This is a genomic window from Citrobacter portucalensis (genome assembly GCF_023374935.1).
GTDB lineage: Bacteria > Pseudomonadota > Gammaproteobacteria > Enterobacterales > Enterobacteriaceae > Citrobacter > Citrobacter portucalensis.
This window is the reverse complement of sequence record NZ_CP092466.1, coordinates 4,426,473-4,484,143: the sequence shown is the minus strand read 5'-3', so window position 1 is coordinate 4,484,143 and position 57,671 is coordinate 4,426,473. Positions and strand designations below refer to the sequence as shown.

Genomic DNA, 57,671 nt, shown 5'->3' with positions numbered 1-57,671 from the left:
CGGGCGCGCCGGAAACTGACTGGCTGGCGGATAAAGATATCGCTTTCCTGCCGGAAGGAGTACAGGAAAAAACGGTGGTGCTGAACGAAGGTGATTTCGTTGTGTTCTATCCGGGCGAAGTGCATAAACCGCTGTGCGCGGTCGGTGCACCAGCGCTGGTACGCAAAGCCGTGGTGAAAATGCGGGTGGCATAAGCGTATGTGCCGGGGGCGGCTTCGCGTTGCCCGGCCTACAGGAGCGCTATTGTAGGCCGGATAAGATGCTTAGCATCGCCATCCGGCATTCTTTTCATCCATGCCCTCACTTCGCCAGCGTCGCCACCATCACCGCTTTGATGGTGTGCATCCGGTTTTCCGCCTGATCAAATACGATACTGGCGGGGGATTCAAAGACCTCATCGGTCACTTCCATTCCACCGTGCAGACCATATTCCTGTGCCATCTGTTTGCCAAGCGTGGTTTGATCGTCATGAAACGCGGGCAGGCAGTGCAGGAATTTCACCTGCGGATTGCCGGTCAAAGCCATCATCGCGCTATTAACCTGGTACTTACGCAGCAGCGCAATACGTTCGGCCCACTTCTCTTTTGCTTCGCCCATTGATACCCAGACGTCGGTATAGATGAAGTCCGCGTCTTTCACGCCCGTGGCGACATCTTCGGTCAGCGTAATATTGCCGCCGTTTTTCTGTGCCAGCGCTTTGCACTCCGCAACCAGACTTTCCTCCGGCCAGCAGGCCTGCGGTGCGACCAGACGCAGATCCAGCCCGGTTAACGCGGCGGCTTCCAGCATGGAATTGCCCATATTGTTGCGGGCATCGCCGGTGTAGACCAGCGTCATCTCATTAAACGCTTTACCCGGCAGGTGTTCCTGCATAGTTAACAGATCCGCCAGCAGCTGGGTGGGATGAAACTCGTTGGTTAATCCGTTCCACACCGGAACTCCGGCATATTCCGCCAGCGTCTCGACAATCTCCTGGCCGTGGCCCCGATACTGAATACCGTCGTACATGCGGCCGAGCACGCGGGCCGTGTCTTTGATCGACTCTTTATGGCCAATCTGGCTGCCGCTTGGCCCGAGGTATGTCACGCGCGCGCCCTGATCGTATGCGGCAACTTCGAAAGAGCAACGGGTACGGGTTGAGTCTTTTTCGAAGATGAGCGCGATGTTTTTACCGGTGAGCTTTGCGACTTCAGTGCCGTTTTTCTTATCTGCCTTCAGCTGTGCGGCGAGCTGAAGCAGTGACGTGAGTTCAGCAGAGGTGAAATCAAGCAGTTTCAAAAAATGTTTCTGATAAAACGCAGACATGGTTCCCTCACATGGCTTAGGCCATTTATTGAATTAAAATTCAATTTATATGTATGTTTATTCATTTGCAACCTTGTTTAACAAATCTTTCCTGGAAAGGTGGAGGCAATGACAGCGGTATGTGACAATAAGAGTATCGGCAGGACATTATGAGGAACGAGCCATGGCAAACCCGGAACTACTGGAAGAACAGCGTGAAGAAACGCGCTTGATTATTGAAGAGTTACTCGAAGATGGCAGCGATCCAGACGCGCTGTACACCATTGAGCATCACCTTTCCGCGGATGACTTCGAAACCCTGGAAAAAGCGGCAGTAGAAGCCTTCAAGCTGGGTTATGAAGTGACCGAGCCGGAAGAGCTGGAAGTGGAAGAAGGCGACACGGTTATTTGCTGTGACATTCTGAGCGAATGTGCACTGAATGCGGAGTTGATCGATGCTCAGGTTGAGCAACTGATGAACCTGGCCGAAAAATATGATGTGGAATACGACGGTTGGGGCACCTATTTTGAAGACCCGAACGGCGAAGAAAGTGAAGACGGCGACGATGAAGACCTCGTCGACGAAGATGATGACGGCGTGCGTCACTAAGTCATCAACTGACCTGCGGTAGCCCAGGCTGCCGCAGGCCAAGGACAACGTATGGATTACCTGCAAATACTCTCCCCGATCCACAACTTCCTGCACTGTAAAACGCCCCAGGCCTGGCTTGATAAAGCGCGAGACCCGGCGAATCTCCCACTGTTATTGACCGATCACCTCGTCTGTGAGCTGAAAGCTGCGCAAACGGCGATGCTGCTGGTGCGTAAGTATGTCGCGGATAAACAGGGATCGCAGGCGCTGCTGGACTGGCTGAAACCCTATGAAGCGTTTGCTTTCAGAGAAGGGGATGAGCCGGATTTTATCGCGCTGAATAAACAGATAAGCAAAAGCGTGATGCCGCAAACCGACGACCCGTGGGGACGCAAGCTTATCGACAGCATGGTTTTGCTGATCAAAGAAGAGCTGCATCACTTCTGGCAGGTGCGTGAGGCGATGATGAGCCGCAACATTCCCTATATTAAGATTACCGCCAGCCGTTACGCTAAAGGCATGCTCAAAGAGGTACGCACCCACGAGCCGCTGACGTTAATCGATAAACTGATTTGCGGGGCTTATATTGAGGCGCGTTCCTGTGAACGGTTCGCCGCGTTGGCACCGTATCTGGATGACGATTTGCAGGCGTTTTATCTGTCGCTACTGCGATCCGAGGCGCGGCACTATCAGGATTACCTGGCGCTGGCGCAGCAGGTTTCAACCGATGATATCAGTAGTCGGGTGCAGTTTTTTGGCGAAGTAGAAGCCGCGTTGATCACCTCTCCTGACGATGAATTCCGCTTCCACAGCGGTGTGCCAGCTTAATTCCTTTCTTTGACGCGCGGTGTCCATCGCCGCGCGGATTAATCCTTCCTGTTTCTGTTAGCAAAATCTGGTGGCTGGAAATCGCTCGCTGCTGCCGTAATAATCAAAACACACGAAGGGAAATATATCCCCGTAACAGAGATGATTTGGCATAAGGATGGTTAATGAACTGGGCACACGTTTTGTTGGCAGGTTATATCGGGGCGGTGATTGCTATCGTCGTCGGCATGTTTCGCAAAAAAGGCTGGCTGGGCAAGATCTCCGGCGCGGTGGTTTTTGTGGTGGCGATCATCGCGTGGAATCTGTTTGATGTGCACTACCTGATCCCACGCGAAAGCCCGGATTATGGTCTGACCGAAGAGCAGCAATTTGAAAAGGCGATGCTCTCCAATCCGGCGTTTCAGGTGATTAAGGAGCAGGAACCTGAGCTGACACAAAAAATTATCAGCCAGGCAGCGCAGATGAAGAAAGCAGGGAGTAGCGAACAGCAGGTTATCGACGCGATACAGCCGCAAATTCTTCAGTTGCAAATGGCAAGATTGCAGCAGGCGCCAGATGCCAATGTCATTGAATATATGAAAATTAACCTTGAGCAGATCGCTTCTGTGGCCAAAATAGGTGATGACGAATGCTTCCGCTTTCTATTTCCGGCGGTAAAAGGTGGAATTAATCCGGCACGTCTGGTTCCGCGTGAGATCATGGATCGTCGTATGGCGAGTGACATGAGCATGATGTATGCCTCTCACGGCCCGAAAAAACATACGGTCACGGCAGAAGAGAAACAGCTGGCGTTGCAGGATCTGCAAGCAATAAGCCCTGGGCTAGTACAGCGTTATGGGCCGGATATTCAGATCATGGCCGATCCGACTAAAGCGATCGGCAAAGAGAAGATTGCCTGTGAGATAGTGCAGGATCTCTGGTCACAGGTACTGAAACTGCCAACCGCTCGCGCGGCTGGTGTTATTAGACTGATGCTCTCAGCCGAGATGCAGTAACGCGGCTAAAGCCTCTCGGCGTAAGGTCAGAGGGGCTTTAACATCCGCACTTCACAATCTACGTGCCCGGTACAGCCCAGCGCTTCGCTGATATGCTCAAAGCCTAAATGCTCATACAGGCGGATTGCCTCGGTCAGAAAAGCCGTGGTCTCCAGATAGCACTGCTTAAAACCCTGCTCGCGGGCATGTTCGAGCGCCATCAACGCCAGTTTTTTCGCCAGCCCCTGACCGCGCGCACTCGACAGGAAGTACATCTTTTGCAGCTCGCAAATGTCCGGTTCACTACATCCTAACGGTGCAACACCACCGCCGCCCACGACTTCACCGTTTTGCTCAACCACCCAGTAGGCCGCGCCTGGCTGGCTGTAAACCTGGAACAGTTCGTCCAGATTAGGATCGGCAACGGTATAGCCTTTATCGGCGGTAAGCCCGTATTCAGCGGAAACTTTGCGGATAACCGTAGCGATGGCTGCATTGTCTGTTTCGGTGATTCGACGCAGGGTTAGCGTGGATGGAAGCACAACATTCATAATATGACTCAATTCTAAAAATACAGTTATATATTTATTTAATACCACTCTCTTCTGTTGGGTGCAAGACGTTCCTGAATCAGAAAAAAATAAAATACATTAGGTAATTAAAGATAGTATTGTAACCGAACCAGTAATTGAATACTGGTTTTTATTTTTTATATTAATGGAATGTATATTAGGGATGTTGTTCATGAATGATTTTGTTCGTGGTCAGGAAAATCAATGCCACACATTTATTTTTACCGGTAAAGGGTGGCGGTATTTTATTATTTGCATCGTCAATTTTTTGTTGTGTTGTATAACTCTCGGGATTTATACGCCGTGGGCGGTAGTGAAATGTCGGCGTTATATTTACGAAAATATGACTCTCAACGGTCAGCCCTTTACCTATAAGGCGACAGGTGGCGCGATATTTGTAAGCTTTTTGTTGATCATGGTAATTTACGGCATCAGCGTGAGTTTTATCGCCAACGACAACCCTCTCATCGGTTTTACTTTGATTGGCTTACTGGTAGCAGTTCTTCCATTAATGACCATAAAAAGCTTGCAGTACCAGGCAATGATGACATCGCTTAACGGCGTGCGTTTTGGTTTTGGCTGCTCAAAATTACAGGCGTGGCTTTTTATGCTGGTAGTGCCGGTAGTGCTGTCTCTGGTGGTCTGGGGTGTGGTTTATCTTCTTGGACTTGCTACTGGATGGCTAAATGGTAGCGTGGGCTCGCTCTTTAGAATAGTCCTTATTGCACTGGTTGGTATTGTGGGGATTGGTATCACCAACGGTATTACCTATGCAAAATGGATGCAGTTAGTGGGTAATGGCGGGAATTTTGGTATTCACCGCTTTTCTATTAACGTCAATATGAATGCGTGTGTGCTGGGGTGTATTAAAGCCGTGCTGGTGCTGCTACCGTTTGTTGTTGTGATTGCCTGGCTGATTGCCCCCATCTTTCTGCAAATGGTGATGCTGGCGGTGTTAGGCGTGGCCGACGACGAATTTATCCTGGAGCATCACAGCAGAATAATGGCGTGCTACTTTCTCTATTTCGCCGGGGTTATTGTAGTCGGAAGCTATTTGTACACCACGCTACGTAATCTGTTCATGAATAACCTGGCGCTGGCTGAGGGAAAAATTCGCTTTCATTCTTCGGTTACTGCGCATGGCCTGGTCTGGCGTTTTGTACTGGTGATGTTTATTTCGGGCATCACGTTTGGGCTGGCTTATCCGTGGATGAAAATGTGGCTTGTCAGCTGGCTGGCCAGTAATTCCCATGTACAGGGTGATTTGGATTCGCTGGAACTGACCAACGACGATAATACGTTGGAATCGGGTCCGGCAATGTGGCTTTCACGTGGAGTGATGACCTACTTTCCGTTCATCTGATACAAAAAAAGCCGGAGCACGCTCCGGCTTTTATCGTCTGCGGTGTCGGATGCGCTACGCTTATCCGACCTACGTTGACGGTGCCCGTAGGCCGGATAAGCGCAGCGCCATCCGGCAAACGTACAGGCACGATGATATTACAGCGCGGCGATGACCGCCTGCTGTTCAATCAGCTTCGCTTTAGCTTCTGCGTAACCGTCCAGCTTCTCACGCTCTTTGGCGATGACTGCTTCCGGTGCGCGGGCAACGAAACCTTCGTTGGAAAGTTTGCCTTCGATACGGGCAATCTCGCCTTCGATTTTCGCCACTTCTTTCGCCAGACGTGCCAGCTCATCTTCTTTGTTGATGAGGCCAGCCATCGGGATCAGCAGTTCGGCGCCGTCGATGATTTTGGTCACGGAGACCGGGCCTTTGTCATCGGCTGGCAGCACGGTAATGCTTTCCAGACGTGCCAGGTTCAGCAGGAAGCTGCGGTTGTCGTTCACACGACGCATCGCATCAGCGCTGCAACCACGCAGCAGCAGCTCCAGCGGTTTGCCCGGGGCGATGTTCATTTCCGCACGGATGTTACGTACGGCGACGATCGCCTGCTTCAGCCATTCGGTATCGGCCAGCGCCGCTTCATCAACCTGCGCTGCGTTATATTCCGGGAACGGCTGCAGCATGATGGTATCTGCAGTGTTGCCACAAATCACTTTCACGCGCTGCCAGATGGTCTCGGTGATGAACGGAATGATTGGGTGCGCCAGGCGCAGCAGACCTTCCAGCACGGTAACCAGCGTATTGCGGGTGCCGCGCAGTTCAGATTCGGAACCACCGTTCATGACCGGCTTGGTCAGCTCCAGATACCAGTCGCAGAACTGGTTCCAGGTGAACTCGTACAGAATGCCCGCGGCGATATCGAAGCGGAAGTTATCCAGCGCTTCGCGGTACGCTTTGATGGTCTGGTTGAATTCAGCGAGGATCCAGCGGTCCGCCAGAGACAGGGTCATTTCGCCGCCGTTGAAGCCGCAATCCTGATCTTCGGTGTTCATCAGCACGAAGCGGCTGGCGTTCCACAGCTTGTTACAGAAGTTACGGTAACCTTCCAGACGCTTCATGTCCCAGTTGATATCGCGACCGGTAGAGGCCAGCGCTGCCAGGGTGAAACGCAGGGCGTCGGTGCCGTGCGGCTCGATGCCGTCCGGGAACTGCTTCTCGGTACGCTTGGCAATTTTCTCAGCCAGCTGCGGCTGCATCATGTTGCCGGTACGTTTCTCCAGCAGTTCTGCCAGAGAGATACCGTCGACCATATCCAGCGGGTCAATCACGTTGCCCTTGGATTTGGACATCTTCTGGCCTTCGTCGTCACGGATAAGACCGGTCATGTAGACGGTCTTGAACGGAACCTGCGGCTTGCCGTTTTCATCTTTGATGAAGTGCATGGTCATCATGATCATGCGGGCAATCCAGAAGAAGATAATGTCGAAGCCGGAAACCATCACGCTGGTTGGGTGGAACTGACGCAGCGCATCGGTGTTTTCCGGCCAGCCCAGCGTAGAGAAGGTCCACAGTGCAGAAGAGAACCAGGTATCGAGAACGTCTTCGTCCTGGCGCAGTGCAACGTCGGCGCCGAGGTTGTTTTCCTGACGCACTTCGTCTTCGGTGCGGCCAACGTAGACATTGCCGTCGTTGTCATACCATGCCGGGATACGGTGACCCCACCACAGCTGACGGGAAATACACCAGTCCTGAATATCGCGCATCCAGGAGAAGTACATGTTTTCGTACTGCTTCGGTACGAACTGGATGTCGCCATTCTCAACCGCTTCAACCGCCGGTTTTGCCAGCACGTCGGCACGGACGTACCACTGGTCGGTCAGCATCGGTTCGATAACCACGCCGCCACGGTCGCCGTAAGGTACGGTCAGGTCGTGCGGTTTAATTTCTTCCAGCAGGCCCAGCGCATCAACGGCGGCAACCACCGCTTTACGCGCAGCAAAACGTTCCAGCTTCTGGAACTCAGCCGGGATTTCATTGGAGTAAACGTCGGACTCTTCGCCTTTGGTGTCGTACACTTCCGCGGTTTCGCGGATGTCGCCGTCAAAGGTCAGAATGTTGATCATTGGCAGGCCATGACGTTTCCCGACTTCGTAGTCGTTAAAGTCGTGCGCCGGGGTGATCTTCACGCAGCCGGTGCCTTTTTCCATGTCGGCGTGTTCATCGCCGACGATCGGAATGCGACGGTTAACCAGCGGCAGGACAACGAATTTGCCGATCAGATCTTTGTAGCGCGGATCTTCCGGGTTAACGGCTACGCCGGTATCACCCAGTACGGTTTCCGGACGGGTGGTGGCGACGACCAGGTAATCTTTACCGTCTGCGGTTTTCGCGCCGTCAGCCAGCGGATAGCGGATGTGCCACATGGAGCCTTTAGACTCGCGGTTTTCCACTTCCAGATCAGAAATAGCGGTGCGCAGTTTCGGGTCCCAGTTGACCAGACGCTTGCCACGGTAGATCAGATCTTCTTTGTACAGGCGAACAAAGACTTCTTTCACGGCATTGGAAAGACCTTCGTCCATAGTGAAGCGCTCGCGCTCCCAGTCAACGGAGTTGCCGAGACGGCGCATCTGACGGGTAATGGTGCCGCCGGATTCCGCTTTCCACTGCCAAATTTTGTCGATAAACGCTTCGCGACCGTAGTCGTGACGGGTTTTACCTTCTTCAGCGGCAATCTTACGCTCAACCACCATCTGGGTAGCGATACCCGCGTGGTCGGTACCGGCCTGCCACAGGGTGTTTTTACCCTGCATGCGCTGGTAGCGAATCATGGTATCCATGATGGTTTGCTGGAAAGCATGACCCATATGCAAACTGCCGGTGACGTTCGGCGGCGGGATCATGATGCAGAAGGACTCTTTGCTTTCATCGCCGTTAGGTTTGAAATAGCCCTGCTTTTCCCAGTGCTCGTAAAGCGGCTGTTCGATATCTTGTGGGTTGTATGTCTTTTCCATTATTTCCAGGTTGCCGTATTCAGGTTAAAACCAGCCACGCGGTAAGCTTTGTAGCGATCGCGTGCCGATTGTTTCAAAGAATCTTCGTAAGGAACGAAGTCTATCACTTCTGTGAAAGCGGTGGCAAAATCTGCAAAGCCAACGCGCAAACTGATGAGCAGGTCGCGCGGGCTGCTATTGCGTTTCTCCGGCCAGGCAATCTCTACCGGCGCGCCGCCTCTGGGGCCTTCTCCCGCCAGATTATGCGGAACAAAACTTTCTGCCGGTCTCGCCCACAGAGCTTCATCCAGTCGAAGAGCCTGCTTTTCGTTTTCACAGGCGATCAGCACGCGCTTGCCAGCACGCCAACGTTCTGCGGCAATTTCACACACCAGTTGTTCAACGGCGCTTAAGCCATCGACGGTGTTGTCATTGTCCAGAATATAGAACGTTGCGTTTCTCATGATATGGGGCTTCTTGTTGTGGATTTAAATGCAAAGCCGGGTGGCGCTACGCTTACCCGGCCTACGGTTGAGTGACGTTGTAGGCCGGGTAAGGCGAAGCCGCCACCCGGCGTTTTACATCACTCTTCGCCGTTAAAACCGGCACGATTGAGCAGGAACTGCGACAGCAGCGCGACCGGACGACCGGTTGCGCCTTTGGCTTTCCCTGAACGCCATGCTGTACCAGCGATATCCAGGTGCGCCCAGTTGTACTTACGGGTAAAACGTGACAGGAAGCAGCCCGCGGTAATGGCACCGCCAGGGCGTCCGCCGATGTTCGCCATATCCGCAAAGTTGGACTCTAACTGCTCCTGGTATTCATCACCCAGCGGCAAACGCCACGCGCGGTCACCAGCCTGCTCGGACGCACCGATCAGCTCATGCGCCAGCGGGTTGTGGTTCGACATCAGGCCGGTGATGTGATGGCCCAGCGCAATCACGCACGCGCCGGTCAGGGTCGCGACGTCAATCACCGCTTCTGGCTCAAAGCGCTCGACGTAGGTTAACACGTCGCACAGCACCAGACGGCCTTCGGCATCCGTATTGAGCACTTCAACGGTCTGTCCAGACATCGTGGTCAGCACGTCGCCTGGGCGATACGCGCGGCCACCCGGCATGTTTTCACAGCCCGCCAGCACGCCGACAACGTTGATGGGGAGCTGAAGCTCGGCCACCATGCGCATCACGCCGTATACCGCTGCCGCGCCGCACATGTCGTATTTCATCTCATCCATGCCTTCGGCTGGTTTGATGGAGATACCGCCGGAGTCAAAGGTTAACCCTTTACCGACCAGCACAATCGGACGCGCGTCTTCGGACGGATTGCCTTTGTACTCGATGACCGACATCAGCGACTCGTTCTGCGAACCGTGACCGACGGCCAGATAAGAGTGCATGCCCAGCTCTTTCATTTGCTGCTCGCCGATCACTCGGGTCACAACATTTTTGCTGTAGCTGTCTGCCAACTGGCGCGCCTGAGAGGCCAGGTAGGCGGCGTTACAGATGTTCGGCGGCATGTTGCCAAGATCTTTTGCCGCTTTAATGCCGGCGGCGATCGCCAGACCGTGTTGGATCGCACGCTCACCGCTGGTCAGCTCGCGGCGGGTGGGCACATTGAAGACCATTTTACGCAGCGGGCGACGTGGCTCGCTTTTGTTGGTCTTCAGTTGATCAAAGCTGTACAGCGTTTCCTGTGCCGTCTCAACGGCCTGACGTACTTTCCAGTAGTTATTGCGCCCTTTGACGTGCAGCTCAGTCAGAAAGCAGACGGCTTCCATTGAGCCTGTATCATTCAGGGTATTGATGGTTTTCTGAATGACCTGCTTGTACTGGCGCTCATCAAGTTCGCGCTCTTTGCCACACCCAATAAGGAGAATTCGCTCAGACAGAACGTTAGGAACATGGTGCAGCAACAGGGTTTGACCCGGTTTGCCTTCCAGTTCGCCGCGACGCAGCAGTGCGCTGATGTACCCGTCGCTGATCTTGTCGAGCTGCTCTGCAATCGGAGAGAGGCGGCGTGGTTCAAAGACACCCACGACGATGCACGCACTCCGCTGTTTCTCCGGGCTACCGCTTTTTACACTGAACTCCATGCACTACGCTCCTGAATCTTAAAGACAACGGCGGTGGCTACGGATAGAATTGCAAGCTTTCGTAACTCATACCCGCTGTTGCGGTGACTTCGTGTTAATCTTAACGTTATTACGGCATTGGCACGTCAGAACAATTTCTGAGAGGTGGATCCGTTGAGTATAATGATCTTAGCGACGATTTCGACGACTCAAGAGAATAAATGACGTTTAAGCCATGAAACAAGCTAAATTCCGGCAAAAGACGGGTTTTTACGGGCGTATTTAAAGTGATAATCATAAGATATCTGGTTCGGGAAACGCTCAAAAGCCAACTTGCGATCCTATTCATCCTGCTTTTGATCTTCTTTTGTCAAAAGTTGGTCAGGATCCTTGGTGCGGCTGTTGACGGTGATATCCCGGCAAATCTGGTGCTCTCGCTGCTGGGGCTGGGCGTGCCAGAAATGGCGCAACTTATCTTGCCCTTAAGCCTGTTCCTCGGGCTGTTGATGACGCTGGGCAAACTGTATACCGAAAGCGAAATTACGGTCATGCACGCCTGCGGGCTGAGCAAGGCAGTGCTCGTGAAAGCGGCGATGGTGCTGGCGCTGTTTACCAGTATTATTGCGGCGGTCAACGTGATGTGGGCCGGGCCGTGGTCCTCCAGACATCAGGACGAAGTCCTGGCGGAGGCAAAAGCGAACCCCGGTATGGCGGCGCTTGCTCAGGGGCAATTCCAGCAGGCGACCAACGGCAGTTCGGTGCTGTTTATCGAAAGCGTTGACGGCAGCAATTTCAAAGACGTGTTCCTCGCGCAAATCCGCCCGAAAGGCAACGCTCGTCCTTCGGTCGTCGTAGCCGATTCCGGACATCTTACCCAGATGCGTGATGGCTCTCAGGTCGTGACGCTGAACCAGGGGACGCGCTTCGAAGGTACTGCGCTGCTGCGCGATTTCCGCATTACCGACTTCCAGGATTATCAGGCGATTATCGGTCATCAGGCCGTGGCGCTGGATCCAAACGATACCGATCAGATGAACATGCGTACGCTGTGGACGACCGACACCGATCGTGCCCGCGCGGAGCTAACCTGGCGTATCACGTTAGTATTCACCGTATTTATGATGGCGCTGATGGTCGTACCGCTGAGCGTGGTGAACCCGCGTCAGGGGCGCGTGCTGTCGATGCTGCCAGCAATGCTGCTCTATTTGCTGTTCTTCCTGGTTCAGACGTCGCTGAAGTCGAACGGCGGTAAAGGTAAGCTGGATCCAGTGTTCTGGATGTGGACGGTTAACCTGGCGTATCTGGCGCTCGCGATTGTGCTTAACCTCTGGGATACGGTGCCGATGCGCCGCTTGCGTGCCCGTTTTATGCGTAAAGGAGCGGTATAATGCAGCCTTTTGGTGTACTTGACCGCTATATCGGTAAAACCATTTTCACCACCATCATGATGACGCTGTTCATGCTGGTGTCGCTCTCCGGGATCATCAAGTTCGTTGACCAGCTGAAAAAAGCCGGGCAGGGGAGCTACGATGCGATGGGCGCCGGGCTGTATACCCTGCTCAGTGCGCCGAAAGATATCCAGATCTTCTTCCCGATGGCGGCACTGCTGGGGGCATTGCTGGGGTTGGGCATGCTGGCCCAGCGCAGTGAACTGGTGGTGATGCAGGCTTCTGGCTTTACCCGTATGCAGGTGGCGTTGTCGGTGATGAAAACCGCGATTCCGCTGGTGCTGCTGACGATGGCTATCGGCGAATGGGTCGCGCCACAAGGCGAACAGATGGCGCGTAACTACCGTGCGCAGCAGATGTACGGCGGCTCGTTGCTCTCTACCCAGCAGGGGTTGTGGGCGAAAGACGGTGACAGCTTTGTCTACATCGAGCGGGTGAAAGGCGACGCAGAGTTAGGCGGGATTAGCATCTACTCGTTTAACGACAAGCGCCGTCTGCAGTCTGTACGCTACGCTGCGAGCGCGACGTTTGACCCGGAGCAGAAGGTCTGGCGTTTGTCGCAGGTAGATGAATCCAACCTGACCGATCCGAAGCAAATCACCGGCTCGCAAACGGTGAGCGGCACCTGGAAAACCAACCTGACACCCGACAAGCTCGGCGTTGTGGCGTTGGATCCTGACGCGCTGTCGATTAGCGGTCTGCATAACTACGTGAAGTACCTGAAGTCGAGCGGCCAGGATGCCGGACGCTATCAGCTCAATATGTGGAGCAAAGTCTTCCAGCCGCTGTCTGTAGCGGTTATGATGCTGATGGCGCTGTCGTTTATCTTTGGTCCGCTGCGTAGCGTCCCGATGGGCGTGCGCGTGGTGACAGGGATTAGCTTTGGCTTTGTGTTCTATGTGCTGGACCAAATCTTTGGCCCGCTGACGCTGGTGTACGGCATTCCGCCGATTATCGGTGCGCTGCTGCCAAGCGCCAGCTTCTTCCTGATAAGCCTGTGGCTGATGCTACGTAAGTCGTAATCACAGTAATCGTAGGCCTGATGGCATTGTGCTTTTCAGGCCTACTCCGGAGCCATAGGCCGGATAAGGCGTTTACGCCGCCATCCGGCAACGTAACACGGGGCTAGCGTTTTCTCCCGCCCATCAAACTCCCCAACATGCCGCGAATTATCTGATTGGTAACCTGTCGCGCCGCGCTTTTCGCCACGCTCTGCACTACGCCATCGCGCTTACCGCCGCGCGGTCCGGTGCTGCCAAACAGAATATCCTTCAACCCACCGAGAATACCGCCATCCACATCGACAGCTTTACCGTTGGCGGGAGGTGTATTTTGCTGCTCGGTACTGGCCTGCACGCCTTGCTGTAAACGTTCATAGGCGGACTCGCGGTCGATCTCTTCTTCATATTTACCGTACAACGAAGAGTGATTAATCAGCCCGTTGCGCTCGTCGTCCGTCACCGGTCCCATCCGTGAGCATGGCGCAATCACCATCGCCCGTTCAACCACCGACGGGCTGCCTTTGGCGTCCAGAAACGACACCAGCGCCTCACCGGTACCCAGCTCCTGAATGGCTTTTTCGGTATCAAATGCCGGGTTGGCGCGCATGGTTTGCGCCGCGCTTTTCACCGCTTTCTGATCTTTCGGCGTGAACGCGCGCAGGGCGTGCTGCACGCGGTTCCCCAACTGACCAAGCACGTTGTCCGGAATATCCGACGGGTTTTGCGAGACGAACCACACTCCGACCCCTTTCGAGCGGATCAGGCGGATCACCTGTTCGATTTTATCCAGCAGCACCTGCGGAGCATCGTTGAACAGCAGGTGCGCTTCATCGAAGAAGAACACCAGTTTTGGCTTCTCCAGATCGCCCGCTTCCGGCAGCTGTTCGTACAGCTCGGAGAGCATCCACAGCAGGCTGGCGGCGTACAGTTTGGGCATTTGGTAGAGCTTCTCGGCGCTGAGGATATTAATCATCCCTTTGCCGCTGGCGTCGGTACGCATCCAGTCTTTGATGTCCAGCATCGGTTCGCCAAAGAAGTGTGCCGCGCCCTGTTGCTCCAGCGATAGCAGCCCGCGCTGGATCGCTCCGACCGAGGCGCTACTGATATTGCCGTACTGATTCTGGAAGGATTTAGCGTTATCGCCAATGTACTGGGTGATGGCCCGCAGGTCTTTGAAATCGAGCAGCAACAGACCCTGGTCATCGGCAATACGGAAGATAATATCCAGCACGCCGGACTGCACGTCGTTGAGGTTCAGCAGACGGGCCAGCAGCAGCGGACCGAGGTCAGATACCGTGGCCCGCACGGGATGACCTTTTTCGCCGAAGATATCCCACACCGTGACCGGATTAGCATGCGGTTGCCAGTCGGTAATGCCGATATTTTTCAGGCGGGCGAGCAGCTTTTCAGAGGCTTGTCCTTCCTCGGCCACGCCGGTTAAGTCACCTTTCACATCGGCCATAAATACCGGTACGCCAATCTCGGACAGCGATTCGGCCAGCTTCTGTAGCGTGACGGTTTTACCGGTCCCGGTCGCGCCGGTAATCAGCCCGTGACGGTTGGCCATGCCTGGCAGTAAAAACAGTTCGGTGTCCGGCGTGCGGGCAATTAGCAAGGGTGCGCTCATTGAGATTTCCTCCATTTATCCTGCCTGGAGTATAGGCAACCGTGACGCACTCTTCACCGCTAAATTGCGGAGATTGTGAGGAGAATTTAACCTGTCTGGAATAGCGGGGAGAATAGCCGGGAAGCTTACGCCACCCGGCAAAGACGATCAGAAGTCTGCTTTAAGTACTACGCGGTAGCGGGCCTTACCGTCACGCACGTGCTGGATAGCTTCGTTAATTTGCGACATCGGGTACAGTTCGGTGGTGGGCGACACCTTGCTGCGCCCGGCAAACTTCATCAGCTTGCGCAGCTCGAACGGCGTACCTGTTGCCGAACCGGAGATGCTGCGATCGCCGGCTATTAAGGTGAACGCCGGAACCGGCAGCGGCTTCAGCACCGCGCCGACGGTATGGAAGTTACCGCCGTAGGCCAGCGCTTCAAAATAGGGCTGCCAGTCGAGATCGACGTTAACCGTATTAATGATGAGATCGAACTGGCCCGCCAGCGCTTGTAGCGCATCCGGATCGCGGCTATTGACCACCTTATCCGCTCCCATCACCAACACTTCCTGCTCTTTCGCCGGATTGGAGCTGAACGCGGTCACTTCGCAGCCCATCGCGTGTAACAGCTTAATGGCGATATGCCCCAGGCCGCCGATACCGATCACCCCGACGCGGCTGGTGGCGGTGATATGGTGCATCAGCAGCGGTTTGAACACCGTGATGCCGCCGCACAGTAAGGGACCAGCTGCCGCCAGATCGATACTGTCCGGCAGCGGGATCACCCACTGCCAGTCGGCCCGCAGCTTCTCGGCAAAGCCGCCGCGATTAAGAATTGTGGGAACAGACCCTTCCAGACAGTTAATCTGATTGCCGCTGATACAGGCATCGCAGTGCCCGCAGCTGCGCGCTGTCCAGCCAACGCCGACGCGCTGACCAACCTTCAGACCTTTATCCTGCGCCGCGCTGCCGAGCGCTGCCACACGGCCAATCACCTCATGCCCGGCAACCAGCGGATACTGAGAGAATCCCCATTCGTTGTCGATCATCGACAAATCAGAATGGCAGATACCGCAGTAATCGACCTGGACTTCGACATCTTCCGGCTTAAGCTCGCCCGCATCATATTCATAGAGTTCGAGTTCGCTGCCCGCCGCTTTTGCGGCGTAGCTTTTTATCATCGACATCGTGTTTCCCTCAGTATGGTGTTGAACTGGAAGTGTAGAGCATGGGGAAACGGGACGCTTCGCAGAAGGGGGGATTAAGGAGGGGGCAAACTGTGATGATGGTTACAGGTAAGAAAGGTAATGCTGAAATTTTCAACACTTAGCGAGCCAGACACACGCTGGCGCTTGCATGGTGGCGCATGACAGGTATAATCCACAACGTTTTCCGCATCCCTTCCGTGCCGGAGTGGCGAAATCGGTAGACGCAGTTGATTCAAAATCAACCGTAGAAATACGTGCCGGTTCGAGTCCGGCCTTCGGCACCATCGGAACATCAATAGACGTCAACGGACGTCTTTTTTTGTGCCTGAAATCCAGTATCCGCAAGGCTTCCCTCGCTTTTTCACTCAACCTAAGTCAACCTGATTCAATCTACATCAACTTACTGATGCGGGTACAACTGCGGGTATATCCCGGTTCGATAATGTTTGTACCCACACAGAACCCTTGAAAGGATACTCATCATGGCTCTGAGTGATGTGAAGGTTCGTTCGACTAAGCCTGAAGAAAAAGCCTATAAGCTTACTGACGGTGAAGGCATGGTGTTGCTGGTTCACCCTAACGGCTCTAAATACTGGCGGCTTCGTTATCGCTTTGGCGGCAAAGAGAAGATGCTGGCGCTGGGAAAGTACCCTGAAGTGTCGTTGGCGGATGCCCGGGCACGCCGGGATGAAGCCCGTAAACTGTTAGCTAATGGCGTCGATCCCAGTGAGGACAAGAAAGCCGTTAAGGTAGAGCAGGAGCAAGAGGCAATAACGTTTGAAGTGGTTGCCAGAGACTGGCACGCCAGCAATCAGAAGTGGTCTGCATCACATAGCGCTCGTGTATTGAAAAGCCTCGAAGATAATCTCTTTGCTGCTATCGGTAAGCGGAACATTGCGGAACTTAAGACTCGGGATCTTCTTGTACCCATTAAAGCTGTCGAGTCATCCGGGCGTTTTGAAGTCGCCGCCCGTTTACAGCAGCGAACTACCGCGATTATGCGTTTTGCTGTGCAGAGCGGTTTAATCGACTACAACCCTGCACAAGAAATTGCCGGTGCAGTTGCTACGGCAAAAAGACAGCACCGTGCTGCTCTGGAACTTAACCGTATTCCGGAATTACTTCATCGCATTGATCACTATTCTGGTAGACCGTTAACCCGACTGGCGGTTGAACTCACTTTGTTGGTTTTCATCCGTTCAAGCGAGCTGCGTTTTGCCCGCTGGTCAGAAGTCGATTTTGAAACGGCCATGTGGACGATTCCAGGTGAGCGCGAACTGCTGGAAGGAGTTAAACATTCTCAGCGTGGTTCAAAGATGAAGACGCCGCATCTTGTTCCCTTGTCGCGACAAGCTCTGGCTATTCTTGAAAAGATCAAAAGCATGAGCGGAAATCGTGAGCTGATTTTCGTTGGCGATCATGATCCCCGTAAACCCATGAGTGAAAATACGGTAAACAAGGCTCTGAGAGTGATGGGCTATGACACGAAAACGGAAGTCTGTGGGCATGGTTTCAGAACGATGGCGTGTAGTTCACTTATTGAATCAGGATTGTGGTCGAAGGATGCGGTTGAACGGCAGATGAGTCACCAGGAGCGTAGTTCTGTGCGTGCGGCTTATATCCATAAGGCGGAGCATCTGGGAGAGAGGAGACTGATGCTGCAGTGGTGGGCGGATTATCTGGATGCGAATCGGGAGAAAGGGATTAGTCCGTTTGATTTTGGAAAACTAGAGGCTACGCGGTAGTACCGGCTGTCTTGAGGATAAATTTCCGCTGAGGATTAAGTACTCTGATCAAAGCCTGCCGCCTTATGGCGGCAGGCATAGAGATAAAGTTTTTTATTTTTTTGATACAACCTAGGTAACGCATTGGAACTACTTGATAAAATTTTCTTCGGTTAGAATGAGTGCATCATCCTCTACGGGTACTGTATTTTTTAGGAATAACAATGGCTGTTAATCAGGCGAAAATTTTTGAACATCTCGAACAACTGGTTGAAAACCCAGAGAAAGACGAATTTATCTATGGCTTTTTAACTGCTTTTGAGTTCCCTAAATCTACCCTGAGTCAGATTCGGCAAGGTGGGGCGCGTAATGTTGCGAAAGAGCCAGGACACGTTGCATTAAAAAATAAACTTTACTACCAGCCAGTGGCGGATACTGATGATCTCGAATCTGCTTTTGAGCAACGTATTGCCGATTCTGCTGTAGCAAAAAATAAGATCCGCTTTGTTCTAGTAACAAATTTTGTTCGCTTTTTAGCCTGGGACACACTGACGAAGGAGCGTCTTGATATTGAGTTTGAAGAGTTGCCCCGCAACTATGGTTTTTTCTTACCGCTGGTCGGGCTGGAGAAGGCTATTCTCAATAGTGAAAATCCGGCTGATGTGAAAGCCGCTGAAAAAATGGGAAAGCTGTTTGATCTTATCAAGGAGCGTAATGATTTAAGCAAAGCAGAAGATATCCACGCGCTTAATGTTTTCCTCACTCGCTTGTTGTTTTGCTTTTTTGCCGAAGACACCGGAATCTTTGAAAAAGGGCAGTTCACTTCGGCTGTGAAAAGTTACACCGCCGAGGATGGCAGCGATTTAGATCAGTTTTTGACAGACCTGTTTACTGTGATGAACAGCAAACCGAATAGTAAATTGCGTCAATTGCTTCCCATTCATTTGTCCGCATTCCCTTATGTTAATGGTGGCTTATTCGCCAGTGATGAGCCTGTTCCAGAGTTGGGGTTGAAGGGCAGACGTATCTTACTTGAATGCAGTGCTATGGACTGGAGCGAGATTAACCCTGACATTTTCGGCAGTATGTTCCAGGCCGTGATTGATGTGGAGCAGCGTAGCCGTTTAGGACAGCATTACACTTCTTACAGCAATATCATGAAGGTTATACAACCATTATTTCTTGAGCCATTGCGTTCAGAGCTTGAAAAACAACGCACAAACACGAATGGTCTCAAACGGTTGCTTCTCCGTCTGGGGAAAATGAAAGTTTTTGATCCTGCGTGTGGTTCAGGGAACTTCTTGATTGTCGCCTATAAAGAACTACGTCTTTTAGAAATGGACGTGATTCAGGCTCTTTTGCAATGCGACCCACAATCCATTTTTATGAGCGGTATCCATCTCGACCAGTTTTACGGCATTGAGATCGATGATTTTGCCTGTGAAATAGCTCGGCTTTCTCTCTGGCTTGCGGAGCATCAACTAAATAAGCAGTGGGAAGAACATATTGGTTCAGCACCACCAGCGTTGCCGTTGCGATCATCAGGTAAAATTTGGAGCGGTAATAGCCTGAAAAAAGACTGGCAGGAAGTGTGTCCAAAAGGGACTGATGATGAAGTTTATGTGATTGGTAACCCGCCGTTTTTAGGGACGTTAGGCCGCTCTGATGAACAGCGTGCTGATATGCAGGCGGTATTTAGAGGTTTTAAGTCATTAGGTGGTTTGGATTTTGTTGCCTGCTGGTTCTGGAAGGGAGCGCAATATATCCAGAATAGCCGTGCTGAGCTGGCACTGGTAGCTACAAATTCGTTATGTCAGGGAGAGCAGGTAGCAACATTATGGCCTTCTATCTTCGAGCTGGGACTGAGTATTCATATTGCCTACCCTACCTTTACATGGGCAAACAATGCACGCGATAAAGCGGCAGTACATGTAGTCATTGTTGGGCTATCAGGACGAAGCAAAAACCGTCAGCTCTTCCAACAGGTAGACGGGCACTGGCACAGTAAGCAAGTGAGCAATATTAGCCCTTATTTGGTGGAAGGCAGCAACATTGCCGTGGTACCAACCATCAAACCAATGGTCGACGGTATCCCTCCGTTATTATTTGGTAATAAACCTACCGATGGCGGCAACTTGCTGTTGAATCGAGCTGAACGTGATGCATTACTCCTGCAGGAACCACAAGCCTCTCGCTGGATAAAAAAAATATTAGGATCTGACGAATTTCTCAATAGCCAAGATCGCTGGTGCCTGTGGTTAGTGGGGATTACTGATGAAGAACTTCAATCTATGCCTAATGTATACAGTCGCGTTCAAAAAGTGGCTGAAATGCGTAGAAAAAGCGCTAAGTTAAGCACACAAAAAAAAGCTAATACACCACATATCTTTGATGAAATTCGGCAGCCTACATCTGGGGATTACATTCTGATACCACGAGTCTCATCTGAACGCAGAACGTATATCCCCCTTGGTTTTTTTAACTCCGACATCATCAGTTCTGACAGAAACTTTATTCTTCCAAATGGTAGCTTGTATGAATTCGCCATCATGACTTCAGTAATACACAATGACTGGATGCGATTGGTTGCTATGCGCTTAAAGAGTGATTACAGCTATGGCAATAAAGTAGTTTACAACACCTTCCCGTGGCCTAAGACGAACGATGCGCAGCGCAAATCTATTATTGCGCTGGCAAAAACTGTGCTATTGACGCGTGAGAATTATCCAGAAAACACGCTGGCGGAGTTATATGATCCACTTAAGATGCCAACTGATCTTTTTGAGGCCCATCAGGCGTTAGATAAGGCCGTTGATCGTCTTTACCGTGACAAACCATTCAGGGACTCCACTGAGCGTTTGAGTTGCCTGTTAGAGCGTTACGAAGCGCTGACTAAAGCATAAGGGGTCGCTCTGCCAGCCAGGGCATACAGAGGATTGCATTGTGGAAAATATTTTACAGGTGACTTACGGGCAAACTGGGCAAAGTGCGAGTCTAAATGAGTTTGGTATGCGGGAAATGCAGGCTCGAGCCTTTGAGCAGCGTAATAGCTCTTATCTACTTATCAAAGCTCCGCCAGCGTCTGGTAAATCAAGAGCATTAATGTTTCTTGCCCTGGATAAACTTGTTAATCAGGGTTTACGCAAAGCTATTGTCGCGGTCCCTGAAATGTCTATCGGAGGTTCGTTTAAAGATACTGAACTTACGAAGCATGGTTTCTTTGCTAACTGGAAAGTAAAACCTGAAAATAATCTGTGCATTGGCGGTGGAGAGGCTGGGAAGGTTGAAGCCTTTAAACGATTTATGGCGAGTCCTGACGACATTCTGGTCTGTACTCATGCCACCCTGCGTTTTGCTTTCGATAAGCTGAATGTTGAATCGTTTAATGATTGCCTAGTTGCAATTGATGAGTTCCATCATGTCTCCGCGGATGAAAACAACCGTTTGGGCAATCTGATTGATGCTCTGATGAAAGGTTCTAATGCACATATTGTTGCAATGACTGGTTCTTACTTCCGAGGGGATACCGTACCCATTCTGCAACCCGAAGATGAAGCTCAGTTCACGAAAGTGACATATACCTACTACGAACAGCTCAATGGATACCATTATTTAAAATCTTTAGGCATTGGCTACCATTTTTATCAGGGTTCATACATCAAGGCACTACCTTCAGTGCTGGATGCTAGCAAAAAAACCATCATCCATATTCCCAATGTTAATTCCGGCGAATCAACAAAAGATAAACATGCTGAGGTTGATGCCATCTTGGATGCGCTGGGTGAGGTGAAGCTGCAAGAGCCAGATACCGGTATCTATCGAGTGAAACGCAAAAGCGATGGCAAGTTATTGCGTGTAGCGAATCTGGTTGATGATAACCCGGCAGAAAGACCGAAAGTACAGGCGTATCTTCGCAATATCCACTCTGCCGACGATATGGATATCATTATTGCGTTAGGTATGGCGAAAGAGGGGTTTGACTGGCCTTTCTGTGAGCATGTGCTGACCATTGGTTATCGCAGCTCGATGACCGAGATTGTGCAAATAATTGGGCGTGCGACACGCGATTGTGAAGGCAAAACTCACGCACAGTTTACTAACCTTATTGCTCAGCCTGATGCTCAAGATGATGACGTTAAAGTATCAGTAAACAACATGCTTAAAGCCATCACTACCTCGTTGTTGATGGAGCAGATCATGGCTCCAAATATTCAATTTAAACCACGATCTCAATGGACTGGCGAGCCGTTACCTGCCAATACGGTTCTGGTTGATGATCATGCGTTACCGGTATCAGACAAGGTTCTAACAATCCTTAACGGCGGTAAAAACGAGATCCTGGCGGCGCTAATGGCGAATGAGCAGGTGGTTAAAGAGGCTATTACCGAGTCAACACCGCCTGAGGTAATTACTCAGGTAGTGTTACCATCGGTAATACAAACCCTTCACCCTGACCTCACTGAATACGAACTAGAACAGGTTCGCAGTGGTATTTTGCAGAGTCTTTTTGTAGGTCAATGTGGTGGTCTTATTGATGAAGCCGACTTACCGACTGATGCTATTATCGATAGCGCCCCGGGTCAGCGTACCGGAAATTCGAATGACACATTAAACATCAATAATCAGTTCATAAAAATGGGTGATAAATTCATCAATATTGAAAACTTGAATATTGACTTAATTGATGCGGTAAATCCTTTCCACGGTGCTTACGAGATTCTATCAAAATCAGTCACCGCGACGATGCTAAAAACTATTCAGGAAGCAGTCAGAGCTAATCAGGCACAGGTATCTGAGGAGGAGGCGGTAATGCTCTGGCCAAGAATTAAAGCGTTTGCCAGTGAGCATAAAAGGGAGCCATCGTTGAATGCCAGTGACGCAATAGAGGTTCGTTATGCAGAAGCGTTAGCTTACATCCGAAAAATGAAACAACAGCGTACTGTGCGACAGGAACCGTAACTTATGCTCAGACTTTCACCTCTTCAAGTTCGTCAAAAAGTGACAATTGATGACATTTTTTCCGAACCAGACGATCTTGGTTTACTCGTAGTCGAACCACTAAAAATATATTCCCCTACGGGTAATCTGCCTGTAAGCAGATTAGAAGAGATTAATGCATTTTATGTGGTTCATGGGCGTCCACCTCTACCCGATTCGGCGGAATTTAAGGAAACGTTGCTAGCACAACGTTTGAGGGTTCTCAAGGATAATAAGCAATATCGCGAGATGTTGCAGCCATTTGATATTCATGGCTTACTCGCAGGTGAAAATAACGAGAATACCCTTGAATCATCTGTATCATTCTCAGTTCCTCCCGTCGAGGTTGATAGGTCGGAGTTGGTCACCTCTCTGGACGATATCTTTGCTGATGATGATGATGGATTGCTCTCATTTGCTGAGCCCGATATTTTCACGTTAAAACATGTTCCGATTGTAAAGAAAACACAGCCTGACGAAATTGCCAAACGACAGCCGTGTCCTGATTTTTATCGATTTTCCCCACTGTTTGAGACAGTCCAAAATGGTCTGAAAACTGGGGCGTTTTCATTTGTTCGCTTCCGCCACGAGTTAAAAATTCATGAAGGTGATTTTTTTATTCTCAATGGGGTTATGGGCTATGTAGATAAAGTTGGTGAGCGGTTGGAGGAATATGGACCTTGGAATGCACGTTTACATTTGGTGTTTGAAAACGGAACTGAGATGAATATGCTTTTCCTCTCGCTTACGCATGGTCTGGTACGAGATACAGAAGGTCGTAAAGTTGTTTTAAATGGACAGGCAATTCGTCCTGATGAAGCTCCGGTTCCGACAGGATATATCTATGTCCTTGCCACGCATAGCGACAAGCCAGCTCTTCAACGTTTTAAACCTGAGTTGTATAAAATTGGCTTTACTGAAGGAACTATCGAAGAGCGCATCAAACACGCTGAAAAAGATAAAACATTCCTCGAAGCACCCGTTCGTATAGTCATGACTACGCAATGCTTCAATATCAATACTCACAAATTTGAAACGCTTATTCACGGTTTTTTAGGTAAGCAACGGCTCAATATCACATTGCGGGGTTTAGATGGACAAACTTATCATCCCCGTGAATGGTTCCATGTGCCTTTAGCGACTGTGCTCTCTGTGATCAAGTACATTCTTGACGGTACAATTTCGCAATATCGGATGGACAATACGACAGGGAAGATTGTGGCGAAGAGAGATACTGGTCATTCGTGAAGCGAGAGGAAATCATTTGGCTATGATTCGAGCATTCTAATGCTGTATAATTTTTCTCCACATAACAAGAGTTGCTCTAGGAGATATAAGCTGACACTACCCTAGGAATTGTAGCGTCAGCCTTCATCGGCAATTTCAGCGCAGCATCGGCTATTTAAGATTTGCGAGTGAACAAATTGACAACATTTGATTTTTCATCTTCTCTTACTGCAGGTGTCAGACTATTCTTGAGTTTAATTTTTGAATTAATATCAAGTAATGGTTTATCTGCTAAATATCCGCGAGGAAGAGAAAGAATATCTTCAGCATCAACACGGGACATGCTTAAAGTTTCAAGTAAGGTTGATTTAGAGAATGTGTTTGTTTCAAACAACAAATTGACACATCGAGGCAGCAATCTCACTGACTCTGGTTTACGAAGATCATCAAGTGGTTCACCTTTTCTCCAGCCTCGAGCAGAAACGCTTTTATATAGGCGCTGGTATTCTAGCGGAGAAATGAGTTCCAATGATTTAGCTCTATGAATCATGGATTGAGCAGACATTCCCCAGCGAGTTTTCAATGAAATAAAATTCTCAAGCGTTGGAAACGGAGGTAATTCTACCGAAAATGCTTCCTCTGGTAACATCAAACATGCTGCAAATTTATGAGCTTGTTCCTCAATTGGTTTAAAATTGACAGAGTCAAGTCTTTCGACATATCTGTGCAACACTACGTGCCCAAGCTCATGTGCAGCGTCAAAACGACTTCTGTAATAATTATCTTTGTCACTGGCAAGAATAATGTAAGGACGACTCTCTGACTCATTCCATTGAGAATATCCATCCATCATTGCGCTTCCCTGTTCAAAACGAGAACATACAACTCCGGCATTTTCGATAATCAAAAGCAAATCGGTAATAGGAGCTATACCCAAACCCCACTGCTGACGGCATTTTGCAGCCATCACTTCGATCATTTCATCATCAATTGCGCGGTAATCAGTAACCTCTAAATGAGGAACATCTACTTCAGGATAATCAAGGTACTCCTGTAAAGTTGTGGAAACTTCCTGCAACCATCCCATATAACGCTCAGAAGCATTGCACAGATCTTTCGCTGTGTTTGCCATAGTTCTGAAGAAAACTGGATTGTTCTCTTTTTTCACCGTTGGTTTGATAAACCATGTGACAGGGCAGTTCAGAACCCGTCCCAAGATCGCAATGACTTCTGCATCAGGAGAGTGACTGCCATTCTCCCATTTCGTAATCGTAGAGGGGGAACGGTCAACCAAACGACCCAAATTAATTTTAGATAACCCTCGTGCTTCACGAAGCTGAGTTAACCTTTCCGGCTGAAATCCCGTTATTCCCACTCTCATATTTTCACCACGTTAGCCTTCCTGTTCTTTCAGGCGTTTCTTCAGCTGTGGAATAACCTTATCTGGTATGACCACAGCTTGTTCAGTATGGTAAAGCTCAAGTAGCTCGCTTACTGAACGGTTAAAGTGATACCCCTTCATATTTGTAAAGGGAACGACAATCCTTAGGTCCAACATGTTATCTTGCGAATGACCGTGAGGTGGGTTGATATTTAAGACCAGCATTCCTAGAGTGCCAACTCCACCTTCAGATTGATCACGTTCGCTAAATAAATCTGGCGTATATCCTTCAAAACTCTCGTTTAATTCTGCTAATAAAGAACGATGTTTTGCACCTCGAATGCACTTTTCATCATAGTTCAGTCCGATTCGACTAATCTTCACTCCTGCAGAATTTACTATGATGTAGCTCTCACCTTTAGGTGTCGTGTCCACGTCACAACAAACAATACCCGAGTTTTCTGCAGCTCTTCGAAAAGCCGCATTCAGTACATAATGTCGTGCTTGAGGGCGAAAGCGTGATTGTTCTGGCTCACCTAGTTTTGCGATGCTTCCCATTGTAAGCGCATTTGCAGCCACGTATGCGGTATGGAGTTCTTCTTGGATGTTAAGCCAGAATTCTCGCTGAAAAGCATTTACGATCAGTCCGCTAATGTCCTTTTGTACGTCATCTTTACTCATTTAGATACCCTGATTGCGTTAAGCAGATTTAATCATAGTTTTTTTTCGTTTTGACAGCAAGAAGAGATCATCTCTATGAGGTGCCTGAACTATTCGTAGTAAGAATGAGCCTTAGAAACTTGGGCACAGGGACGTTGCTTTCGCTCGCAATAGTGAATGTTTAGCTACGTGGTTTTGGGTATGTTGCGTTAGGCTTCATCTGTAGGGTAGCTGCTGCAATATGAACGAAACAGGCGTACGATTATGCTTAATATTCAAACCATTCGTTATGACGTCACGCCGACCAACTTGCCAGGATTTTCATGAGAAAGATTAAAAGACTCAACGCCGACATCCCAGACGATTTAAAACCGGCTCGTATTGTTCAAGAAGAAAGCGAGTTGAGAAAATATTTTCTCCAGTCACCTAAATTGCGTAGTCACAGTCGTCCTCCCATTAATAAAGAAATTTTTTATTCTGAAAGCGTTTGGTCTGCATTGCAGAAAACCTTCCATAGCCGCTGTGCTTGGTGTGAAACCCATGTTGCGTCACATGATGGAGAAATTGTCCATTTTCGCCCTCTCAGTAACGCAAAAGGGCTAAAGGAAGAGGAAAGTCTGGATTCTTACGGTTGGTTGGCATATGTGTGGGACAATCTTTTTTTGTCGTGCTCAGGGTGTAATCGTGTGCGTCGTAATTACTTCCCTGTTGGGTCCGCACGAGCTCCAGTTCTTTCGACGTGGAGAGGTGCAAACATTCTAGAAACTGTATTGTTGATTAACCCCTGTCTGGATGACCCCATTCGGCACCTGTCGCTCAGTCGTGATGGGACACTGGTGGCCTTAACAGATAAGGGGCAGCACACCCTCATGCTTTTTGATCTCAACCGAACTGACCTGATTTTTTCCCGAAAAAAACAAATCAATCATGTCCATTCCTTCTTCTCCGGAAGGGACGGTTCTGTCGATGAATTCCAAAAATTTTATTTAAGTGATGATTGCCCTCAGGGTATAGTAAATTTGATCATAGCTATGTTTATGAAGGAGCATGTTGGGGGGAGACCATGCCGTTCCACAAACAAAGTCGAATCTTTTATCAACGACAGCGTGAAACTTGGGTACTTTGCATTTGATAACAATGCGGATACCTTAGGAGAGATATTTGAGGAAATTGAGCAGCTGAGTTACAGGGATGTTGAATATGACAAATTTGCCAGCATCTTAGATTATGAAAGTCAGGCCTCTCGTCATCTGAAAAAAATCGATATTCATCATTTTAAAGGCCTTGGTCACTTCACCCTGAATCTGAAACACAGTGAGTCAAAATCTCTTGCCCCTTGTATGATGCTACTAGGAGAAAATGCGACAGGCAAAAGTTCAATTCTTCAATCTATTGCACTAGCAATGATGACCGCAGCTCAGCGTAAAAAACTGAACCTGCTCTATGACGACTTTATTGCCCGGGACAATGGTGAGTGGACTGTAGATCATATTCAACCTGCTGAGATTAGTCTTACATTTAATGATGGTACGAGTAGCATGTTTCGTATCGATGAAAATTTCAATGCCATCGGGGAAGGTGTTAGCAACATTGTTTTTCTGGCATATGGGGCAAGACGCTTTGTGAAACCACTTAAGCAAGGAGGCCTAAGAAATAGTATTATAAGCAATACGTTATTCAATCCAGTTGCTCTGTTGTCAAATCCAACCGGATGGTTACAAGAATGTGATGATGACGTGTTTCTGTCAGTTGCTAGGGCAATGAAGGAGATCCTTGCTCTAAAACAGGATGATATCATTTTCCGCAATGACCAAAGACATATCATGGTCCGTGCGCACAAGCGTAACACACCGCTTGAAAATATGAGTGATGGCTACAAGGCTTTGTTTTATGTGGCTATCGACATTATGCGTCATATGCTTAAGCGTTGGGACAGCCTGGAATATGCTTCCGGAATTGTCATAATTGATGAAATTGAAACACATCTGCATCCACGGTGGAAAATGCAGGTGGTGAGCGCTTTCCGGCGAGCAATGCCAGGAATCCAGTTCATATTTACGACCCACGACCCTCTATGTTTGCGAGGAATGTTTGATGGTGAAGTGCATGTGTTAAAACGTGATGAAATGCACTCAATCACCGAGGAAGACGATCTGCCTAGGTTTCAGGGATTGAGAACGGAACAACTTCTAACATCTGAGTATTTTGGTCTTCTTACACCTAATGATCCGGATCTTGAACGGAGGCTAGAAGATATTGCCGGACAAGAGGGAGACCATCAGGCGGAATATATTCGTCAGGTAGAACAGGAACTCAGTGAAATGACTGTGCTTGGCACGACTCTGAGCCAGCGTGTAGTCCATGAGGCATTAGCGCGATATTTGATTTCCGTAACGCGAAAGCAGCCTGAAGCCAAAGATATTAAAGAGGATGCCATCAGAGCTATCCTTAACGTCCTGGTTCAAAAAGGTTATTGATCATGATTAAAATTGATCGTTCAGCCGAGCCGGTACCGACCTCACTAACTATGGCGGGTAATGTTGTTGATAATGAACGTAGTGCCGCGCAAAGCTATTACACAGCTGTACCAGCTCCTAGTAAAACTTATAAATTTAAGCGTTATAAAGAAGATGATATCGTCGAAGCTTTAGAACGCCTTTTTCATGGGAAATGTGCCTATTGTGAGAGTAAATACATTGGCACCCAGAAAATGGATGTTGAGCATTATCGCCCCAAAGGAAAAGTAAATGAAAGTCAGACACACCCAGGCTACTGGTGGCTAGCTCTTGATTGGGATAATTTATTGCCCTCGTGCACAGACTGCAATCGACGTCGCGGACAGAAGATCGCTGTTTTAGAGGCAGATGGAACTATTGTTTTTACCGATACGATGGAAAATGCTGGTAAGGAATGTGCCTTTCCTGTTTCCGGCCCCTACCGGGCGTGGAATAGCCAAGATAACCTCGCCCTTGAAGTCCCTCTATTGATCAACCCCTGCCAACATGATCCTGATGACCATCTTAGTTGGCATATCAGTAATACGAAGGCGCCGATCCTATTGGCAAAATTATTGGGGGCACAGCCGGATCAGAAGGGTGTAAGTAGCATTGAAATCATGGGGTTAAATAGATTTGGACTGGTGAATGAGCGGGCAGCAGTGTTACAACAGATTGAAGTTCAAGTAAAAAATATTTACCAGCTGATAGATATTACAGCGATTATGCCAGCCTGTGAAGCGAGGGATAGCTGCCTAATAAAGATTGGGCAGGATATCGATGAGTTGCAAGCCTGCTATAAACCTAACCGGCAGTATGCCTCAATGGTGAAATCCTACATCGAACCGCATATGAAAACGCTAAAGCGATATCTTGTTGGGTTGTTGCCATGATTTAATCGATGTAGCCGTTGTCACTGTAATGATACGCTATCCACATAGCCTCGTTCCCTCAAAAAAAACAGCGTGGCAGTCTACATGCTAGTTGGCAGTATGCAGACTGCCAACTGACATTTTTCTGAAGACAGTTTGGCTGACTTTTCATGAGGGTAGTGATGCCATCCTTTAACTAGTTTACTGTCGCGAATGGTACTGTAAGCCAAAGACTGAATTGTGCCGAGGTGAATCAGCTTAGGTTCAAAGCCTTACCCATTGCCCTCTCTATCAGTCCAAGTAATTCTTTTTGTCTCTGCTCGTAGAATGCTTCAAAATTGTCAGTGCGTAATGAGTCTACTGGGATGTTATGACTTCTCAAGAGATCATTCATCGCGGCGTCAGCTAGTTGTACTTGGGGATGAGATTGCAACGACGCTAGATAAACCGATGGGGCTGAACCGCCAATCATTCTGTTTGCTTTAAATGAAATCGGTGTTTTGTTAATGATAGAATCATACTTACGTCTTGGTATTCCGTTCTTCTCGCACCAATCTTTCGGGAAAATATGATGGATATCGACTGGAACTTCGTCGGCCTCAAGGCTACGGATTTTCGATTTCCAGAAAAGATCCTGAGCACCATCGCGTAAGACTAGAACGTTTATACCCTTATAAGCAGCACTAAGTCTGGATGATAGTGACCCAAGACGATCAATCTGGAAATTGGCATCATTAATTGTTCTTGGAATTTCCCCATTTTTCTCAATCCAGCCGAGTAGTTCTTCAACGTCGTTGGCTATGCGTGTTTCTACCGCGCCACCGTAAAGCTCGCCCAATACACCGCACCAGAACCATCTGGCCAGTTTCTGATGAATTTGTGGTTCTCTCCAACGTTCTTCGTCCTCGCTGCAAAGTAGGGTCATCACAGCTGCTAGGGGGGCAATCTGGGTTCGGTAGGGTAACTCACGTTGAGAGCTAAAACATTCCTGGCGAAGAAACTTAGCTGCGCACTTGAATCCATTTTCTACATCGTCAGCCCAATTTTTGTAAGCTTCTAAGGGAAGTTCGAGAACAGAAGCTCGTTTTGCACTGACTGGGGATACTTGTTTACCCGTTTTTCCTGCAACTATATCGGCTTTACGTTTTTCCAACGTGTGCAGCATGGTGATAGCTTGTAGAAAATCTGTGCTTTCAATACCATTTAAGATCGGTTCTTCGGAAATACGCTGTTTACGCGAGGTAACACATCTGTCATCACTTCCAAACCAATCATCACGAAGATTGTATCCATCAGCTGCATAGCTTGCAGTAACAAGCTCAAATACGGATAGCGGTACGCCACCAGTATTTACTTTTTCGAATACGAGGCATACAGCTTCTTTGGTGGTATCTTTTTTCAGAATAATTAATGGAATTTGATAGTCGTTATAAGCATCCAACACTTGTGTTTTGAATTCAAAGAAATGTGGTACAGCTGCAGCATTATGGTTATAAAGATCTTGTAACCATGTCATTGCTTCGAGGATTTCCGAACATGGGAAATAAAGTTGTTGGCATTCGAGTTCTCGGGTAGAAAGATCAAGATCGACTTTTCGACCAAAATCACTGCGTATTTGACGATTACCATCAGTCGCAATAATAGCTTCATCCAGCCTGTCCGCTCCCGTAAGAGCTGTAGGGATATGGATATAGTAATAGCGATCGATGGGTTTTCCCTTATCGGTCGTTGTTTTCACTGGGCCCTGAAGTTTTAGCACCTGAGTTAATGTTGTTAACCGTTGCTGCCCATCTAAGATTAGTTTTTCTGGGGATGGCAAATCAGAAGAGGGAACATTTTCCACCGGTCTGACCTGAAAACGGACTTCACCTCCTGTTTCCAGAAGCATCACTGCACCTACAGGGAATGAGCGACCAAGACTGACGAGTAGGCTACGGACATGTTCATCATCCCACACCCAACCTCGTTGAAAATCTGGTAACTGAATTTTCCCCTCTATGATCTCTTTGAGAAGGTCTTTAAGGGGAAGTTTAGTGCTATCAAAAGTCGACATCTTCACGTCCTTGCGAGTTAACAATTGTTCGAACTATACAATGATGTTGGATTGTATGCATTGTCGTTGGCTGGATTGTATCAAGCTAAGTGAGCGAAGCTTTTCAAAGTAGCACTACTTACCTCAGAATGTAAAAATCCATTACATAACAACAATTTGTTACGAGTACAAGTTGAAGTATCTCCTTACTAGAAAATTAACTTTGTAGTTGGGTGATCATCGTAACGTAACAAATTTAGGAGGTTACTAGGGCTAACTACATGCCAAAATCTCTTCCTTATTTATTGCATACGGGATAAGGCAAACAGCTTATTAAAAATTGAGAATACCAGATCAATAGCCCTCGATATGTACAGTGATACACCATGTTTAGCGATACAAACAAATACTTGCGATCGTACTCGCATCGTGGACAATGTTTAACCATGAGGATTTTATATCAACGAAATCAATAGTTTTATTTAAGTCACGGGATGGGGAATGGACAGCAATACTCAAGGATTCACTTCATACTGGCGTAATACCTTAGCTGATGCCGAGTCTGGAAAAGGGGCATTTGAGCCCAAAGATGAAGATTCATTCACGCAATGGATAGATGTCGATCAGAGAAGGTTGAGTGAAGAGATCGTGCAATCGTTCTTCAAGGGCGAAGACGAGCAGGTTAAAACCATCGAGGTGTTGTTACGGCCGCAGGTATGGATCCGTCAGTTAAAACATGGCAAAGAGCGGACTGCTGGTGCTCCTGGTATCGTTACACCTTTGGTTACCGCAGCTCTCCTTAACCGCGAAGGCTTTTTATTCCCTACATCGCCTGCCACCATTCCCCGTGACCTGCTTGAACCTCTCCCTAAAGGTACCTTTTCTATTGGTGAGATGGCGGAATATGACAAGTACAAAACCACGCATAATTCAATCACTTTTAGTCCCGGTAATGAGGATGGGCTGCGTGATGAGACTGATGAACAACGAGTGGAACGATATGCTCGTTATCAGCAGTTGTGGCAAAAGTACCTTAAAGACACTGATGAACTTTTAAAAAATGTTACTGGCAGATGGCTCGCATCACCGGAGCAATATGAACCTGCTGGATATGGCTACATCATTAAAGCCAATCAGTCTGGAGGGGCCAGCATTCATATCCTGCCTATGTACGATCATCTGCTGTCGTGCAAAAAAGAAGTGCCATTACTGGCGTGCTTTGCCTCGGCAGAGAAGTCTCCTGTTGAACCGCTCCTTGCCAGCAATGCCATGTTCTGCGAGCGTCTGGGGCATTCCGGTGATAAATTTCCTCTGGCTGTGGCGCAGCGCGATGCCCTTAGCCATTACCTCACTCAACAGCCGGGCGATATTCTTGCCGTGAACGGTCCTCCGGGAACCGGGAAAACTACTCTGGTTCTTTCAATCATTGCTACTGAGTGGGCGAGGGCAGCTTTAAACAAAACTGAACCGCCGGTGGTGATTGCGACATCAACCAACAATCAGGCCGTCACCAACATTATCGAGGCCTTCGGTAAAGATTTTGCTACCGGCACTGGGCCTATGGCCGGGCGTTGGTTACCTGAAGTAAAAAGCTTTGGCGCTTACTTCCCGTCTTCGGGACGGAGAGCCGAGGCGGTAAAGAAATACCAGACGGAAGACTTTTTTAACCGTGTTGAATCCCTTGAATATGTTGAAGATGCCCGGTGCTTCTTCCTTGAAAAGGCAAGGGCAGCTTTTCCGAATAAGGAATGTCATTCACCTGAACAGGTTGTGGATCTCCTGCATCAGCGTTTGGTTGAACTCTCTGCAGAGCTTGAGCAAATTGAGCCTGCGTGGGATGACCTTAACGCAATCCGTCAGGAGCGGCATGCCATCAGTGACGATCTCGAACAGTATATTCAGGATAAGAGAACGTTACTGCTCACTAGCACAAATGACATCTCGCTATTAATGCAGGGCAAAAAACAGTGGGAACAATATCGTGCTGGTGAGTCGATCATGTTCGCTCTCTTCTCCTGGCTTCCCGCCGTTCGTACTAAGCGTCACTATCAAATGAAGCTGTTTTTGGAGGCTACGTTTGGCGAAAGAATGACAGCATTCCAAGGCCCTCAGCCTGATGGAATTGATGCCTTTATCGATGGATTGATTGAACAAGCTCATAAAGAGCAGGCCAGGTATCAACAGCAAATTGATCTTGCTGAGGACATTTCCCGACGTGAAAGCGAAACAGCTATGCGCTGGCACGATATTACTCACTCACTGGGAAATCCGGGCGAAACAGAGTTAAGTCTGCACGAAGCTGATGAGCTTGCCGATACACAGCTCCGTTTCCCAATGTTTTTGCTGGCGACCCATTATTGGGAGGGGCGGTGGCTGATGGATATGGTTGCTATCAATAATATTCAAAAAGAAAAAGGTCGTACTGGTGCGAAAAGTACAAAGGCCCGCTGGCATCGTAGAATGAAGCTAACCCCCTGTGTAGTCATGACGTGCTTCATGTTGCCTTACCATATGAAAACCAGCGAGTTCGTCGGCGGCAATAAGAAATTCGACGATAACTATTTATATAACTTTGCCGATTTACTAATTGTCGACGAAGCGGGGCAGGTGCTTCCTGAGGTTGCTGCAGCCTCCTTCGCACTGGCGAAGAAAAGCTTGGTGATTGGCGACACAGAACAGATTGCGCCTATCTGGAATAGCTTGCCCGGTATTGATATCGGCAACATGGTTGAGGAGAACATCCTTCCTGGTGGTACTCAAGAAGAACTTACTGAATCTTATGCCTTGGTGTGTGATTCAGGAAAGAGTGCTGCATCTGGCAGTGTCATGAAGGTCGCTCAGTTTAATTCGCGCTATCAATATGATCCGGACTTTGCGAGGGGGATGTATCTGTACGAACACCGTCGTTGCTTCGATAACATAATTGGCTACTGTAACACCCTCTGCTATCACGGTAAGTTGCAGCCCAAACGCGGAGAAGAAAAAGAGACAATATTTCCTGCAATGGGATATTTGCATATCGATGGTAAAGGTATGCAGGCAAGTGGTGGAAGTCGCTATAACGACTTTGAAGCGAAGACGATAGCGGCATGGCTTGCAGTGCACAAAGAGGAAATCGAGCGTCATTATGGCGAACCTCTACATAAAGTAGTGGGGGTTGTTACCCCATTTTCGGCACAAGTCAGTACGATTAAATCGTCATTACGTAAGCTGGATATTAATTGTAGTGGCGATGAAAATTCGCTGACAGTCGGTACTGTCCATTCATTGCAGGGGGCGGAAAGGGCGATTGTGCTTTTCTCCCCTGTATATTCGAAGCATGAAGATGGCAGTTTTATTGACAGCGACAGTAGCATGCTGAACGTCGCCGTTTCACGAGCTAAAGACAGCTTCCTGGTCTTTGGTGATATGGATCTGTTTGAGATCCAATCCGGATCGTCACCTCGGGGATTGCTGGCGAAATACCTGTTTGCTTCCACTGATAATGCATTGCAGTTTGAGTTTCAGGAGCGTCAGGATTTAAGTACCTCACAAACGCAGATTTCAACCCTACACGGGGTGGAGCAACATGATGCGTTTCTGAATCAGACTTTTGACGCCATTAACCAGAGCATTACTATCGTTTCTCCATGGCTCACCTGGCAAAAGCTGGAACAAACAGGTTTTCTGGCATCGATGTCTCAGGCGCGCACCCGTGGTATTGATATCACTGTAGTAACGGATAAAACGTTTAATACAGAGCATGCAGATTTTGAAAAGCGCAAAGAAAAACATCAGCGCCTAAATGAAGCAGTGGAAAGGTTGAATGAAATGGGCGTCACGACGAAGCTGGTTAATCGTGTTCACAGTAAGATTGTGATTGGTGATGAGGGGCTGCTCTGCGTCGGTTCCTTTAACTGGTTTAGCGCTACGCGCGATGAGAGATATCAACGATACGATACGTCGATGGTATACCGTGGCGAAAGTTTAAAAAGCGAAATTAAAACGATATATTCTAGCCTGGAACAACGTCAGTTGTAATTCTCAATTATCGTTTCTAGGTTAACTGCCGAGACACTACCAGGTAACATCGCTTTAGGGATGCTACTTGGTGGTTACTTACTGCAGTATTTTGTAGCTTTAGGACTACAATTGCCCAGCACTTAAGAAGGTTAGATAGTACCAACAGAGCATTATTTTATGCACGCTAAAAAATTTTACGCATTAGCTTGATAAAGAAAAATATGTCACTGAGGCTGCTAATACCTTGGAATAAACTAATAAAGGATATATTTTTGTTGAAACTGGTTTTAACGTTGGATTTATCCATAACCTTTTTCCGATATAACCCCAAAAAGTGACGAGCCTCAACTAGCGCATGCCGGTACAAAAATATCTTTATTTTTTTGTTTTGTTTATCATCCGCTAACTGGATGATATCTTCGATCACTTCAACATAGCTTATAGCACGAACATCGTAGTAATCCGGCCGATGCGTGATAGAGGCCTTATTGTTGATATAGATATAGTCCTTAATATCCAATGTGCAGAATCGACCATTGCTCGCCGCAAGATGAACCGTCCAGAGAATGTCTTTATGGCTTCTTCCGGGCTGGAAGTGCAGTGAATGCTGTTTGATATAGGATGATCTGACCATTTGCAGCCACAGGTAATGCGGCCATTCGCGATGGATAACGCAGTGTCTGATCCACTCATGACCTGACAACGTCGCTTCACAGGGCTGCTTAGTATGAACGGCTCTTCGGTGGTTGTCAGCGCCAGAATGCCAGCCATTAAAGATCACGACGTCGGCTTGCGACGCGGTAGCTGCTTGCCATCGTTTTTCAATGAACCCGTCGGTAATATCATCGTCAGCATCGAGGAAAACAACCCACTCTCCCCGATGGATGTCTAGTGCCGTATTGCGTGCTGCGTAGACGCCTTGATTGGTCTGCTTGATGAGAATGAGTCGGTCATCATGGATTTGACGAAGAATGTTGGCTGTTTCATCAGTAGAACCGTCATCGATAACGATAAGTTCAATAGCCACGTGGGTTTCACTGAGGATTTTATTAACCAGACTATCAATGGTCTCAGCGGCGTTGTAAGCAGGGATAATGACGCTGACATCGATTCTATTTTTCATATTGAGCTATGATTTTCCTTCGTTGTCATCCCTGAGGCGTCTGATTGGGATAATCCGTCTTTCCCTGATTTCCTGGTCGATATCAAACAAGCACTCGTCGCAGAATTCTTTATCGAGTGAGAGCAATCGCTCAAGGACACTTCTTTTTTTGTTGCAACGTGCGCATCTCTTCATCTTTCCGCGTCTTTGCGACCTCGTAATTTGGGATACATGGAAAATGGGCGTAGCAAGCCTCGGCTAGATAACTAACCGTAATAAAAGGCTTTTCTGCGAGTAAGTTAAGACAAGGATAACCAGGCAGGGCGCATGAAAGATAATCGTTTTGATAGATCGGTTTTTCGATATTGATCGTTGGCACCGATCAATATGAAATGCGGTTCCGTGACTTATATTACCGGCAGGCTCATGACTTCAGGCAAAATGGCGACTGTGTTTTTGAATGTGAGAACGACTTTTAGAATGCGCAGCTGTTTGGTCTGGAGCGGGTTTTATAAAGGATATATGAGCGGCAGGTAGGGGCCCTGAGGCCCCCGATTTATCGTTCTCAGGATTGTGCGGTGTAATAGACGAAAGCTAGCTTGTTGCCATCAGGGTCTCTGACGTAAGCGCTGTAGAATCCTTCGCCGTAATGTGGACGCAGGCCCGGAGCTCCTTCGTCAGTGCCGCCGTGGCTTAACGCGAGCGCGTGAAGCTGCTGGATGTGTTCGGCAGAACGTGCAATCAGGGCGACCATCACACCATTTCCTGTCGTGGCATCCTGTTTATCAAAAGGTCTACCGACACCCAGTGCTGTCGTGTTATTACCGTTGAAAACGCCCCACCATGCGACGTCCTCATTCCTGCCACCACGGGGATACCCCAGCATCTCCATCAACGGATCGTAGAATGTAATAGCGCGTGGCAGGTCGTTGGTTCCGAGCATAATGTAAGAAAACATCGGCTCTCCTTAAAGGATTCAGGGGGAGTGTAGATAATCAGCTCAAATCACTCGTCCGCTTTATGCGCCCAGGCGGGCATTGCCGTCAGATAACGTTTTGCCCGCTTCTGTGCTTCTTCCGGGCCGACTTTTTGCCAGGAATCAAGGAAGCTGGCTAAGCCTGATACCGCTTCTTCCCAGGGTTTAATATTGCCGTTACTGTCACAGCAGTACGCGCAATATTGATCGCTGGCACTGTGTGCATCGGGTGCAGACATCGGCATTCCGCAAGCCTGACAGAACTTTTCATGTTGTGACATATGATGCTCCTTATGGTGACGTCCTGATTAATAAACATACAGAATATGTATTGTGCAGGTGATGCAACAGATCAAAGCAAAGGCTAAGCCCCCGGTATCTCCAGTCAGAAATACCGGGAACCTGTTATTACTTGGCGATGAGCGCGAACACGCCCCAGCCAAAGTATTCCCGCGCGTACGTTACGTGGCGTTTCGGCGAGATGTTTAGCTCGGCCCTGACTTCGGCGGCGAAGTCGTCGTCAGGATTCGCTTCCAGCCAGCGGCGCATGGTCAGCCATTTCGCGGCTTCATACCGGTCCCAGCCTTCCTGGTCTGCCAGTACCATTTCCACCACGTCGTAGCCGAGTTCATCGAACGCGCCGACAAGCCCCGGCAGCGTCAGGAAATCGGTCGTCGAGCTGACGCCACAGGCCTGTGCTATCTCGTCCGTTGCAGGCACCTGACGCCAGTAGGGTTCACCGATGAGCATGATCCCGCCCGGTTTCAGGCTCTGCGCCAGCAGTTCGACCGTCCCGGCAAAGCCCCCGGCAATCCAGGTCGCGCCGACGCAGGCCGCCACGTCACATTTCTCATTGGCGACGTAACCCGCCGCATCGTTATGAATAAAATGGACGCGTTCGTTGACGCCGAGTTCTTCCGCGCGTCGCTTTGCCTGCGCGGTGAAGAGCGAACTCATGTCGATGCCAGTCCCCGTAATGCCATGATCCCGGGCCCAGGTACAGAGCATCTCGCCCGAGCCACTGCCGAGGTCAAGAATGCGGGTGCCCGGCTTCATGCGCAGCACGCGACCCAGCGTGGCGTACTTCTCTTCGGTGAACGGGTTATGGATGCGGTGTTCACTTTCGCTGATGGTAAAAATACGTGGGATATCCATTATTTAATTCCTGTTATTGGGTTAAGCACCAAAAAGGGCACAACAAGATTGTTATTCACGCCAGTGTTCCGGTTTCATCAGGGCCTGCGCGCACTGGATGTGGCCGGTCACGTTCATGGGCTGACCGGTGAGTGATTGCATCATCCAGCAGGCTTTATGCTCCTCCGGGATGGGATAAGGAGCTGGATAGCCTTTGTCTCCGGCACAGGGTTCGAACCCATGTCGGGGGTAATAGGTGACGTGGCCGAGAACAAATACCGTCTGGCAGCCCATCAACCTCAGGTGCCCAATGCCAGTGCGTATCAACCGTCCTCCCACGCCCATCCCCTGGAATTCCGGTATGACCGCCAGGGGAGCAAGGATATGCATCAGAGGTGAATCCATTTCCCCTTTGAAGGCCGCCCGGGTAAATAAAATATGCCCGACGGCTTTGCCTTCATGTCGGGCCAGCAGCGATAACGCAGGGCGCGCGCTTTCATCCTCAAGTAAAGAGGCCACTAAATTGGCTTCTTTGCTGAAGCCAAATGCGCGGGTTTCGACTTCCCGGATATCACTGGCATCACTTTCGTCTGTGATTTGAAAAGTGAAGTGTTGTGCTGTCATAGAAACTCTCCTTAGCGATTATCGAGCTGAGCGCGAACGTTATTCAGCCCGGTGGTATTGATTCGATAGGGCTGACCATTGACGGACTTGATAAGTTTTTTGGTTTTGAGTTTTTTGAAGACGGCGAGCGTGCAGTCGGTCAGCAACAGCCCTTCGCGGCTGTAGCATTCAACGGAGGTGACGCGGCCTGAAGCATCGCGGACGTGCGCAATACGTCCACCTTTGGCGAGAACGTGTAAGGTACGTTGTTCCTGACGGGATAAATTCATACTGAAGAACCTGTTTAATCATCATGTGCAAAACGTGCAAACACACAGGGGTGTCCGCATTCGATTTCGGCGCATTGATAATCAGTCCGGCCTGAAAAGGTCGGTAAGCTGATTATCGGATGATTACATTCTCCAGCATCAAAGCCTCGGGTTGAGTTGAAAGGTATTTACAGGGTGAATGATAACACGCAGTTTTATCAGGGGTATCCGCAAAGCGGAAAAGTGTGATCTCGTCTGGAAAACATTATTCAGCCTGCTTGCAGTACGAAATCAGAAATAAAACAGAGGGCTGAAGATAGCCCTCTGTTTTCGCTATCAATCATGGATTACGGCGCAGTACTGAAAAACTCCCCAAACTTCACTGCCAGCCAGCCAACCGGTGTGGTCGCCCCCCCGACAATATTGGTAATTTCAGACATCCCCTCCGGAACCGGAATGTTGGAGTTAACCGCTGCCTGAGTATATTCCTTAGAAATGTCCGTTCCGACGTACAAAATGCAGCTGACGATCAGCGTGCCGCTAATGAACATGCGGAACATATTACGTTTACAGAATGGCGTGACCATCGCCAGCAGGAACATCAATGAAGCCAGATCGACAAATGGCAGTACGCGGTTACCGGGCAGAATGATAGACAGCACCACGGCCATCGGGATTAACAGCAGTCCGGTTGCCAGCACTGAAGGTTCGCCAATCAATAACGCGGTATCCATGCCGATGTAAAAGTCGCGATCGGGGAATTTGGCCTTCAATTTTGCTTCTGCGGCATCACGGACGATCAGTAATCCTTGCACCAGTATTTCTATCATTTTCGGCAACAGCAGCATCGCAGCGGAAACCTTGATTGCCAGCGAAACGGCAGCCGAAACGTCATACCCGGCAAGAAATGCTAGCAGCAATCCCAGTACAAAACCTAGCGTCAATGGCTCACCAAATACACCGAACTTTTTATTAATGCTTTCCGGATCAAAATTAATTTTATTGATAAGCGGAATCTTATCAATAATGTAATTACAGGCAATGCCAAAAGGAACGTAGGCTATACAGGTAAGGTGAGGGAAAGAAATCCCTTTGAGATTATAATTTTTTTGTAAATACGGGGCGGTTAAATCGGCTGCCAGTAACGTTAAGACAAAAATACCAAATGTTATGCCAATAGAAAGCCAGTAGTTACCGGTTCCGGCATACACGACCGAGCCCATGATCAGGAATATCCAGTAGTTGAAGATATCGATATTCACCGTTTTGGTTAATTTGAGCAGCAGCATGGCCAGATTGATGACAATAAAACCGACCACCACAGGCAGCATCAGCGGGGAGCCCCAGCCAATTGTTGAAGCGGTCGGCCACCCGGTGTCGACGACATTCAGCTGCAGGCCGATGCGCTCGACCATTGCCTGTGATGCAGGGCCAATGTTCGTCAGCAGCAGGCCAATTACCAGGCCGACGCCTTCGAACCCAATACCGACCAGCATCCCGGCTTTAAATGCCGTACCGATTTTTACCCCAAAGCAAAGTGCAATAATAAAGAATATTACTGGCATCATTACTGATGCCCCCAGACTAATAATGCTGTTGATAATATCCATAATGATTCCTTAACAAGGCAGCCGAATTGGGCGCGAGCGAAGCCGTGCCCAATGGGCTGTATAAAAACCTTAAAGGTCTTTTTTATATTTAACTGAGTTTCTTCAGCAAGATCTCAGCAAATAGCTTGGGTGAATTACTGAAGGCGTCGAGCGTACTGCCCGCAATATGCGGGGTGATGGTTACGTTATTCAGTAAATAAAACGCGCTGTCATCAGGTAACGGCTCATCGTCGAAAGTATCCAGCGCCGCCCCCATAATTTTTCCGGTCTGTAGAGCGTCAACCAGATCGCGTTCATTAATTAGCCCGGAGCGCGCGGTGTTAACAATAATGGCGCTGCTTTTCATTAACCCGAAATGGTGTGCGTTGATCAGGTTTTCGGTTTCCGGCGTCATACGGGCATGGAGTGAGACAACGTCAGCCCGTGTTACCAGCTCGTCGAGGGTATCGACTTTCTCATAGCGTTCGTGGCCGGAAACGTACTTATCATAAAAGATAATTTCCGTGCCGAAGGCGCTAAGAAAACCCGCGACGAGTTGAGCAATATGACCCAGGCCAACCAAACCGACAACCTTACCGCCAAGCTCTGGAATAGCCTGATGATTCGGGCTGTCTTTACGCCAGAACTTATCGCGTAACGCATCATGAGAACGGGCAATATTGCGCATTTCGGCCAGCATCATCCCGACCGTAAATTCCGCTACGCTGCGGGCATTGCGCCCCGGCGTGTTCATTACCTCTATTCCTCGGGCCAGTGCGACCTGCTGGTTGACGTTTTCAACGCCCCCTCGCAATACCCCGATGTATTTGAGCTGTGGCAGTTTATCCAGCACTGCCGTATTGACCGGAGCAAACTGGGTTATCAGGATTTCAACGTCGTCAGCACCCTCAAGTAAGGCTGCAGGTAACGTGACCGCTTCTGCGCCTTCCTGCTCGACCCGCAGATTATCCTCCTGCAATTTTTCGATCGAATCATGCGACCATTCACGAACTTCAACGTCGATACCTTTATCCCTGAGCGCGTTAAGACCTGCATCCATCATCGCTTTGTTGATAAAAAGATCGGCAATTGCCAGACATTTCATAGTGATTCTCCATAGATTAACGCATCAACATACCGCCGGTTACATCCAGAGTTGCTCCCGTCATATAGCTAGTTTTAGGAGAAACCATGAAGACCCCGATGTCGGCAATTTCATTTGGCTGAGCTACCCGACCTACTGGAATCCGGCTGACGTAATAGGCTGGGTCCTGTTCAATATTTTTACGGATCATCGCGGTGTCCATAATCCCGACAGCGATGTTGTTCACGTTGATATTTTGTTTTGCTACCTCTCTTGCCAGCGAGATAGAGAAAGCTACCAGGCCCGCTTTACTGGCCGCGTAATGGGCATGGCCGGTTGTGGATCCATGGAATGCAGCCTGTGAAGTAATATTCAAAATGCTGCCTGCCTGATCTTGTTGCAGGCAGTGATTCACAAACAATTGGCTTAAATGGAATACCGCTTTCAGGTTCACATTCATTACCAAGTCCCAGTCTTGTGGGGTTATCTCGGTGACGTAACCACTGAGCCAGATACCGGCGTTATTGACCAGAATGTCGGCCTTTCCCATCTGCTCAATGCAGGCCGCAAAGAGATGCTCCCGGCTTTTCTCATCGGCAAGATCGGTTTTCACCGCAATAATTTTGACGTCAGTGGTGGATTTCACCTGTTCAATCAGTAATTCCGGGCACTCTTCATCACGCAGGTACGTGAAACAGATATTGACGCCTTCTTTAGCCAGGGAAAGGACAAATTCCCGGCCAAGCCCCGTGGCTCCACCGGTGACGATGGCTGTGCGGTGTTTCAGATTTAGATCCATTCATTCCTCACTTAATGCGTGATGTAGTTACTGCAGCTTTTCCATGGGGACTGCATTTCAGATAACAGGTTTTTGTAGAGCTGATATTTGTCCTGGTACACTTGCTGATGGGCCGGATTCGGCGTCACGGTACGCGCGACGCGCACCATTTCATTGGACGCGGCGAAGACATCATCAAACCAGCCAATCATGACAGCGGCTGTCATTGCGGTACCGAGTGTGCCGTGTTCTTTGACATCAACAATCTCAAGCGTGCACTGGAAGATATCGGCAAAAACCTGTAGCCAGACCGGCGAGTTGGTGACTCCCCCAGCAATTCGGATGGTGCGACTCAAATCCGGATTGATGTTCCGTAAACGTTCGGTGTGATAGAGATGGCTGAACGCCACACCTTCGTAAATCGCGCGCAGGAAATGCGCTTTTTTATGGAAACTGTTCACCCCAATAAAGCCTGCTGAGGCATCGGGAATGGTGTTAGAGCCAAATACGAAAGGAAAGAACAGCAGATGGCTTTCTTCTGGCGTCGTGGATAAGACCAGCGAGTTACACAACTCATAGACGGAAGATCCCTGAGCAGCAGCGGTTTCCCGGTCGTTCTCCATGAAATTATTGATAAACCATTCAAGATTACTGGCAGACGTCGGACTAGCCTCTGTTATCAGCCATTTACCGTCGATCGGGTAAATCGAAGTCATAAACAGATCTTTGTCGATAACCGGATGGTCAGTCACATATTCATTGATGCTCCAGGTTCCGGTGATGATAGCCAGCTTATCAAGAGTGTTAATCCCGGAGGCGACAGACGAGGCGGAAATGTCGAACACGCCGCCAGAGACGGGGGTGCCTGCGCATAAGCCTGTCTGACGGGCGACTTCATCGGTTATCCGACCGCAGCAGTCCGTGGACAGTTTGACGGGTGGCAATTTCGTGCGCAGGTCAGCAAGCCCCCACCATGCCAGTAGTTCATCGTCATACTTGCGGTCACGTACGTTAATCAGGTTGGTCCCGGAGATGTCAGTAAGCTCAAGATAAGCCTCTCCGGTCAGGTAGAAGCGGATCAGGTCTTTTACCATAAAAATGGTATGTGCTTTCTGCAGCACCTCCGGCTCGTTATCCTTCAGCCAGGCCAGCAGAGCAATGGGTTGTCCGGCCCAGATTGACTGCATGGTTTTAGGCAGGATGTCGGTCAAAAACTCGGGTGAGTTTTGCCACTTTTCTACGTACTCTTTTGCCCGACTGTCGGTTGAGATAATGCCGTTGCGGACCGGGTTGCCAGCTTCATCTACCAGATACAAACCGTTCCCATGTCCGGTGACGGCGATTCCTTTGATTTGACTGGCGTCGATCCCTGATTGCTCAATCGCTTTTTTGATGACCTCGATGTTAGCCGCCCACAGCTCGGTAATATCGCGTTCGGTATGAAATTCCCTGGGTGTCAGCATCTGGGTGGATTTTGACGCGATAGAAACCACGCTGCCGTTGCGATCGTAGATAGCCGCCTTAGTGACTGTCCCGCCATTATCGATACCCATTACATATTCATCTTTCATTACCGTGGACTCCTTATTGGTTACCATAAACCCGGCTCGCTGGTGGTTATTCCTTTAAACCCGGCATGGAATATTTTATCTACAAGGTATTTCCGCTTTACAAAGCCTCCGGCGATGAATATCACGTCAAAGCCATTTAAGTTTCGGCTAATCAATTCCAGGCACTGGCAGGCATATTCAGCAGGTAAGATTTCTATTGCATCCGGCGGGTTATGTTTAACGATATCGATAGACTGATCCAGTGATCGAGAATCGATAAGTAACACCCGAAAAATAGTCAATAACCCCTCTTTTTTTGCATAGCGCAGGGCGGAGAGATTGGAAGAAATAACACCATCAACTTTATAATAACTTTTCAGTAGATTGATCCCAGCCTGATCGGGTTTAAACCCGCCGAGTAACTCCAGATGGACCAAAACCTTCTTACCACTTTGATGACATTTGCCTATCAGTGATTGCAGATTTCCGATATTGGCCTCTGACAACAGAACATATTCCGATGCACAGGATAATGCCTTGTCAAAATGTTTATACTTTCTAACTGAAGGAATGATGGTGTTATTTAAAAACATATTAGTATCCGATGTTATTTAGCCATATAGAGGCTGTATGCTTCTTCCGCAGAGGCATTTTCGTGGACGATAGCATTCAGGCCTGCGACCACTCTGTCTGGTCGCGGGTCCTGAGTGATATTTCGACCCACTGCCACGCCTTTAGCCCCAACCTGCATACAGTGCTGAACAAACTTGAAGTAACCATCAATGCCGGTTTTTGGGCCACCAAGTGCAAGGACGGGAACGCCTGCCGCTTCGACGATCAAGCGGTCTTCCGCTGTACCTGTAAAACGTGTTTTGATGACATCGGCCCCCAGTTCCACTGCGGCGCGAGCCGAGGCGGCGATAATTGCCGGGTTGTTCGAGTCGTCGCTGGTCACGGGGTAGCCGTAGGGAAGTGATTCGACAATTAGCGGCATGTTCCAGCGGTCTGCGGCCTGTGCCAGTTGCATTGCCATGATGTGCGTTTTTTCTTCGTTGAAGGCACCCGGGAAGGTCATGCAGACGACACCTTCAGCGCCGACTTTTAATGCATCTTCAACGGTAAACATCGGGGTAGTATCGGGAACGGTATTATCAAAAATACTGACTGTACTATCGACGCGTAATACAACAGGAACCGAATTTAATGGCTCACGAAAATTTTTCAGCATGCCGTACGTGACCAACGCACAATCCAGCCCTTGCTCAACCAATGCCGGCAGTTGGTTTATCGTATTATCAATACCATTTGTTTTCGTGGAAAAATAGTAACCATCCAGCGCTAATGTCACTGATTTACCATCTTTTGCAAAAATCTTTGAGAGACGGCGTTCTTTAGACATTTATTTACTCCTTAGCAAGATAAAAAAACAAAAAAAAGCCCTCAGAGACTCACGTCTCTGAGGGCTTTCTATTCACATACCCTTGTGATAATGGTTCAGAAATCTAAATCATTATCAGTTAATTTGTTTTGCAATTTGAGAGGGGTTTAAACTTTGTTTATATTTAAATCCGTTCTCTTGCGTGCTTAAATAACTAACATGCTCAGGATTAGCTTGTCTAGCGTGAGTGCCAAAACTGAGATACTGATCACGTCAATTTTTTATTCTTGTAAGAATCAACGGGACAACGATTTAAAATAACCAGTTGAAATCGAACAATTAATGATTCTTTCGAAAGGTCGCTAGTGGTTAAGATATTTTAGCCCTACAGGTCGTCGATATCACATCCGTTATTCCAGCAAATCGTAGAACACAAACGCCAGCTTATTACCATCCGGATCGCGTACATAGGCGCTATAGAACCCGTCACCGTACTGGGGACGATATCCCGGCCCCCCTTCATTCGTACCGCCAAGCGACAGAGCGAGAGTATGGGCCTGCTGTACCTGTTCTACGGACACAGCATTCAATGCCACCATGGTCCCATTACCCGCGGACGCCGGTTGTTTATCAAATGGTCGGCCCACGCAAAGGCCAGTCATGGTGTTCGCACTAAATGTCCCCCAGGACGCGCCTTCCTCGTTGCGCCCCGCGGGCGGGTGACTAAGTAATTCCATCAGCGGATCATAGAATGCGATAGCGGTGGGAAGATGGTTCGTGCCCAACATAAAGTAAGAGAACATGGTTCCTCCTTTGTATCAATGCTCTGGCTGAATGAGCCATCTGAAGATGAGCCGCCCGTGAAGTGTTTCAGACGGCTTACCTGACTATATCCGACGGGTTGCGGTTTTCATACTCACCACAAATGCCTTCAGTTCTGCCAGCATCACATCTTCATTCGCCGCATATTTCTCGATGATGTTGACGATGGCGGAGCCGGATATTGCGCCAGCCGCGCCCGCATGGATAGCGTCAGAAACCTGCTGGGGTGTGGAGATCCCAAACCCTTGCACCGCTGGTGGTGCCTGATACTCCTCCAGTTTTTTCACCAGATGATGTAATGACCCTGTCGCCTGCCGTTCCGTACCCGTTACCCCGGCGCGAGAAAGCAGGTAGGTGTATCCGCACCCGTAAGTTGCTATCTGATGTATCAGTTCATCGTTGGCGTTCGGCGGGCAGATAAAAATTGGCGCGATGTGATGGTTTGCCGCTGCCTTGCGAAACGGCGTTGACTCCTCGAACGGTACATCTGCCACCAGAACCGAATCGACTCCGGCACGCTCACACCTGGCATAAAACTCATCAATACCCCGGTTAAAAACCAGATTGGCGTAAACCAATAAACCAATGGGGATGTTGGGATGCTTATGGCGAATAGTGGCTAACATCTCAAAACAGGTCGTCGGCGTGACATCCGCAGCGAAAGCCCGCAGTGCGGCGTTCTGAATGGTTGGGCCATCCGCCAGCGGATCGGAGAAAGGGATCCCGAGTTCCAGCGCGTCAGCCCCCGATTCAATCAGAACGTCAATAATCCTGAGTGACTGTAACGGATTGGGATCACCTAACATCACGAAAGGAACAAACGCACCTTCTCCACGGTTTTCCAGCTCTGCGAACAGGTTGTTATAGCGTTCCATCACATTTCTCCTCGTGCGTGCAGAATATCGTTTACGGTAAAAATATCCTTGTCTCCCCGACCGGAGAGGTTAACCACCAGCAACTGCTCTTTGTCAGGATTATCACGCATCATTCTCAGGGCGTGAGCCAGCGCATGAGAGGACTCCAGGGCGGGAATAATGCCTTCTTTCCGGCTCAGGGTTTTGAAGGCATCCAGTGCCTCATCGTCGGTAATGGAGACGTAGTTTGCTCGCCCCGTACTGTTCAGGTACGCATGCTGTGGTCCGACGGAAGGGAAATCCAGACCGGCAGAAATGGAACAGGATTCAATGATTTGTCCCTCATCGGTCTGCATCATTGGTGATTTCATGCCAAAGTAGATCCCCACACGACCGTGTTTCAGCGGGGCACCGTGCTCGCCGGTTTCAATTCCGTGACCCGCCGGTTCAACGCCGATAAGGCTTACATCTGCCTCATCAATAAAGTCGGCAAACATGCCGATAGCGTTGGATCCACCACCCACGCAGGCGATCACCGCATCCGGCAGGCGTCCTTCTTTTTCCAGAATCTGTACTTTTGTCTCCTCGCCGATCATGCGCTGAAACTCACGCACGATGGTCGGGAACGGATGTGGTCCGGCCGCTGTACCGAGCATAAAATGCGCCGTTTCATAACTCCCGGACCAGTCGCGAAGCGCCTCGTTCGAGGCATCTTTCAGGGTGGCAGAACCGCTGTGTACCGGGATCACTTCAGCCCCCATCAGACGCATACGAAAAACGTTCGGCGACTGGCGCTCTATATCCTTTGCCCCCATATAAATGCGGCATTTCAGGCCAAGCAGTGCGCTGGCGAGCGCCGAGGCGACGCCGTGCTGTCCGGCCCCCGTTTCGGCAATGATTTCAGTTTTCCCCATGCGCTTTGCCAGCAGCGCCTGGCCCAGTACCTGATTGGTTTTGTGTGCACCGCCGTGCAGCAGATCTTCACGTTTGAGATATAACGTGGTGCGGGTTCCTCTGGTGAGGTTGCGGCACAGGGTCAACGCTGTAGGACGCCCGGCGTAGTTTTTCAGCAGTCCGGTAAATTCGGCCTGAAAGGCCGGATTTTTCTGTGCGTTAACAAAGGCCTCTTCCAGTTGAAGCAAGGCGGGCATGAGGATTTGCGGGACGTACATTCCGCCATATTCGCCGAAGCGTGGGTTAAGTATGGTGCTCATTATTGCTCCTTAATGTTTGCGCAGTGCCTAGAAACCGAGCCGGGTGCTGCGGTCTGGACTCTGCACATGAAGTAAAATCAGTGACTACGCAGTGCTTCCTGGCTGCGTTTACGCGATGGACTTTTCGCGTATGAAAAATTTGGGCAAAAAAAAGCCCGCTCATGGCGGACAGGGTATCGGTGTGCAAACTGCATACGTGACGATACTGCCCGCTAACGGGAAGTGCGCCACCAGCCATGCAGAGTCATCATTGAGAATGTCATTGTCCGATACCTGTTTAAAGTGAACTCTTGTACTAGTAAACTGGTTCTGAATGGCAAGGTCAACTCTTTTTTGGCGATTTTGTGTCCGGAGGTCCGTTCGTTGCATTCAGGAAGAAACATCACCAGGATTGATTAAACTCATAATTTTTCCTATGACAAAACTAGGTTGCAGCGAAATAATGTTGAGCATCGGCGAAATCAAGAGATGAGTTGAGTCTGGACAAATAAGTGGTATCACGATGAAAATGCTTAAATCAGCGAAAGCTGAAGATCGCAGAATATAAGTTTCAGCTATCTGCGGAAATGCTGTTCGCCCAGCGCAGGATAGTTCTGACACATCGTTAAAAGAAATAAACTCATCATGAGGTCAGTTGCGCCAGTATGGTAATGTCTTAACAGAAGGAAAGACTCCAGATGAGCTTCAGGTGAATTACATTGCCTCTTACATAAGCTTAAAGTAGTTATGATACTTAGGGAGAAATATGGATGAGCATGCGGTTCTGAAATTGCTTAATGAGCTGGATATATCTTTTCGGTACATATCACACCCGGAAGTGAAGACGGTCGCTGACCATGCGACTTTTGCAGCAGATTTTCCGGCACAACTGCTGAAGAACCTGTTACTGAAAAATAGTTCTGGGAAACATTTTTACCTGTATATCCTTGATGGCAATAAAAAAGCTGATCTTCGTGGGCTAGCACTCCAGCTTAAAGAATCACGCCTGTCTTTCGCTTCATCAGACGAGTTATTGGAAACGTTAGGTGTTGAACCTGGCGGGGTAACACCTTTTGCTATTCCACATAACAAGGTGAGAGATATTCGCATAGTTATTGATCCTTCTGTATCCCCGAGTCAGCCACTGGGTTTTCACCCTTTGGTCAACACAGCTTCGGTCTGTATTTCTAAAACGAATTTGTTGCGGTTATTGGAATTTTACGGCTTCTTTCCTGTGGATATTCAAACTGGTGGAATGTTCTGGTTACTTGTGAGAAAAGCCGAGTTGCTTAAGTAACCAGACTTTGATCCTCCGCCCTCAGCGAAAGGCAGTAAGGCCCTCTCAACTTGCAGGGCCTCTGGCATATGACTATCGCGTTATTGAATATACCCAATCGCCGCAGCGGGGACATTTCTTGCTGCCGTAGTAGGTGTGTTCACACCGGGTACATCGCCAAGACCCAATTCGGGTATTCAGGGGGCCTCGTAAGGCTGCGTAACCTGCTGGCGGTTGGTTTCCCCTGCGACCAATTCCAGTCTTTGCTGGAGGCTTTGATGGACTGATTGCGTACCGGCAGTTTTGGTTTTTAACCCGTTCACTTCGATTATGTCGGGAGTGAACAAAAATCTCATTGCCTGACCTGTCTTCCTCGATAACAACCTCGGCATGACAGGAATCGCAAAGTAGTCTTCCACGATAATTAAGGGAAAGCTCTTCAGGCGTCACCCATTCACCATCTTCAGTGATGGCGTGTTCAACCGGTTTGAACTGCATCATGACCGTACTCCTGTGCAGATACACTGGCGCACGTAAACCATTCCGCGTGGATAAACGCGACTCGCTGTGGTACGCATATCATGCCACCTCGCTGCGGATGATTTCGGTACTATGGTCGCCAGTACGGCAATTCATGCAGTACCGTTCGCCGTGGTAATCACTGTCGCACTCCGAACAGTGCCAGTCGGCCTTGCGCACTACCGGGAGGACATCCGGGACGTAACGGCGCAGCATGCGTATCCGCCGCGCTTCTTTCGGCTCAGGGCGTACGTACGGGCAATGGTGACGACCGTTCTCGGTCAGGTCTTCCCATGTGTGCTCAAACCACGGGCGGTTAGTACCCCATTCAGGGTGGAATACCAGCGCACTGCCGCAGAGGTGGCAGGTATAGCGGTCGTAAGGGTGAAGCTGTGCAGTGACCGCACCCGTGAGGCGCTGATTGCCGTCAAGCGCGATAAAAGATTTTGCGTAAATCGTCATAGTATTGGTCCTTTGCCATACGACAGGCAGCAGTGAACCGTCCCGGGGAGGGCATCAGTGCAGGTCATACGACTGGTGGCGTTAAATCTGGTGGGAGATGTGATTGCGTTCGACAGATTACTGACGGGACTGTGCTATGCGTTGCTGTAGCCAGGCTTCCACTTCGCTTTCAAGCCAGCGGGAGCTTCTGCCCAGCTTAATTGGCTTTGGGAATTCACCGTCTTTAATGAGCTTGTAGAACCATTTGTCGGTTAAGCCGGTAAGTTTTGTGATAAACGCCATATCGACAAATTTGTCGTTAAGAAGGCTGACAGGTGTGGTCATCGTTTTTCTCCGTTGGTGGTAAGGGAGAAGAAGTCAGGGATTCGAATACTGCAGACTTCTTCAAACGATGACGCACTGGCGTATTATTTTACCGGGTGGGCTCAACGGGCCTTCCGTCGTCTTCCTGCCACAGGCGTTGTAGGTATTTCGCTTAACTGGCAGATAACCCCCAGGCTTTTCTGTGCCTGCTTGCTGAGATAGCTCAGGATGTACCGCATACCTCTGCGGCCACAGGCATCGTCATAAGAGGTCACCCATTCTCCTCGCACGCGGTAATGCTCTTTAGGTTCACAACGGTGTGTATGCCCTTCTCCCCACGTCACATTCTTCCAGGTATCCCTGAGTGCTTCAAAGACAGTCCAGACCTGGCGATGCTTCTGACCGTTGAGGTAAAACGCGGCGTGGATGTGGTAACCATGCTGTTCAGTTTGTTCCAGCACCCATGCGTAACCCACCAGCCCGTTGATATCACTACTGCGTTGAATCAGTAACGTGATATCGGCCACTGTTGAATGAATATCTCCCTCACTATGCGAATCGCTGTACTGAAGGTAAGAGAAGTCCACCCGTAGCATCAGCAGCTTGGAATAACGCTCAAATAATTGGTCCTGATGTCGTCGTAGCTTTCGGTTCAGGGCTGTGTGCTGAACGTAACTGAGATTGATATCGGTCGTGTCGTGGTAGCTCATGTCTGATTCTCCATGTGAGTGTAATCGTCATGGGAATGGACATGGGCGTCAGTTTTGAAATGAGATGAGGGGGCGTAATGTACTGCGCTACTCTGATGATTGCCGTGCTCGGGCATCGCTTCTGGGAAGTGGAGGGTTACGAAAGTGCTTCTCTATAAAATATCATTTTATTCCTTAATTAAATGATTTCTGCCCCGTGATTCATGCGCTTTAAGGCAGGAACATTTGCTCATCTCATGGCGTTAACCTTGTTGGCATCTTCGCCAGTCTTGACCAGATGATTTTTAAAAATCTTACCATCTCAAGGCTCTCCCCCAGGACCTAACTCAGCGGCATAAAGGAGCCGTATTTAAGCCACTTTCCGCTATATTGCTGTAACAAATAGGTCAAAAATAGACGGAGTAGGCTGTATACAAAGCATTTATAGCAATAAACCCAGTGGTAACGGCTTCTGTAAGTGAGATAAAGAATTAAAAAACGACGATATATATCATAAAAAATGACGATTAATTGTATTAAAATCGAGTGGTTTCATACTAAAAAACAAACATGATAAACGTCAAAATTCGTACAGTTGAAGTATGAAAATTGTGTGTTCGGACGAGTGACAATTTCAATGTTGCAGCGAGTTGGGAGGAGCGAGGGATGGCAGGCCTGAAGGATGACTTTAGAGTGTTTGACTTACGCCGGGAAGACCTGGCCTATGAGAGTCCTAACCAAAGGTGGGGGGAAATCAGCCATCAATATTTCTTTGTTGGATTCGAGCGCCTGGAGGAGGATGAAAGGCCAGATAAGGATGAAAAGTCCCAAGCTAGCTTCAGAATGTTCGATATGCTGGACAAACTTTATCTGAACCAGGCGACCAGCGATGGGCAAGAGTTTAGAAGACCGAAGACGAAGTTTCGTGATTCTCAGCCAATCCACAGCGTACAGTTAGAGAAAAAGTGGAAGGATACGCTTGTAAAAGCGATCTCTGATAAAGAGAAGGCATTAACTTATCTCAGCGAGAACTATCGGAAGGTTGTAAGAAAGCAACGTCAGATTGAAATGTTAACTCTGTGTTTTTATTTACCTCTTGATAAAGGGGAGAAGATGCAGAACATACGGATTAAAAAAGATGACTCTCGTTTCAGACTACAACTCGCTGAACTTGAACGACGCTTTACCTTGATGAGGAAAAGGATAATTGCGGATCCGCTTTATAAAGCCGCCTGCGGTTACTCGCGAGTGATACTGATAAATGCGAGATTTGAGCCTTTCTATCTGGTGAATTTTTTTTTCAAAAAGAATCCAGACAGTCGGATCGACAGCTTAGTCTCATTAGACATTTACAGGAAATGGGTGCAATCGGGTAAGAAAGAAAACAAATCTGGTGAGCAGGTTGGGTACTATTGCTTTAAGGATGCATCCCGGCCACATGTTCCAGAAGACAGTGGGCTATTTATTCGCAGGCCAGACCGAGTAACCGATGTTGGTCAATTTTCAGACCCGATCTCCTTGGTTTTATCTGAAGAAAGGAAATTCGAAAACAACCGCAAAGATTATCTGGCGTTCTTTCGCCTTCAGGCCCAAATCTATAATGTTATTCCAGGTGCTCGAACCCTGACATGTTCTGACGATTTTACCTACATCAACGCAGCCGAGAAGAAACGCAGAAAAGCCAAAAAAGAAGACCTGAAGAAGAAATCCAAAACAGCATTACCTGTCACTGAAACTTCAGCTATACCCGGAAATGATCTCTATGATAAAGAGGGCTCTCCCGAGTTGCCTTACCTGTTCGACGAATTTAATGATGACCTGCCTTCAAACTTTGAGGAGCATGTCTACGGGATTTTAAAAGAGGAGAAGCCGTAACATTACTTTGAGTGGTAGCTGATCGACGTCAGAAAATGAACCAGTGGCTATGGTTTCTCAGGCAAATGCGGTACATAGTGGCAAACTCAAACAGCCACCAGGTATCATTCCAGTCATGTTACTGGATAGATCAACGTCTGCTATGAGCTGTGAGTTCAACGGGTCGCTGCAACGCTATCCTTAATCAAGGGGGACGTTGCCATGAAACGAAGAACGCGCATTTACTACACGCCAGAACAGAAAGCGATTATCTGGGACAGGTATAAGCAAGGTGATTCCCTGCATGATATCGCCAGAATGTTCGACAGATTTCATTCTTCCATTATGCCCACTATCCACCAGACAGGCGGCTACCGTCCTCCCGTGCGAAAACGGCACCGATTAGCGCTTTCGCTTGATGAAAGAGAGGAGATATCCAGAGGGCTGGTAGCAAAACTCAGTATCAGGGACATCGCCGCCAAATTATCAAGAGCGCCCTCAACGATTAGCCGTGAGGTCAGGAGGCACGGTGGTGCAAAACAATACCGTGCAGCAAAAGCCGATGCTACTGCGTGGGAAAATGCACTGAGACCAAAACCTTGCAAGCTAATTGAAAGCCCCGCATTGTGTAAAATCATTGCAGAGAAGATGCATCAGGACTGGTCGCCGGAACAGATCGCCGGTTGGCTGAAACGCTGTTATCCGGATAATCAGGAAATGCATGTGTCACACGAAACGATTTATAAAACGCTTTTTATACAAACCCGGGGAGCATTAAAAAAAGAGCTGCAGCAATGCCTCAGAAGCGGAAGAGCAGTGCGTAGATCCAGGACGTCATCGCTTAAAGGGAAAGGATTAGGATCAATCCCGAACACGATACCTATCAGCGAAAGGCCACCAGAGGCCGCTGACAGAGCCATTCCAGGTCACTGGGAAGGTGACTTGATTCAGGGCTCGAAAAACTCCTATATCATCACCCTCGTAGAACGTCATTCCCGTTTTGTTATGCTGGCGAAGATCAGAGACAACAAGACCATAACGGTTATATCTGCACTCATCAGACAAGCCCGGGAATTACCTGCTGAGCTTTATAAAACATTAACCTGGGATCGTGGCGCTGAAATGACCAGTCACACACGATTTACTGTAGCGACAGACATTCAGATTTATTTTTGTGATCCTCAATCTCCCTGGCAACGTGGCTCAAATGAAAATACGAACAGATTGCTCAGACAATATTTTCCAAAAGGAACTGACTTATCGGTTCACAGCCAGCAAAGACTTAACAGTGTTGCCAGACAGCTCAACGAAAGGCCGAGAAAAACGCTAGACTATGAATCACCCGCAGAACGGTTCAATAAGTGTGTTGCGTCCATCAGTTGAACTCACAGCGAAAAGCGGACATTGTGCTTAAATAATGATGACTCTGGCAGGATGGGTTTTCAATGCTTGAAAGGTAGCCACTAATTCAGGTGACGTAAATGTGTAGCAATCCCCCACTTTAGGCCGATACATTTTCCATTAATCAGGTCGATAACAGAATAACTTGCATTGGGGTGAGCATAGCGAGGGAAACTATTGACAGTCCCTTCTTTAAGAATTGCCAGAGTGCCCTGACTGACATGCCCGTGAGACACAATACATATTGTTTGTTGATGTGATGAGGTATCTTCCAGGTTTTGTAAAAAACGCATAACTCGCTGAGAAGCATGCGCCAGTGACTCCCCCCCAGGTGGACAATACTCTGCATCAAGCCTGAATAACTCATTTGCATAGTTTGGATGTTTTTGTCTGAGTAGTTCTAACGGCATACCTTCAAACTGACCAAAGGCCTGCTCTTTAAGGGCCGGTTCAGCCGTCAGTGAACAATGAAAGTGTTCAGCCAGGCTTTGCCCCATTTGCCAGGCACGCCCAAGCGGAGAAGCGTAAACACGCTCTATTTGATACTCACTTGCACTAAACGCTGCTAGTAGGACGGATGTTTCACGCAAACCCCGACAGGTCAAGGGGCTATCGCTGTGCCCCTGAATAATTCCTTCCAAATTCCACTCTGTTTCTGCGTGTCGAACAAGTATCAATTTCATCGTTAGCTGGCCATGCTCGTTGTTGATCAAAATGTCCCAACTGCGCGATGTCAAACACACACCGTTGAAGCAGCGGAAGGCTTTCCTGTTTTGGAAATAATGAACAAGTGTAGTTTATTGCCATTATGCAGCGGCTCTGGGGGTGAGGCGCTGAATTTTATCCGTAGTTAACTTCCGCTCTTGGCACAAAGCAGACCCACATAACTATTTCATTAGCCTTCATCCAGTGTTCGCTTAAACCGCTCGTCAGAGCTGAGATCTAAAATTTAGTCAGTTATATATCATCTTACTGAATACCTTTACCTTTCTCTTCAACAGACCATCCACTCCGGATGGTTTTTTTACATTTAGAGGCCGATATGAAACATCCCTCAGGCTATGCCCTTATCCGCCGCCATCTGCGGCGTTATCCGCACGCGCTGCGCCAGCATCTAATCCAGGAACTTAACCGTCTGGTCACTTATGAACCGGTGATTGGCATCATGGGTAAAACTGGTGTCGGTAAATCCTCGCTGTGTAACGCGCTGTTCCGCAGTGAAGTCTGTGCAGTCAATGCAGTGGAGGCCTGTACCCGCCAGCCACAGCGCGTACGGCTACGTTTCGGTAATCACTTCCTGACGCTCGTTGATTTACCCGGCGTGGGTGAAAGTTTTACCCGTGACGGTGAATATCGTGAGCTGTACCGGGACCTCATGCCGCAACTCGATATGGTGCTGTGGGTGCTCAAGGCCGATGACCGGGCTTATGCGGTAGAAGAGCAGTTTTATCGGGACGTGTTCGTGCAGTACAGCGGGCCGCAGCCGCCGGTGTTATGGGTGCTCAATCAGGTGGACAAAACCGAACCGGCGGAGCAGTGGAACTGGTTATCGGCTCAGCCCTCGGCGTTACAGGCTGAGCGTATTGTACAGAAGCAGCAGGCTGGGGCTCGTCAGTTAGGGATTGCTGAGCAGGATATTCTGCCGGTCTCGGTGCGGGGGCGTTATCGCCTGTCACGTCTGGTGGAAGCGATGATTACCCGCCTGCCAAAGCAGGCCCGCAGCCCGCTGGTTCCCCACTTGCAGAACGGGTATCGCACCACCAGCGTCATCAGCAGCGCAAGCAGCAGCTTTGGTGATACCGTGGTGGACGTTATCGATAAGATTATTGACCTGGCTCCGTTGCCGCAGGTGGCTCGCAGTGCGCTGCAGGCTGTAACACATACTGTCGCCCGTGCGGCACGCTCCCTGTGGGGATTTTTCTTCGGTTAGACACTTCGCTTTCGGTGAATGGCCTTATCGGTTTCGATAAGTTTTCTTGTTTCATTACGATCGATTTTGTCGATCGAGCCGATCGATATTCATCGTTGTACATGATTAATCCGGTAGCCACATAATCCATAGGGTATTATGTTGTTTGTTAATTTTAACCATCAAAATCAATGCGATGTATCGCAGGGGTTGTCACGCATTAAGGAAAGTATATGCCGTTAATTCTGTTATGGGGCGGTCTGGCCCTGTTGCTGGGTATCGTGGCTTCCGCTAACGGACGCTCGTTCTAGGGCTAGTTCATTCTCGGTCTGATAATCGACCCGATACTGGCGGGGCTGCTGTACTGGCTTATTGCAAAGGATCGCACATGAAAACATTTCTGCGTCTGTTCGGTAAGTTCACCCGCTGGTACATCACCCTCATTATCTTTATGGCCTGCCTGCTGTTCATTATCACCACCCTGGGCAATATGGCTGGCTTCTGACAGGACACTCCAATGAAAAATAAACTGATTATTTCATTTTTACTGGCTTCAGTGCTGACGCCTTCTGTCTCGCATGCGTTTGGCAACCGTGATAGCTGGTTAAGTGGCTATGCGCAGGGAACGTCTGA

At 49.0% G+C, this 57,671-nt stretch carries 50 protein-coding genes, 1 tRNA gene, 1 pseudogene and 1 other annotated feature (2 of these 53 cut by a window edge); of the genes and pseudogenes, 21 read left to right on the top strand and 31 right to left on the bottom strand.

Annotated features, from left to right (window positions below):
• Positions 1–194, top strand: the final stretch of a protein-coding gene (locus LY264_RS21690; protein WP_008786059.1) for a YhcH/YjgK/YiaL family protein. The gene continues 259 nt to the left of window position 1, outside the view; only the last 194 of its 453 coding nucleotides appear in the window; its start codon lies beyond the left edge, outside the window; it ends in the stop codon at positions 192–194.
• A gap of 106 nt (positions 195–300) precedes the next feature.
• On the opposite strand, the gene argF is transcribed toward LY264_RS21690, so the two are convergent.
• Positions 301–1,305, bottom strand: a complete 1,005-nt coding sequence (argF, locus tag LY264_RS21685; RefSeq protein WP_003830265.1) for an ornithine carbamoyltransferase — start codon at positions 1,303–1,305, stop codon at positions 301–303.
• Complete coding sequence (gene argL / locus LY264_RS26020; protein WP_373371225.1) at positions 1,275–1,370, bottom strand: putative translational regulatory protein ArgL; 96 nt, start codon at positions 1,368–1,370, stop codon at positions 1,275–1,277. The genes argF and argL overlap by 31 nt, the downstream gene beginning before the upstream one ends.
• A 98-nt stretch (positions 1,371–1,468) precedes the next feature.
• On the opposite strand from argL, the gene rraB reads away from it, so the two are divergent.
• From rraB to LY264_RS21670, 3 genes are all read left to right on the top strand, one after another.
• Positions 1,469–1,894, top strand: a complete 426-nt coding sequence (gene rraB / locus LY264_RS21680; RefSeq protein ID WP_048227181.1) for a ribonuclease E inhibitor RraB — start codon at positions 1,469–1,471, stop codon at positions 1,892–1,894.
• A gap of 51 nt (positions 1,895–1,945) precedes the next feature.
• The gene (gene miaE / locus LY264_RS21675; RefSeq protein ID WP_003839623.1) at positions 1,946–2,704 is read left to right on the top strand and encodes a tRNA isopentenyl-2-thiomethyl-A-37 hydroxylase MiaE; all 759 of its coding nucleotides are present in this window, start codon (positions 1,946–1,948) and stop codon (positions 2,702–2,704) included.
• Between the two features lie 164 nt (positions 2,705–2,868).
• Complete coding sequence (locus LY264_RS21670) at positions 2,869–3,699, top strand: hypothetical protein (RefSeq protein WP_048227179.1); 831 nt, start codon at positions 2,869–2,871, stop codon at positions 3,697–3,699.
• 26 nt (positions 3,700–3,725) lie between these two features.
• Here the strand turns inward: LY264_RS21670 and LY264_RS21665 are convergent, their stop codons facing one another.
• Positions 3,726–4,229: a GNAT family N-acetyltransferase gene (locus tag LY264_RS21665; RefSeq protein WP_048227238.1), complete on the bottom strand. Its 504-nt coding sequence runs from the start codon at positions 4,227–4,229 to the stop codon at positions 3,726–3,728.
• Between the two features lie 193 nt (positions 4,230–4,422).
• Here LY264_RS21665 and LY264_RS21660 point away from each other — a divergent pair, with 193 nt between their 5' ends.
• Positions 4,423–5,613 (top strand): YjgN family protein, encoded by a 1,191-nt coding sequence (locus LY264_RS21660; RefSeq protein WP_048227237.1) that lies wholly within the window; start codon positions 4,423–4,425, stop codon positions 5,611–5,613.
• Between the two features lie 137 nt (positions 5,614–5,750).
• On the opposite strand, the gene LY264_RS21655 is transcribed toward LY264_RS21660, so the two are convergent.
• The 3 genes from LY264_RS21655 to pepA all read right to left on the bottom strand — a co-directional run bounded on the left by LY264_RS21655 (position 5,751) and on the right by pepA (position 10,680).
• Positions 5,751–8,606 carry a valine--tRNA ligase gene (locus LY264_RS21655; protein ID WP_008786064.1) on the bottom strand — a complete coding sequence of 952 codons (2,856 nt, stop codon included), beginning with the start codon at positions 8,604–8,606 and terminating at the stop codon, positions 5,751–5,753.
• Positions 8,606–9,049, bottom strand: coding sequence for a DNA polymerase III subunit chi (gene holC, locus LY264_RS21650; RefSeq protein ID WP_003830256.1), 444 nt, complete (start codon positions 9,047–9,049; stop codon positions 8,606–8,608). The genes LY264_RS21655 and holC overlap by 1 nt, the downstream gene beginning before the upstream one ends.
• Before the next feature lie 119 nt (positions 9,050–9,168).
• Complete coding sequence (gene pepA / locus LY264_RS21645) at positions 9,169–10,680, bottom strand: leucyl aminopeptidase (RefSeq protein WP_003025870.1); 1,512 nt, start codon at positions 10,678–10,680, stop codon at positions 9,169–9,171.
• A 153-nt stretch (positions 10,681–10,833) separates the two neighbouring features.
• Between pepA and LY264_RS21640 the strand changes: the two genes are divergently transcribed.
• From LY264_RS21640 to lptG, 3 genes are all read left to right on the top strand, one after another.
• Positions 10,834–10,884, top strand: a complete 51-nt coding sequence (locus tag LY264_RS21640; protein WP_212723231.1) for a hypothetical protein — start codon at positions 10,834–10,836, stop codon at positions 10,882–10,884.
• Positions 10,885–10,946: 62 nt separating this feature from the next.
• Complete coding sequence (gene lptF / locus LY264_RS21635) at positions 10,947–12,047, top strand: LPS export ABC transporter permease LptF (protein WP_032942200.1); 1,101 nt, start codon at positions 10,947–10,949, stop codon at positions 12,045–12,047.
• Entirely contained in the window at positions 12,047–13,129 is a 1,083-nt protein-coding gene (gene lptG / locus LY264_RS21630) for an LPS export ABC transporter permease LptG (protein WP_008786067.1), read from the top strand. The genes lptF and lptG overlap by 1 nt, the downstream gene beginning before the upstream one ends.
• A gap of 103 nt (positions 13,130–13,232) precedes the next feature.
• Here lptG and LY264_RS21625 read toward each other — a convergent pair whose 3' ends face one another.
• Entirely contained in the window at positions 13,233–14,735 is a 1,503-nt protein-coding gene (locus LY264_RS21625; RefSeq protein WP_048227236.1) for a helicase HerA-like C-terminal domain-containing protein, read from the bottom strand.
• 147 nt (positions 14,736–14,882) lie between these two features.
• The gene (ahr, locus tag LY264_RS21620) at positions 14,883–15,902 is read right to left on the bottom strand and encodes an NADPH-dependent aldehyde reductase Ahr (protein WP_048227178.1); all 1,020 of its coding nucleotides are present in this window, start codon (positions 15,900–15,902) and stop codon (positions 14,883–14,885) included.
• 220 nt (positions 15,903–16,122) lie between these two features.
• Between ahr and LY264_RS21615 the strand changes: the two genes are divergently transcribed.
• The 5 genes from LY264_RS21615 (at position 16,123) to LY264_RS21595 (ending at position 23,872) form a co-directional block, all read left to right on the top strand.
• Positions 16,123–16,207 (top strand) — tRNA-Leu (locus LY264_RS21615).
• A 198-nt stretch (positions 16,208–16,405) separates the two neighbouring features.
• A complete protein-coding gene (locus LY264_RS21610) occupies positions 16,406–17,668 on the top strand; it encodes a tyrosine-type recombinase/integrase (protein ID WP_071692265.1) in 1,263 nt (420 codons plus the stop codon).
• Between the two features lie 203 nt (positions 17,669–17,871).
• Positions 17,872–20,550: a DNA methyltransferase gene (locus tag LY264_RS21605; protein ID WP_071692266.1), complete on the top strand. Its 2,679-nt coding sequence runs from the start codon at positions 17,872–17,874 to the stop codon at positions 20,548–20,550.
• 40 nt (positions 20,551–20,590) lie between these two features.
• Positions 20,591–22,606 carry a DEAD/DEAH box helicase gene (locus LY264_RS21600; RefSeq protein WP_071692267.1) on the top strand — a complete coding sequence of 672 codons (2,016 nt, stop codon included), beginning with the start codon at positions 20,591–20,593 and terminating at the stop codon, positions 22,604–22,606.
• Positions 22,607–22,609: 3 nt separating this feature from the next.
• On the top strand, positions 22,610–23,872 hold the full coding sequence (locus tag LY264_RS21595; protein WP_071692268.1) for a GIY-YIG nuclease family protein: 1,263 nt from the start codon (positions 22,610–22,612) through the stop codon (positions 23,870–23,872).
• A 154-nt stretch (positions 23,873–24,026) separates the two neighbouring features.
• Here LY264_RS21595 and LY264_RS21590 read toward each other — a convergent pair whose 3' ends face one another.
• Together LY264_RS21590 and LY264_RS21585 are read right to left on the bottom strand one after the other, a co-directional pair.
• The gene (locus LY264_RS21590; protein WP_071692269.1) at positions 24,027–25,232 is read right to left on the bottom strand and encodes a helix-turn-helix domain-containing protein; all 1,206 of its coding nucleotides are present in this window, start codon (positions 25,230–25,232) and stop codon (positions 24,027–24,029) included.
• A gap of 12 nt (positions 25,233–25,244) precedes the next feature.
• Positions 25,245–25,913 carry a hypothetical protein gene (locus tag LY264_RS21585; RefSeq protein ID WP_048215043.1) on the bottom strand — a complete coding sequence of 223 codons (669 nt, stop codon included), beginning with the start codon at positions 25,911–25,913 and terminating at the stop codon, positions 25,245–25,247.
• 302 nt (positions 25,914–26,215) lie between these two features.
• On the opposite strand from LY264_RS21585, the gene LY264_RS21580 reads away from it, so the two are divergent.
• Complete coding sequence (locus LY264_RS21580) at positions 26,216–28,369, top strand: AAA family ATPase (protein ID WP_071692270.1); 2,154 nt, start codon at positions 26,216–26,218, stop codon at positions 28,367–28,369.
• A gap of 2 nt (positions 28,370–28,371) precedes the next feature.
• Entirely contained in the window at positions 28,372–29,280 is a 909-nt protein-coding gene (locus LY264_RS21575; protein ID WP_071692271.1) for an HNH endonuclease family protein, read from the top strand.
• Between the two features lie 232 nt (positions 29,281–29,512).
• On the opposite strand, the gene LY264_RS21570 is transcribed toward LY264_RS21575, so the two are convergent.
• Complete coding sequence (locus tag LY264_RS21570; protein ID WP_071692272.1) at positions 29,513–31,312, bottom strand: GmrSD restriction endonuclease domain-containing protein; 1,800 nt, start codon at positions 31,310–31,312, stop codon at positions 29,513–29,515.
• A 480-nt stretch (positions 31,313–31,792) separates the two neighbouring features.
• Here LY264_RS21570 and LY264_RS21565 point away from each other — a divergent pair, with 480 nt between their 5' ends.
• Complete coding sequence (locus LY264_RS21565; RefSeq protein WP_171845977.1) at positions 31,793–35,311, top strand: AAA domain-containing protein; 3,519 nt, start codon at positions 31,793–31,795, stop codon at positions 35,309–35,311.
• Between the two features lie 166 nt (positions 35,312–35,477).
• Here the strand turns inward: LY264_RS21565 and LY264_RS21560 are convergent, their stop codons facing one another.
• From LY264_RS21560 to trpB, 15 genes and pseudogenes are all read right to left on the bottom strand, one after another.
• Positions 35,478–36,416 (bottom strand): glycosyltransferase, encoded by a 939-nt coding sequence (locus tag LY264_RS21560; protein ID WP_071692274.1) that lies wholly within the window; start codon positions 36,414–36,416, stop codon positions 35,478–35,480.
• A 544-nt stretch (positions 36,417–36,960) separates the two neighbouring features.
• The gene (locus LY264_RS21555) at positions 36,961–37,353 is read right to left on the bottom strand and encodes a VOC family protein (RefSeq protein ID WP_014882338.1); all 393 of its coding nucleotides are present in this window, start codon (positions 37,351–37,353) and stop codon (positions 36,961–36,963) included.
• A 47-nt stretch (positions 37,354–37,400) separates the two neighbouring features.
• Positions 37,401–37,610, bottom strand: coding sequence for a zinc ribbon domain-containing protein (locus tag LY264_RS21550; protein ID WP_275976687.1), 210 nt, complete (start codon positions 37,608–37,610; stop codon positions 37,401–37,403).
• 169 nt (positions 37,611–37,779) lie between these two features.
• Positions 37,780–38,526: an SAM-dependent methyltransferase gene (locus tag LY264_RS21545; protein WP_071692276.1), complete on the bottom strand. Its 747-nt coding sequence runs from the start codon at positions 38,524–38,526 to the stop codon at positions 37,780–37,782.
• A 55-nt stretch (positions 38,527–38,581) separates the two neighbouring features.
• Positions 38,582–39,129: pseudogene (locus LY264_RS21540) on the bottom strand (GNAT family N-acetyltransferase).
• A gap of 11 nt (positions 39,130–39,140) precedes the next feature.
• Positions 39,141–39,398: a YjhX family toxin gene (locus tag LY264_RS21535; protein WP_014882342.1), complete on the bottom strand. Its 258-nt coding sequence runs from the start codon at positions 39,396–39,398 to the stop codon at positions 39,141–39,143.
• Between the two features lie 326 nt (positions 39,399–39,724).
• Positions 39,725–40,987, bottom strand: a complete 1,263-nt coding sequence (locus LY264_RS21530) for a PTS galactitol transporter subunit IIC (protein ID WP_071692278.1) — start codon at positions 40,985–40,987, stop codon at positions 39,725–39,727.
• 88 nt (positions 40,988–41,075) lie between these two features.
• A complete protein-coding gene (locus LY264_RS21525; RefSeq protein ID WP_071692279.1) occupies positions 41,076–42,071 on the bottom strand; it encodes a 2-hydroxyacid dehydrogenase in 996 nt (331 codons plus the stop codon).
• Between the two features lie 16 nt (positions 42,072–42,087).
• A complete protein-coding gene (locus LY264_RS21520; RefSeq protein WP_014882344.1) occupies positions 42,088–42,849 on the bottom strand; it encodes an SDR family NAD(P)-dependent oxidoreductase in 762 nt (253 codons plus the stop codon).
• A gap of 11 nt (positions 42,850–42,860) precedes the next feature.
• Positions 42,861–44,399, bottom strand: a complete 1,539-nt coding sequence (locus tag LY264_RS21515) for an FGGY-family carbohydrate kinase (RefSeq protein ID WP_071692280.1) — start codon at positions 44,397–44,399, stop codon at positions 42,861–42,863.
• A gap of 20 nt (positions 44,400–44,419) precedes the next feature.
• Positions 44,420–44,971 (bottom strand): glycerol-3-phosphate responsive antiterminator, encoded by a 552-nt coding sequence (locus LY264_RS21510; protein ID WP_000479583.1) that lies wholly within the window; start codon positions 44,969–44,971, stop codon positions 44,420–44,422.
• Positions 44,972–44,985: 14 nt separating this feature from the next.
• Positions 44,986–45,777, bottom strand: a complete 792-nt coding sequence (locus LY264_RS21505) for a class I fructose-bisphosphate aldolase (RefSeq protein ID WP_014882346.1) — start codon at positions 45,775–45,777, stop codon at positions 44,986–44,988.
• A 389-nt stretch (positions 45,778–46,166) separates the two neighbouring features.
• Positions 46,167–46,559 (bottom strand): VOC family protein, encoded by a 393-nt coding sequence (locus tag LY264_RS21500; RefSeq protein WP_071692281.1) that lies wholly within the window; start codon positions 46,557–46,559, stop codon positions 46,167–46,169.
• Positions 46,560–46,643: 84 nt separating this feature from the next.
• On the bottom strand, positions 46,644–47,453 hold the full coding sequence (trpA, locus tag LY264_RS21495; RefSeq protein WP_071692282.1) for a tryptophan synthase subunit alpha: 810 nt from the start codon (positions 47,451–47,453) through the stop codon (positions 46,644–46,646).
• Positions 47,453–48,646 (bottom strand): tryptophan synthase subunit beta, encoded by a 1,194-nt coding sequence (gene trpB / locus LY264_RS21490; RefSeq protein WP_071692283.1) that lies wholly within the window; start codon positions 48,644–48,646, stop codon positions 47,453–47,455. Before trpB ends, trpA begins: the two co-directional genes overlap by 1 nt.
• Positions 48,647–48,791: 145 nt before the next feature.
• Positions 48,792–48,885, bottom strand: a sequence feature (Trp leader region).
• Between the two features lie 506 nt (positions 48,886–49,391).
• On the opposite strand from trpB, the gene LY264_RS21485 reads away from it, so the two are divergent.
• Positions 49,392–49,922: a YbaK/EbsC family protein gene (locus tag LY264_RS21485; protein ID WP_071692284.1), complete on the top strand. Its 531-nt coding sequence runs from the start codon at positions 49,392–49,394 to the stop codon at positions 49,920–49,922.
• Positions 49,923–49,994: 72 nt separating this feature from the next.
• On the opposite strand, the gene LY264_RS26015 is transcribed toward LY264_RS21485, so the two are convergent.
• The 4 genes from LY264_RS26015 to LY264_RS21470 form a co-directional block, all read right to left on the bottom strand.
• A complete protein-coding gene (locus LY264_RS26015; protein ID WP_374043540.1) occupies positions 49,995–50,399 on the bottom strand; it encodes a putative zinc ribbon protein in 405 nt (134 codons plus the stop codon).
• Between the two features lie 81 nt (positions 50,400–50,480).
• Positions 50,481–50,882 carry a putative zinc ribbon protein gene (locus LY264_RS21480; protein ID WP_071692285.1) on the bottom strand — a complete coding sequence of 134 codons (402 nt, stop codon included), beginning with the start codon at positions 50,880–50,882 and terminating at the stop codon, positions 50,481–50,483.
• A gap of 117 nt (positions 50,883–50,999) precedes the next feature.
• Positions 51,000–51,206 carry a helix-turn-helix transcriptional regulator gene (locus LY264_RS21475; RefSeq protein ID WP_071692286.1) on the bottom strand — a complete coding sequence of 69 codons (207 nt, stop codon included), beginning with the start codon at positions 51,204–51,206 and terminating at the stop codon, positions 51,000–51,002.
• A 101-nt stretch (positions 51,207–51,307) separates the two neighbouring features.
• The gene (locus tag LY264_RS21470) at positions 51,308–51,895 is read right to left on the bottom strand and encodes a YagK/YfjJ domain-containing protein (RefSeq protein ID WP_071692287.1); all 588 of its coding nucleotides are present in this window, start codon (positions 51,893–51,895) and stop codon (positions 51,308–51,310) included.
• A gap of 645 nt (positions 51,896–52,540) precedes the next feature.
• Here LY264_RS21470 and LY264_RS21465 point away from each other — a divergent pair.
• Together LY264_RS21465 and LY264_RS21460 are read left to right on the top strand one after the other, a co-directional pair.
• The gene (locus LY264_RS21465) at positions 52,541–53,749 is read left to right on the top strand and encodes a hypothetical protein (protein WP_071692288.1); all 1,209 of its coding nucleotides are present in this window, start codon (positions 52,541–52,543) and stop codon (positions 53,747–53,749) included.
• Between the two features lie 201 nt (positions 53,750–53,950).
• Positions 53,951–55,111 carry an IS30-like element ISCfr4 family transposase gene (locus tag LY264_RS21460; RefSeq protein WP_023063357.1) on the top strand — a complete coding sequence of 387 codons (1,161 nt, stop codon included), beginning with the start codon at positions 53,951–53,953 and terminating at the stop codon, positions 55,109–55,111.
• Between the two features lie 80 nt (positions 55,112–55,191).
• Here LY264_RS21460 and LY264_RS21455 read toward each other — a convergent pair whose 3' ends face one another.
• Complete coding sequence (locus LY264_RS21455; protein ID WP_015697053.1) at positions 55,192–55,812, bottom strand: histidine phosphatase family protein; 621 nt, start codon at positions 55,810–55,812, stop codon at positions 55,192–55,194.
• 359 nt (positions 55,813–56,171) lie between these two features.
• On the opposite strand from LY264_RS21455, the gene LY264_RS21450 reads away from it, so the two are divergent.
• The gene (locus LY264_RS21450) at positions 56,172–57,059 is read left to right on the top strand and encodes a GTPase family protein (protein WP_071692289.1); all 888 of its coding nucleotides are present in this window, start codon (positions 56,172–56,174) and stop codon (positions 57,057–57,059) included.
• A 496-nt stretch (positions 57,060–57,555) separates the two neighbouring features.
• Positions 57,556–57,671, top strand: partial view of a hypothetical protein gene (locus LY264_RS21445; protein ID WP_071692290.1) — the start only. The gene runs 349 nt beyond the window's last position; 116 of the gene's 465 nt are visible here — the first part of the coding sequence; its start codon is at positions 57,556–57,558; its stop codon lies off the right edge, out of view.

Coding starts and splice junctions, on each gene's coding strand:
- LY264_RS21460 (WP_023063357.1), top strand. CDS start 53,951: ATGAAACGAAGAACGCGCATTTACTACACGCCAGAACAGAAAGCGATT.
- LY264_RS21480 (WP_071692285.1), bottom strand. CDS start 50,882: ATGACGATTTACGCAAAATCTTTTATCGCGCTTGACGGCAATCAGCGC.
- LY264_RS21565 (WP_171845977.1), top strand. CDS start 31,793: ATGGACAGCAATACTCAAGGATTCACTTCATACTGGCGTAATACCTTA.
- LY264_RS21510 (WP_000479583.1), bottom strand. CDS start 44,971: ATGTTTTTAAATAACACCATCATTCCTTCAGTTAGAAAGTATAAACAT.
- LY264_RS21665 (WP_048227238.1), bottom strand. CDS start 4,229: ATGAATGTTGTGCTTCCATCCACGCTAACCCTGCGTCGAATCACCGAA.
- LY264_RS21605 (WP_071692266.1), top strand. CDS start 17,872: ATGGCTGTTAATCAGGCGAAAATTTTTGAACATCTCGAACAACTGGTT.
- LY264_RS21550 (WP_275976687.1), bottom strand. CDS start 37,610: ATGTCTGCACCCGATGCACACAGTGCCAGCGATCAATATTGCGCGTAC.
- LY264_RS21475 (WP_071692286.1), bottom strand. CDS start 51,206: ATGACCACACCTGTCAGCCTTCTTAACGACAAATTTGTCGATATGGCG.
- LY264_RS21670 (WP_048227179.1), top strand. CDS start 2,869: ATGAACTGGGCACACGTTTTGTTGGCAGGTTATATCGGGGCGGTGATT.
- ahr (WP_048227178.1), bottom strand. CDS start 15,902: ATGTCGATGATAAAAAGCTACGCCGCAAAAGCGGCGGGCAGCGAACTC.
- LY264_RS21580 (WP_071692270.1), top strand. CDS start 26,216: ATGAGAAAGATTAAAAGACTCAACGCCGACATCCCAGACGATTTAAAA.
- trpA (WP_071692282.1), bottom strand. CDS start 47,453: ATGGAACGCTATAACAACCTGTTCGCAGAGCTGGAAAACCGTGGAGAA.
- LY264_RS21515 (WP_071692280.1), bottom strand. CDS start 44,399: ATGAAAGATGAATATGTAATGGGTATCGATAATGGCGGGACAGTCACT.
- LY264_RS26015 (WP_374043540.1), bottom strand. CDS start 50,399: ATGCAGTTCAAACCGGTTGAACACGCCATCACTGAAGATGGTGAATGG.
- LY264_RS21545 (WP_071692276.1), bottom strand. CDS start 38,526: ATGGATATCCCACGTATTTTTACCATCAGCGAAAGTGAACACCGCATC.
- lptG (WP_008786067.1), top strand. CDS start 12,047: ATGCAGCCTTTTGGTGTACTTGACCGCTATATCGGTAAAACCATTTTC.
- LY264_RS21505 (WP_014882346.1), bottom strand. CDS start 45,777: ATGTCTAAAGAACGCCGTCTCTCAAAGATTTTTGCAAAAGATGGTAAA.
- LY264_RS21595 (WP_071692268.1), top strand. CDS start 22,610: ATGCTCAGACTTTCACCTCTTCAAGTTCGTCAAAAAGTGACAATTGAT.
- LY264_RS21625 (WP_048227236.1), bottom strand. CDS start 14,735: ATGAGCGCACCCTTGCTAATTGCCCGCACGCCGGACACCGAACTGTTT.
- miaE (WP_003839623.1), top strand. CDS start 1,946: ATGGATTACCTGCAAATACTCTCCCCGATCCACAACTTCCTGCACTGT.
- LY264_RS21485 (WP_071692284.1), top strand. CDS start 49,392: ATGGATGAGCATGCGGTTCTGAAATTGCTTAATGAGCTGGATATATCT.
- LY264_RS21655 (WP_008786064.1), bottom strand. CDS start 8,606: ATGGAAAAGACATACAACCCACAAGATATCGAACAGCCGCTTTACGAG.
- LY264_RS21570 (WP_071692272.1), bottom strand. CDS start 31,312: ATGTCGACTTTTGATAGCACTAAACTTCCCCTTAAAGACCTTCTCAAA.
- LY264_RS21575 (WP_071692271.1), top strand. CDS start 28,372: ATGATTAAAATTGATCGTTCAGCCGAGCCGGTACCGACCTCACTAACT.
- LY264_RS21590 (WP_071692269.1), bottom strand. CDS start 25,232: ATGAGAGTGGGAATAACGGGATTTCAGCCGGAAAGGTTAACTCAGCTT.
- LY264_RS21525 (WP_071692279.1), bottom strand. CDS start 42,071: ATGAAATGTCTGGCAATTGCCGATCTTTTTATCAACAAAGCGATGATG.
- pepA (WP_003025870.1), bottom strand. CDS start 10,680: ATGGAGTTCAGTGTAAAAAGCGGTAGCCCGGAGAAACAGCGGAGTGCG.
- LY264_RS21520 (WP_014882344.1), bottom strand. CDS start 42,849: ATGGATCTAAATCTGAAACACCGCACAGCCATCGTCACCGGTGGAGCC.
- trpB (WP_071692283.1), bottom strand. CDS start 48,646: ATGAGCACCATACTTAACCCACGCTTCGGCGAATATGGCGGAATGTAC.
- LY264_RS21555 (WP_014882338.1), bottom strand. CDS start 37,353: ATGTTTTCTTACATTATGCTCGGAACCAACGACCTGCCACGCGCTATT.
- LY264_RS21470 (WP_071692287.1), bottom strand. CDS start 51,895: ATGAGCTACCACGACACGACCGATATCAATCTCAGTTACGTTCAGCAC.
- LY264_RS21450 (WP_071692289.1), top strand. CDS start 56,172: ATGAAACATCCCTCAGGCTATGCCCTTATCCGCCGCCATCTGCGGCGT.
- LY264_RS21465 (WP_071692288.1), top strand. CDS start 52,541: ATGGCAGGCCTGAAGGATGACTTTAGAGTGTTTGACTTACGCCGGGAA.
- LY264_RS21535 (WP_014882342.1), bottom strand. CDS start 39,398: ATGAATTTATCCCGTCAGGAACAACGTACCTTACACGTTCTCGCCAAA.
- holC (WP_003830256.1), bottom strand. CDS start 9,049: ATGAGAAACGCAACGTTCTATATTCTGGACAATGACAACACCGTCGAT.
- rraB (WP_048227181.1), top strand. CDS start 1,469: ATGGCAAACCCGGAACTACTGGAAGAACAGCGTGAAGAAACGCGCTTG.
- argL (WP_373371225.1), bottom strand. CDS start 1,370: ATGAATAAACATACATATAAATTGAATTTTAATTCAATAAATGGCCTA.
- LY264_RS21610 (WP_071692265.1), top strand. CDS start 16,406: ATGGCTCTGAGTGATGTGAAGGTTCGTTCGACTAAGCCTGAAGAAAAA.
- LY264_RS21500 (WP_071692281.1), bottom strand. CDS start 46,559: ATGTTCTCTTACTTTATGTTGGGCACGAACCATCTTCCCACCGCTATC.
- LY264_RS21660 (WP_048227237.1), top strand. CDS start 4,423: ATGAATGATTTTGTTCGTGGTCAGGAAAATCAATGCCACACATTTATT.
- LY264_RS21585 (WP_048215043.1), bottom strand. CDS start 25,913: ATGAGTAAAGATGACGTACAAAAGGACATTAGCGGACTGATCGTAAAT.
- LY264_RS21530 (WP_071692278.1), bottom strand. CDS start 40,987: ATGGATATTATCAACAGCATTATTAGTCTGGGGGCATCAGTAATGATG.
- LY264_RS21455 (WP_015697053.1), bottom strand. CDS start 55,812: ATGAAATTGATACTTGTTCGACACGCAGAAACAGAGTGGAATTTGGAA.
- LY264_RS21560 (WP_071692274.1), bottom strand. CDS start 36,416: ATGAAAAATAGAATCGATGTCAGCGTCATTATCCCTGCTTACAACGCC.
- argF (WP_003830265.1), bottom strand. CDS start 1,305: ATGTCTGCGTTTTATCAGAAACATTTTTTGAAACTGCTTGATTTCACC.